The organism is Actinotignum sanguinis (assembly GCF_003957255.1).
GTDB lineage: Bacteria > Actinomycetota > Actinomycetes > Actinomycetales > Actinomycetaceae > Actinotignum > Actinotignum sanguinis.
Window position 1 is genome coordinate 1 of sequence record NZ_QDIE01000012.1, and the last position, 56,796, is coordinate 56,796.

Below are 56,796 nucleotides of genomic sequence, written 5' to 3' on the forward strand. Positions count from 1 at the left end.
AAGACTATTAGTGGGAAGGACGTTATTGCTTGACCGGTATCTGATATCCAGTCCTTATTAGTATCGAAACCAGAGAATGACAATCATGATTCGAGAACACAGATACACCACTACCCAGGACTTGACCGGTGGAAAGCGAAGATCAAGATTTCGCCACGCTACACCACGGAGGAGCAGAAGCTTGCTTTTCGTGCGAAATGGTTGAAGCGGCATGCGGACTACTGGGGAATTGAAGACCCGCCCAATGTTCCTTTGGTTGAATGGAGGACACCATCAGGGGAATCGGATATTAAAAGAGCCGAGTGCCTGACAAGCAAGGGGTTTGCGTCTCATGCTAATCCCAAAGGGGGCATCGGTTCTGATGGTGCCATACCGGAATCGCAAGAAAAGGCGTATAACTTGGCCATATATGAGTGCATATCGATGTATTTTACCGATCCGGAGTTTATAACTGACTTATCGGAAGATCAATTGCGGGTGGTTTGGGACTACTGGGATGAATACTATATTCCCTGCCTCGCTGCGCATGGTTATAAGGTTGATATCTCCGAACGCCCCGCTCGGGAAACCTATGTCGCTAAGTTCCACACTGACCCGGAACACCGCTGGTGGCCCAATAATGGGGGATCGCTTGAATTCCAGATCCCCGTGGAAGTGTGGAAAGTTTGCCCCAGTGACCCTCCTGCCACAGAGCTCTATGGCATAAACTAAACCCATGATGTTTACCATTCACGTGTAACCGCGTGGCTACCACGAAAGGCGTGCCGCCATGAATAAGAAAATTACTCAGATCCTCGCAGGCGTGATAGCGCTCCTCCTCGTGGCGGCACTGGCATTCTGGGCGGGCCGCACCACCCTGAAACCCCCGGAGCGGATCACTCAAACCGGGGCGGAAACAATGACCGTCACTGTAACCGAGCAAAATATTGGCCGCACCCTCACACTCTCCACCACGGTAGAACGCGCGGCACAGCCGGTTGCCGTCAACCAGCTCAACGGCACCGTCACCTCCGTTGCCGCAGACGGAGAATTTCACGCCGGAGATACCCTCTACACCGTCGGAAATACCGAGGTTATCGCGGTAGAAGGTTCAACCCCCTTCTGGCGACCCCTCGCCGAAGGAACCGAAGGTGAGGATGTCACCCAATACCAGCGGCTCCTCACCGCACTCGGCTACTCACGCACCGTGGCAGATGGGAAATTTGGCCCGGCCACCACCGCGGCAACGAAAGCGTGGCAAAAAGCGCGCGGGCAGGAACAGAGCGGCGTCGTCGGTTTGGGAGAACTTGTGGCAGTGCCGCAACTACCAGCTGCGCTCACCCTGGACCGCAGTATTGCTTGGCCCGGTGCGGCCCTGACCGGAAGTGAAAATATTATTAACTCGGTGTCCGGAACCCCCAGTTTTTATATGGAAATCACGAGCGAACAACAGGCCATGATTCAGCCGGGAACCGGTATCCGCGTCAAGCTGGGCGAACAGCCCCTCATCGGAATTACCGGTGAGGCGGAGCAAACAGAATCGGGCCACATCAAGATCCCTGTTACCGCGGAGGATGGCGGTCTGCTGTGCGGCACTCGATGCGGGGAATTGCCGGCCAGCCAAAAAGCCTATCTTCTTACCGATATTGAGGTCGTGCCCGCGGTGACCGGGCCTACGGTGCCGGTCTCTGCGCTGTCCACGATGCCGGATGGGACCGTGAGCGTGAGGGTCGTAGGGGAGGCGGCGCCCCGCACCGTTACGGTTCAGACCGTGGCCGGCGGACTGGCGGTAGTTGAGGGCGTGCGGGCCGGGGAAAGCGTGTATGCCTTAGCCGATGCGAAGAAGGCTGGCACGCCTGGGGCACCCGATGCGCCGGGTGCACCTGCCGGATCCGGCGCTGATACCGGTTCTCGCGAAGATTCAGATACCGGCGCCACCCCGAACCCGGAAAGCACGAAGTGATGGACGCGCCCGGTATCGCCACCCGTGAGCTGCGCTTTCGCTACCGGAAAGGCGCCGAAGAACTCTTCGACGGCCTCACCCACGTGTTCGCTCCCGCCGCGATCACCGCGGTGACCGGGGCATCGGGGCGCGGCAAATCCACCCTGCTCTACCTCCTCGGGCTCACCCTCACGCCAAGCTCCGGGCAGGTCCTCATTGACGGCGCCGCGGCCAGCGAACTCACCGACCGGGAACGCTCGCGCCTGCGGGCCCGCCGCATCGGTTTCGTTTTCCAAGATTCCGAACTTGACCCCACCCGCCCCGTCTTGGACTCCGTGATGGAGCCCGGGCTCTACGCGGGTCATTCCCTGGCTGCCACCCGCACCCGCGCCCGTGAACTCCTAGCCGACCTGGGCCTGGAACACCGCGCCGACCACCGGCCCGGGCAAATCTCCGGCGGGCAGGCCCAGCGCGTGGCGGTCTGCCGCGCCCTCGTCAATTCCCCCACCTTTATCCTGGCCGACGAACCCACCGGGAACCTCGACCCGGATAATGCCAACCTTGTGCTCGGCGCCTTGCGCCAGGCGGCGCAATCCGGATGCAGTGTCATTATTGCCACCCACGATCCCACGGTGGTCAACGCAGCAGATGAGGTGGTGCGGTTATGAAATTCTCTGTTCTGCTACGCGAAGGCGCGAAAAATGCGCGCGGGGCCCTGGTCACTACCATCCTGGTGGCACTGGTGCTCGGGGTGATGTGCGCGGCATCGCTGGTGACGGTGGGCCGCCAGGCCGCCACCGAAGCCGAGCTGCACCGCCAGCTCACCGGCCCGCAAGCCCGCCAGCTTACCCTTGTCGATCAGAATAATGCCGGGCTGCTTCCCGAAGCATTCTTGGAAACCCTGCACGGCACCTCCGGGGTGGCCGGGGTGGTGGGATACCGAAGCACGGTAGACGTGGTCAACGGGTCGCTCGGCCCGGCCTCCCAACTGTTTGCCCTGGTGGAAACCGGCGGGGACATCTCCAAAATAATTACATTAACTGCTGGGCGTTATCCCGGTCCGGGGGAAGCCATCGTGCCCGAGGCCGTGCTGCCGCAGCTGCGCCTGGCCTTCCCCAGCGGCTACGTGGAATCGCGCGGCGGGCGGCAATGGGCCGTGGTCGGCTCCTTCACACCCAGCGGCGGATTCGAGGACCTCGATAATTACCTCCTGGCCGGGGGCGGCTCGGGCGCCTACGTGCGGGTGACCGCGCTGGCCAACGACGTCGAAAATATTGCCGCGGTTACCGATGTTGCACTCGCGGCCATCGGTGATTTCGACCCCACCAAACTCATTATTCGCAGCTCCGTCAGCCAGGCGAAACAGGGCGTGGCCGTGACCGGGCAGGTCGCGGGCATGGGCCGCGCCCTCCTCATCCTCATTCTCGGGGTGGGGGCGCTCTTCATTGCCGCGGTGGTGCTGGCCGATGTGCTGATCCGCCGCCGCGACCTGGGCCGGCGCCGCACCCTCGGCATCACCCGCGGCGGGCTGGTGGCCCTGGTGATCGCGCGTATCGCCTACCCGGCCGTGGGCGGCACCGCGCTGGGAATCGCCGCGGCCTGGGCTTATTGCCGGCTGAGTGGCAATCCGGTCGCCCTCGATTTTTCGGTGGCGGTGGGCGTGCTCGCGGTGCTCGTGGCGCTGCTCGCCTGCATTCCCCCAGCGATTTTCGCGGCCTACCGTGACCCGGTGGAGGTCATGCGCACGCCGTAGCCGCGCGCATTACACTGGCTGTCATGTACGTGGCGAGTCGTTTTGCGTTGGAACCGGAACGTGCGGTGGAACTAGCTGCCCAAATCGGGGTGGGAGAATTAATAACGGCCGGCCCGCGCGGCCTGGATGCCACACTCCTTCCTTTTAATATTTTTTACGACGACGCCGGCACCCTTCACCTCCACAGCCATATGGCACGTATTAATCCCCAGGCAGCCGATACTGGACCTTGCCTCATGGTGGTCACCGGCCCGAATACCTATATATCGCCCTCCGATATGCCACCCGGCCCGGACGATGCGCCGCTGGCTCGGGTTCCCACCTGGAATTACCTCACCGTGCACCTACGCGGCGAACTCACTATCCACGAGGATCCCGCCTGGCTCATCCCCACCCTGCGCGAACTGGTTGACGCCCACGAAATTGCCCACCACGGAGGTACCTGGCGCCCGGATACCCACGCGCGGCCGGAACAGCTGCGGCGCATGCTGCGCGCCATCGTGGGCGTGGATGTTAAAGTTACGGAGATTATTGGCAAGGCCAAGCTCTCCCAGAACTTATCCGCGGAGGAAATTGCTGCCACCGCGGCCAACTTGCGGCGGCGTCGTGACAAGAGCGCATCCACGCAGATAGCGGAACTCATGGAAAACCTAGCCATCCCCACTGCCGCGGCGCGTGCAGAAGCCGTGGAGCGGGCGAAACACGGCCGTTGGGCCGCACGGGCCCGCACGGAAACCGAATAACCCGCTCGCGGCGGCAAACGTGCCCTATCTCACGTACACTGTGAGCATGGCATTTCTTGAGGACAGCGTGGACCCCCTGGATCTTTCTGCCGTGCAGCTGGCGCGGCTCATGCGTACCGGCCGCCTAGACCCCGTTGCTCATACCGAACGGGTACTGGAGCGCGCCCGCAGCCGCGGCGCCGCGGTAGGGGCATTCACGCATATCGCGGAAGAATTTTCGCTGCGCCAGGCCTGCGCCGCCGCCGCGCAACTCAAGGAGGGCAAAGGCTGGCCGCTCACCGGGGTACCCTTCCCCATCAAAGACCTCGACGACGTAGCCGGCCTGCCCACCGAATACGGCTCGCGGGCCATGCGCGGAAATATCGCCACCACCACCAGCGGGGTAGCCCAGTCGATCCTGGACGCCGGCACCGTGACTATCGGGAAAACCACCACCCCGGAATTCGGCTTCGTCGGCTACACCGAACCGGCTGGCATCGCCCCCGCCCGCACCCCGTGGGACCTTACGCGCAGCGCCGGTGGATCCTCCGGGGGAGCGGCCGCGGCGGTTGCGGCCGGCGTGGTCCCCATTGCGCACGGGAACGACGGCGGCGGCTCGGTCCGCATTCCCGCCGCCCACTGCGGGGTACTCGGCATCAAACCCAGCCGCGGGTTGGTCTCACCCGGTCCCGGATCCTCTTTCTTCTCCGATAGCGGGCTGGCTACCGCCGGAGTACTGGCACGCACCGCCCGGGATCTCGCGGCCGGATTGGATGTTATCGCCCGGCGCCGGCCCGGGGATTGGAGTCCCTACCCGGGCTCGGGAGACTACCTGGCCACTCTGGACGCGGAATTTGGTTGCGGGCCGCAATCACGCAGCCGCGCCCTCGCGCTGGCCGATCTGCGGGTCGGGGTGCTCACCGAACCGCTCAATGTTGATACTGAGATTCACCCCGCCTGCCTGGAGGCCGTGGCGCGGGCGGCAGAAGATTTCCGTGCCATGGGCGCGCGCGTGGAAGGCATCGCGCGGCCCTTCGGCCCCGAAGCCTGGCAGTCCTTTATGCCGATCTGGCAGGCGGGTGCTGCCGCTATTCCACTCCCGCCCGAAAGTGAGTCCCTCCTCACCCCGATGAGCCAGTGGCTGCGCGCTCGCGGGCGGGAAGCATCCGCGCCGCAGCTCATGGCCGGCTTGCAGGGGATGTACGCGATTGCGCGGCGCATGGGGGAGGCGTTCGCGGGTTTCGACGTGATCCTCAGCCCGGCGCTCGGCACCCCTCCGGCCGATCCTACCTGGGTGTGCTGCCCGGATGATCCGGCCGAGGATTTCCGCCGCCAGTGCATCGTGAGCCCGTGGACCAGCTCCTGGAATATGTTTGGGCCCGCCGCGGTATCCATCCCGATCCACCGCGCGGAAGTGGGCGGCACTCTGCTGCCTTTCGGGGTGCACGTGGGTGCAACCCGCTTCGGGGAAGAACAACTCCTGCTCGCCATCGTGGCCGCCCTGGAAACTCTGGATCCCTGGCCGCTTATCCGGCCACCGCACCCAGAATCGTAGGCGCATAAATATCAACCGGTTCGGGGGAGTGTTCACGTTGTAGACACTCTGGACAGATGCGCACCATTCTGTGCGATGATAGCCCGCATCCGGTATTCCCACGCGTCACGCACTGCCGGTCTATCGCTCAAGGGTGAGAGGCTGAGCGGGAGGGGTGCATAACTTCTCCACTGGTTGGTAGATATGCGCGGCGGGGTGGGGAGGCTGCGCCGTGTGCGCCGTCGTCCCAACTCTGCCCGAACCCTGGCCGCCGTGCAGGAATGACATCACCGGATTCCCCGACGGGATCCCTCCCGTCACGAAGTTAGGAGAAGGTGTGACAGGTTTTAACTGGCGCCGCCTGGGCGGATTATCCGTCACGGCTGCGCTCGCCTTAAGCGTACTCACTACTCCGGCGCTCGCTGCGGATCAGCCTGCGCCGTCGAATCCCGCCGGCGCTTTCGCCGGTCTCTTCTCTCCCGATAACCCCGAGCTGGCTGCTTTCCAGGATCTGCAGGGCTCCACCGAGCGGGTGCGGGTTATCGTGCTCCTCAAGGACCAGTCGCGCCTGGGCAGCGATGCTGGTGAGGCGCAGAGCTTGGCCACCCAGGAAGACCTGGTGGCCCAGTGGTCGGAGAAGTACGGTCTGCAGCTTGAGCGCCAGTTCGGCTACCTCGTCAACGGTTTCGCCGCGACGATGCCGGCGGACAAGATGGCGGCGCTGGAAGCGGAAGCCGCGGTGGCCTCGGTCAAGCGTGAACGTGTCTATCAGACGACCAACGTTGCCGCTACCGAGCGTGCGGCGGATATTTCTCGCGCCGTCGCTCAGAGTGCGGGTGCCACGAAGGCCCTCGTCCAGGGTGCCCTCGCAGCCCAGCCGCAGGAGAATGTGCCCCTCGAAGATGCCTCGCGTGATATGCAGGGCGCGCCCGCGGCCTTGGCGGATGCCGGCGCGGATGGCACCGGCATGGTTATTGCGATTGTGGATACGGGTATCGACCCGAGCCACCGCGATATGCGGATCGACAATTGCGATACCGCGAAGATTAAGAATATTAACACCGCTGCGAACCCCGCCTTCACGTGTAAGGTTCCCAACGGCTACAACTACGCCGACGATAATTTCGAGATCATCGATACCACCTCGTCCATGCACGGCATGCACGTGGCCGGTATTGCCGCGGCGAACGGCCTGGATGAGGGGCAAACTTTTGCCACCACCGGACGGGTGGAAGGCATGGCCCCCAATGCCCAGCTGCTGGCCATGAAGGTCTTTTCCAATGACCCGGCGCGTTCGCGCGGCGCGGCCGACGGCGATATTATTGCCGCCATTGAAGATTCCGTGAAGCTCGGCGCTGACGTTATTAATCTGTCGCTGGGCTCCGATAACGGCTTCGGATACTCCAACGGCGCGGGCCTGGCTATTGAAGAAGCTCGCGCCAAGGGTGTGCTTCCGGTTATTTCCGCCGGTAACTCCGGGCTCAACTTCTCACCGGGCGGCACCGAAGACGATATGTTCGGTAAATGGGACGACGGCGTTATTGGCTCGCCTTCGGCTCACGATGCCACTCTCTCGGTTGCCTCGATTGATAATAATCTGGAAACCCGCTCGGTCGCCCGCGTGACCGTGAACGGCGTAGCCGAAGACCTCTTCTACGAACTCGCCACCGGCAAGCCGGATAATGTGGCCCGCGAAGCGGTGGCCGCCGGAACCGGTAAGCCGGAAGAATTCCCCGCAGATACCACCGGCAAGTACGCACTTATTGAGCGCGGCGGCATCACCTTCGGGGAGAAGTTCGGTAATGCGCAGAAGGCCGGTGCGGCCGGCGTTATTATCTACAACCACGAAGCCGGCGGGGATTCCATGATCTCCATGGGCGGTATTGACGAATACACCTTCCCGGGTGGCGTTATGTTCCGCTCCGATGCGCTGCGCCTGGTGGAAGCCATCAAGGCCGGCACCCCGGTCACCATCGCCCTCACGGATGAAGCCCGGACCACGCCCTCGGCCACGGCCGGTGCGCCCTCCAGCTTCACTTCCTGGGGCCCGACCTCCAACCTGGACTTCAAGCCGAATATTTCTGGCGTGGGCGGTAACGTATACTCCACGCTGAATTCCAATACCTACGGTTCGATGTCCGGTACCTCCATGGCCGCCCCGAACGTGGCCGGTTCCATGGCCAGCGTGCTTCAGGTGCTCGGGCAGCGCTTCCCGGATATGTCCCGGGTGGATCGCCTCAGCCTGGCAGAAACACTGCTCATGAATACCGCGGAAATTCCGCGGCACGACGGCGTTCCGTACGCCCCGCGCCAGATCGGTGCCGGTTTGGTGCGCGTGGATCACGCCCTGGCATCCCAGGTGCACGCCCGTGTAGATGGCGCCAATTCGGTGGCCCTGGGCCAGGTGAACGGGCCGGTGTCCTTCACCGTGACCCTGACCAACCACGGCGATAAAGAAGCGGCCTACGCGATTCCGCGCCAGGAAGTCGTCAACGAAACGAATAACGCTAACGACATCACCTCCACCTTCATTTCCAAGGAAACGCTGACGGCGGATCGTAAGGTCCTCACCGTGGCGCCCGGGGAAACCACCCAGGTCACCTTCACGCTCACCCCGAGCAAGGGTAACCACTTCGTGGAAGGCTGGGCGGTGCTCGCCGGCGTGCAGGAAACCCCGGATATTAAGGTGCCCTACCTGGGCTTCGCCGGGGACTGGAACGCCGAACCCATTTTCGTGGCTCCGGGCCAGACCTGGGGTGAGGGCAATACCTCCACCTCCCAGCTGACCACCACGATCTTCGGGATGACCCTCCCCGTGAAGAACAATATCTTCGGGGAATTCTGGCTCTCGCCCAATAAGGACAATAACGTTGATGCGATTGTCCCGAATCTGACGCAGCTGCGTAACGCGGAAGAAGCCCAGTTCGAAATCTACGATGCCAACGGCAAGCTCGTCACGCGCGTGGGTGAGGAACAGGAACTCTCCCGCCAGATCGCCGGCACTGCCCTCGGCACGAAGAATATTGCGCAGCCCTACCGCAGCCACGCTTTCGATGGCACCGTGTGGGATGCGGCCAGCGCGAGCTTCAAGGCGATTCCGGACGGGCGCTACACCTATCGCGTCAAGGCGCGCCTGGGTGACCGCTTCGACTGGCAGACCCTCGATATGCCCTTCGGTGTGGATACCGTTGCCCCCGAAGTTTCCGTGGGTGAACCCTTCGAGCGTGATGGCCAGAAGATCCTGCCCTTCACCGTGACCGAAACCGGCTCGGGGATTTTCTCCTCACCGATGGTGGAAACGGATAAGGGCACCGATATCAAGCCGGTCACCAAGAATTCCGATTCTTCCTTCGAAGTGGTGCTCCCCGAGGGCGTTTCCTACGTCATCGTCACCGTGGCCGACAAGGGCATGAATAACACCATGGTCACCAAGGTGCTCGGCGCGAACGCCATTGAGATCCCGAGCCTGAACACCTACAACACCCAGGTGTTCACCCCGAATCACCGCCTCGTCAAGGACGGCAAGCTGACCGTGTTCGGCCTGGCCTCCGATGCGGTGGCACGCGTGAGCGTGGCCGATGCGGATGCGGAGCTCGGTGGCGGATTCTTCGCCGCCCAGGTCCCGCTGACCGAAGGCACCCAGAACATCCCCGTGATTGCCTACGGTGATAACGGCCGCGAAATCACCCGCACGGTACTGACCGTCACCTACGATACGGTGGCCCCGAGCGTGGCGATTACCTCCCTCAATGCCGGCGGTAAGCAGCCGGTGGCCGAGGATGGTTCGGTTACGATCACCGGTAATGTGCGTGATGAGCGCGCCGGCGCTACCCTCACCGTCAAGGTGAACGGTAAGGCCGCTGAGGTGGATGCCGCCGGCGGATTCACCAGCACTTTCACCCCGGAAGCTGATGCGCTCAGCGCCACCGTGGTGGCCTCCGATGGTGGAAATACCACCACCGAAACGGTTACCTACGAAGGCCGGGAGGTCGTGGCGGAAGATACGTCGTCGTACCAGGCCCCCACGTTCACGAATGTGCAGTGCTTCGGCACCACCTGCCTGCCGGATATGTCCACCGCGGAAAAGACGGCGGACGGCAAGCTAGTGCTGCGCGGTACGGCGCAGGGCGTTTCCACCTTCGTGCTCCAGCCGCGCGTGACCGTGAACGAGGCCGGCGACTACGTGGTTCCGGAAGCGATCAACGTGACGGTCCAGGCCGATGGCACCTTCGAAGCCGCCGTGCCGGTGACCGCCGGCATTAACGCCTTCCATATGAAGGTGACCGATACCGCGGGCAAGGTCCGCATGGATACCATCCTGCGGGTGTTCTGGGATACCGGGTACCCCAAGGTTTCCTTCACGGAACCGACCCTGTACAACGGCGTGCTCTACGCGAATTCGGATGAGGTCACCTTCGCGGGTACCGCCTCCGATGATGCCTGGGGCTACGACCTGAAGATCAACGGCTCGGTGGTGCGCAGCATTATCGACCACACCGTGGGCGGCACCAAGACCAATACCCGCAGCTTCAACCAGGCATTCCCGGTTGCGGACGGCGATACGGTCCTTGTGCAATTCGGTGACAGCATGGGCAATACCCTTCTCAACACCATCCCCGTGGTGGTGGATAAGGAAGGCCCGGCGGTGAGCATCAACGGCACGGACGGCGCGGTTATTCGCGACGGCGCTGCCATTGCCACCAGCGTGACCGACCCCAACCTCAAGGCCGCGCGCGTGCTCCTCAACGGTGACGTGCTCAGCGAACAGAGCACCGATGCGGCCCTGCTCGGCCAGTCGGTGGAGGACAGCCTCGTAGACGTCAAGACCTACTTCGGTGGCGGAAATGACGAGGGTGCGAACGGTGCCGATGCGGCGAAGGCCGTGCAGGTTGATGCCAACGGTGTGGCGGATAAGAACGACGCCGCCCGGGTGGTTGCGGGCGTGAAGGACGCGGCCGGACTCATGGCTGAGGCCGATGCTCCGGTTGCCGACGACGCAGCAGCTGGCGATACCGCTGGCGATGCCGCGACCGCTCTCAACTACACCGTGGAAACCGCGGAGCTGCCGGCCGGCACCTACACCCTCACGGTGGAAGGCACCGACCTGGCCGGAAACTCCACCGCGCAGTCCATTTCCTTCACGAAGGACAGCCTGCCGGTTATCGAGGGCCCGGACACCGTGGAACTCACGGCGCCCGCCGGCGCTCTGGACCGGCAAGCCCTGGCCGCAGAGGTACTCGCCAAGTACACGGTGAAGGACGACGGCGCAGCTGGGGCCGCGGGCGATACCGCTCTTACCCTGGCACCGGGCACGGTGCTCAACCCGGGTGAGAATACGGTGACCCTCATTGCTACCGATGCTGCCGGGGCTGCCGTGACCAAGACGGTGAGCGTGACGGTGACCCAGGAGACCGCTCCGGCGCCGGAGCCCACTCCGGGTGAGCCGGGTACCCCGGGCACTCCGGATCCGACGCCTGCGCCGAACCCGACGCCGGTTCCGAACCCGACGCCTGCGCCGAACCCGACGCCTGCACCTGAACCGGGCACGCCCGGTAAGCCGGGTGATACCGGAAACGTGTTCTACCTGTCGAATGACTGGGTTTCCACGGTTGCTCAGCAGGTCTTCTCCTACGGGCGAGCCGCTGACCAGGTCCTTATCGGTGACTGGGATGGCGATGGCAAGGAAACCTTGGCCGTGCGCCGCGGGAACCAGATCTTCATCCAGAACAGCCTTAACGGCGGAGTTGCTGATGAGGTGATTTCCTTCGGTAAGGCCGGGGACACGATCGTGGTTGGTGACTGGGATGGTGACGGTAAGGATACCTTCGCGGTGCGCCGCGGCAACCAGGTGTTCGTCCTCAACTCGATTCGTTCCGGGGATGCCGACCAGGTATTCAGCTTCGGCCGCGACGGCGACGTGCTGCTGGCCGGTGATTTCGATGGCGACGGTAAGGATACCTTCGCGGTCCAGCGTGGAAATGTGTTCTTCGTGAACAACACCCTCGCGGGCGGCAAGGCTGAAACGTCCTTCTCCTATGGCCGGACCGGTGACCAGATCTTCGTTGGTGACTGGGATGGTGACGGTAAGGATACCTTTGCGGTGCGGCGTGGTAACCAGGTGTTTGTGGCGAACTCGCTCAAGAGCGGGAACGCTGATATCACCCTCCACTACGGCCGGGCCGGTGACCAGATGCTTGTTGGTGACTGGGATGGGGATGGCGTTGATACGCCTATCGTCCGCCGCTAATAACTAGCGCCCGCGGGATGCTGGCCCACCGGCCAGTATCCGGCCCAGGGTAAAGGGAAGGGGAGGCCCCGGAATTTCCGGGCGCCTCCCCTTTTCGCTTTCCTGCGTTCGCTGCGGGTTAATAGGCAGAAGGGGGTCTAATTACGGTGTGTTGTTGTCTTGGATCGGGTGCGGAACCGAACGCACCCCCGGTCCGTAACAGGGTGCAAATCTACGCACCATTTTGGCCTGATTTCTGCTCTGAGTTTGCACTACGCGACCCTGACCGTCCGGAATTTGCACTATGTTTGCCCCGGACTCGGTGACGAGCCTTCGTCGCGAACAAAGTGTGCGTGCGAGCACCGTTTTCACCTGATTTCATGTTCCTCACGCACACTTTGTGGACTGCGAGGTTCGGGACGCACACTTTTTCTACCCACGGTTCGGTTATGGTGCGTGGCGGACCGGACGGAATGCGTTTTCCGTCAAGGCATGTCATGCCACGGAGGTTAAGGAAACAAGGGGCGCGGACTATCTATTTACGCTTAGCTACCTTGAGCGGGCCCGCCGCACCTGCCACTGGCAAAACTCGCGAATCTCCGCGAACCCGGCCTCCCGCACCGGTGCGCGGGACAGCAAGACGTCATGAACGGCATTATCCAATTTCAGGATATGCACATCGCTCGCTATGTCCGCGGCCCGCGCCCACATTTGTTCGACGTCCAACACGGTATCGGCCCCGCGTAGCTCCTCGCTCCACGCGGTGGCCACGATGCTGCGCGCCGCGGTGAGCATGAGAACCGGCAGCCGCAGTCGCACATTTCGAGCTACATATCGCTGCGCTCGGATGACCGCGTGCAGCCACCCACCGCGAATCGGTGCCGGATCCGGGCGCATATCCCAGGCCGGCGTCCACCCGGTGGTCCAAAACGGATCGGTGGTATCTTCCGGAGCCCCGGGCACCCGCGTCATTCCCTCCGGGCGCCACGCGTCGAGCACCATCCCGTAAAAGCCCGGGTCGTGCACGGGCAGCGGTTTTTTCGGTGCGGTGCGCGCCGCCAGTTCAGCCACAGGTACGACGACGGCGCTCCCCGCCGCGCCCACCTGCAACTCCAACCACGGTGAATTAAGCACCAGGCCAGCCAGGTTCTTCCCGCGGCGTGACCCGGCGTAGAGGGTCGCGGTGAGGCCACCGGTGGAATGTCCGTACAAGATGGTGGGGAGCTGTGCAGCGCCGGGGCCGAACCGGGCCGGGAGGTCTGTTCGCATGGCGGCCAGCGCGGCATCAATATCTGCAAAATACACCCGCATGCTATCTGTATACCCGTAGCTCTGCCGCTGCGGATCCCAAGACCGCCCATATTTGCGCAGGTCAATTGCGTAGAAAGCCCCGCCGGCAGCCGTTACCGCGTCAGCGAGGGCCCACTGGTAAAACATGTCATTCCAGCCGTGAATGGCGAGGAAAGCGAAGCTCGGGGTAGGCGCGTTGGCGGGCGGCAATGCGCGGATGAGGGTAGCGATGACGGCGCCTTCGTCGTCGTCGGGAAGAGGAAGGGTGAGGCGTTCATAACCGGCGCCGAGGAGGTCGGGCTCCCACGCGAGCGCGGGGTGGTGGGGCGAGGCGGCTCGAGTCACAATCATCCTTTCGGCTTTTCCTCGATTTTACCGCCCGCGTAGGGTGTGCAGGGTGCACATAAACTCGGATGATTTATGCGCACCCCGGGCTGGGATGATCCGAGAATTAGTTAAGCTAAGCGGCCGCCGTTCCAGGCACGGCAACCGGCTGAAGGACGAGGGTGCGGTCGGTGCGGGCGGCGATGCTCGGGTCGTGGGTGACGAGCAGCAGGGCACAATCGCGTTCGCGCACGGTATCGAGGATGAGGCTGAGGACTTCGTCGCGCAGCTCGGTATCCAGCGCTCCGGTCGGTTCATCAGCCACCAGCAGGCGCGGGTGATTAATGAGCGCCCGGGCCAGCGCTACTCGCTGACGTTCCCCGCCGGAGAGGTTCTCGGCCATCGTTTGGGGAAGGACACCTAGGGTGCCAAGGAGCTCGCTGGCCTCGGTGGCGACGTCGCCATCATGACGGTTCCACAGCAGGCGCGGAAGCATCACGTTATCGAGGGCGGTGTATCCGGCCATTAATTCGCCGTGCTGGAACACAGTACCGATGGTGGTGGAACGCAGGCGCGCGAGGTGGTTGAAGGGGAGGCGGTGAATATTGGTGTCGGTCACCTCGATGGTGCCGGAGATGGGCTTATGCATCCCCAGAATCGTGGTGAGAAGGGTTGTTTTCCCCACGCCGGAGCGGCCCATTACGGTGAGGGTGTCCCCGCCGTTGAGGGTGAAAGTGATGGGGCTGAACAGCGGGTGGGTGTAGCCGCAGACCAGGTTGTCACAATGCAGAATACTCATGGTGATCCTTTCCCGGGCGCCACGCGCGGGCCCGTGCGGTTAGCCGGCGATACACAAGAATGGATTGCGCGGCGATGAAACAGCCGTAAATCGCAGCGATGGTGAGGATGAACTCCCAGGGGATAAATCCGGTTCCGGGCAGTAAGAATTGCCGGGCCAGGAATATACCCACCGCGAGAGCCGCGATCCCGGTCACGATATTGGTGGCGAGGGTACGCCGGGCGAGGATGCGGGCAACCGTGCGGGTTTGCCCGGTGAGTGCCGTGATAGCGGCGGCGTCGCACGCCTGGGCTTCGGCTTCTCGGGAGAAATTCAGCCACACCACCAGCAGCCCGCAGACAAAAGCGAAGGTCGTGAAGAGGCTGAGCCAGGTGGAATGCTGGCGGTAGATCTGTGCCAGGGCGCGGGTATTTTCACCCAGCGGTGTGGATAGCGCGGGGATCGGGGTGCCCAGGTCCAGGCTGTGAATCTGGCTGAGTAGTTTCTCTCCAGAATCTGGGCTATCGGATTCGATGAGGGTGACGAGCCAGCCGCGGTCTAGGTTCTCAGGGAGACTTGGCTGCGTAGTGCCGTATAGCGGAGTCAGGTAATCAGAAAGCAGCAGGTCAAGATTTTCTGGAGCAACCTGTCCGGTTTCCAGCGGGACCACTCCGATTCCGTGGCCAGCGGCGATAATAGCAGCGTCGGGGCGGGCCGCGTGAATCTGAGCGGCGGCATTTTCGAGGCAGCCCGGTGTATTGGGGCGGCACACAAGAGAGGAATCAACTGCGCTGAGGTTCTCAGGAAGTGGCGGCATCTCCTTATCGGTATCTGCGACCGCGTTGAAGCAGGCGATTAGCAGGGTTCCTATAATGAGGAAACAGCCCGCGAGGGTGCCGGAGCGGGAAGCTACCTCGGGATGGCGCATAACCCAGCGAGTGGTGAGATCAGTGAGGTGATCCTTTCGGGATCTGGTGGCAATGCTCGCTACGGTGCGGGTAAGTAGCGTGAAGGTTGCCGGCAGGCCTAGTAGGACCAGAATAATTCCTATAGGAATGGCGGCAGAAGCAAGTTCCAAGGGAATCCACCAGAAATACCACTGGAATCCTGCTGCCAGAAGAATCCCAAGAGCGAAGAGAGCTAGGCCAAGCAGAGGATGCTTCCTTTTTTGCCGTCCTGGCCGCATTGAAAGCGTGAGGCGGGGCCAGGAGAAAAACAGTACGAGTGCTGCGAGTGCACAAATTAGGGCTAGAATGATCCAGCCTAGTTGGGGAAGAAATGCCTGCGGGTGGAAGTGGAATCCGGTGAAAGGCAGGCGAATGGCACCACTGATGAGAATGGCGACCGCGGCACTGCCCGATAGGCCACCAAGTAATACTGGGGGAATGACTCGGGGAGTGGCGTGCCGAATGAGGTGACTGCGCCGTGCCCCCACGCATTGAAGAATGAATTGCTCCTGCGCGATGTTGCTCTGAAAATTCTTACGGCAGGCCAAGACATAGAGGAAAATGGGTAGGACGATGACTACAAGCACCAGAGGCAGAAGATGCTCGGCCCAATGCTCATATGTCACACTACCTATAGCTACAGTATCCGTACTGTTCGCGTCCACTGCAAATCCCGAAGAGAAATATACGCGGGACTCCATCCGAGCTTGTTCGAGAAAATCACCGGCATTCGCCGGGCGTGCGTAAACCAGTAGATCATCATCAAGAGCTGCGTACTCATCAATAACAGCCGTAATGGGACCGAATTGTTGTTCAAGGGTTTCGCGGTAGCGGAGAGCGGGGCGGGTGACCGCCGCGCTCCCCGCTACTGGCCAGGCGCTGAGTCCCGGAGGCGGAGGGACATCCGGTCGCAAAGGTTCCATGTAGAGAACACTCACGAGACGAGAGTCGATAAAGGTATTATCAACCCGATAGGCGAAAGTGGCTTTATCTTCGCTCGTCGCGTAGATAGGACCGCTTGTCTGAGCTACCTTGTTCCGGTACGGGAGCTCAACACCGATGGAAGCCAGTGAAAAAACCGCGATGACGCTCAATAAGGCCGTGGTAAACAGGGCCGGGAATGACCGTCGCTTAGTAGTGAAATTCATAATGGGTTGGGAAATGCTGTTTCACTAATAGATCCAACCTCCACATGACATTGGTAGTGGTATGGGTTGCGAAACGCACGGTTTGATAGCGGTGATAGTGGAGCTAACTGTTTTCGTGACGGTGGTATTGTATCCTGATTTGTTGACAAGGCTATCTTGGCTGGTGCCGCCATTATACTTATACAAAGCTGATACAAATTCGTCATCGTCCGCGTTGTCGGTAACGCTAATCGTCGGCCCGTTAGTTACGGTGTATTGACCGTACATTGATCCGTTGTAGACGAGAGCAGTTGCCGTAGTAGTTGCTCCGGCAGCTAGTAGAATCCCTACTAAGCTCGCTGTTACTTTACGTTTCATGATGAAACCTCCTTAGGTTGTTACCATCCAATAAGGCGAGTTTGCCCAGATGGGTAGCGTGCGCTCCGTTGCGCGGTGGGGAGAGCTGGAATCTTTCCCCACTTAGGATTCTACGGGCGCGCGAATCTCAAGGGAACTACGTCCTTTTGTGCTGATAGAGAAATATATTCGCCATTGGGTTTTCGTTATATAAAATTATCGGTTATTTTCGAAGGGGACTTCTGTAGAATCCCCATAACGGCCCATCGATTCGGGAGGAGCAGCCCGTGCCCACAACACAACGCCAGCCCGGCTTGCGGGAAACGGCCACCCGGCTGCTACCCTCCCTCGGCTTCGGGCTCATGCTCGGTGCCCTCCCCCTGCTCTGGATGAACGACTGGCACGGCATCCTCTACATCAGCCTCATCACAATAGGCGCACTCATCGTGCTGGGCGGCATTATTTATTTGCGTTACCGCTACCTCCACACCGCCGCCGCACACGACCACCCACTTCGCCCGCTCACTGCCGTGCTCACGAGCATCGCATTATTCTTTGCCGGCGCTCTCCTACCCACCCTCTGTAACCCGCCCCAAGCCTTCCGCATCGTCACCACTCAGATCAAAGACTGGGGCGGTGGCCCGTTGCGCTCCTATTTCACGGGCGGGGCTGAAGACTTGGGTGTCGCCGTCGTCGATATTGAAAAAGAAGCCAGGACCACGCAAGCGTTCCGCGCCCTCGTGCGCGAACGCCGCTTCGAAATTGACGTTCCGGTGGACAACCACAACGACACCGCGGTCACCTACTCGTGGTCCCTGCCGCGCGATACCATACCCTACGGTTTCGCGGCCTCGCGGCCTTTCCGTTTCGAACGTATCCCCACTTTTGACTACACCCAGCTCGACGCCGCGCTCTTTACCCGCGCCACCACCCTCGTGCGCGAGCGCGCCGCGCGCATCGGCCTGACTCCCGCGCAGCTAGACAGCGCGGAAGTATTCGTGCGGGTGAAAGCCGCGGCTGCTGAGCTACCCGAATGCGAAGGTGCCTGCCCCGCCCCGGAGGGCCTCATCTATACCGGATGGTTGCGGGCCGGCGGCAAAGCCGGGCACGTGATGATCGATGCGCGCGGCACCGTGCTGAGCGAAGACTGGTCCCAATTCGGCGGCTAGGGGAGCAAAAGCTACGGGGCAGCGCGGCGGCTAGAGAGCCGCGTCCAGGGGAGCATCCACCGGCGCAACCTCGGCAAGGAAATCTGCAATAATCGCGGAAACCTCATCGTTTTCAATGAGGAAACCGTCGTGGCCGTGCGCGGAGTGCACGGTCTGGAGCGGGCGCGCCCCGGGCAAAGCCGCGGCCAACTGCGCCATATGCTGTGGATAAAAAAGCCGATCCGAATCAACAGCGACGACGAGCGCCGGCTGCTGCAGCCCCGCCACCACCTGCGCGGTGCCGCCCCGCCCGCGCCCAATATCGTGGGTGATAAACGCCTGGCTGATCGTCAGGTAGGAATTCGCATCGAAACGCGCCACCAATTTCGCGCCGTGGTAGTCCAGGTAGGACTGCACCGCGTAACGGCCCCCGCGTAGCGGGTCTTCGCCCTCCTGCGGGGTGCGGCCGAAACGCGCCGCCAGCTCCGGGGCACAGCGATAAGTTAAATGCGCTATTTCACGGGCGAGGCCGAGCCCGGCAGCCGGGCCGCTCACCCCGCTCTCATCGGGTTCAGCATCGTAATAATGCCCGCCGCGCCAGCGCGGATCCAGGCGAATCGCTAGGTTTTGCAGGTGAGCATAAGCGATATGTTCCGCGGTGCTGGCCGGGCCGGCTACGAGCACCGCGAAAGCCCCCACCCGCTGCGGGTACGACGCCGCCCATTCCATCGTGCGGCACCCGCCGAAGGAGGCACCCGCCACCAGCGCCCAGCGTTCCACCCCGAGCAGGTCAGCGAGCCGAGCCTCCGCCGCGGCCATATCTCGCATGGTAATTTCCGGGAAGCGCGGGCCCCAGGGCTGGCCATCGGGAGCGGGCGAAGCCGGGCCGGTACTTCCCTGACAGCCGCCCAGCACATTGGGGCACACCACGTAGTACCGCTCGGTATCGATGGCCAGACCCGGGCCCACAATATCTTTCCACCAGCCGCTCTGCCCATCGCGTGCGGCAGCGTGCGAATCCCCGGTGAGTGCGTGGCACAGCAGCACCGCATTGGAGCGGTCCGCATTGAGCTGCCCCCAGGTTTCGTAGGCGAGTCGCACCTGCGGCAAGCGGCCGCCCAGCTCCAGTTCCAGGGGGCCAAGATCCGCGAAGCGGCGCTCACCCGGTTCGTCCCCTTCCAGCCAGGCGCCGGTAGGGCGCTCGGTGAGGCGGGGTGCGGGAGTGTAGCCGGTATCAAAATCACCGATAGGCGCGGCATCGGTAACCGGATCCAGGGGAGCGTGTCCCACGAGGAACTGGGGGCTGGGCGTCATGATAATCCTTGATCTCTGGTCTCTAGGCGATGGACTCGAGGCCCTGGCGAATATCGGCAATCAGATCGCGCGGATCTTCGATACCGATGGACAGGCGCACGGTGGCCGGGCTAATACCGTTGGCCGCCAGCTCTTCCTCGGTCAGCTGCGAATGCGTGGTTGATGCCGGGTGAACCACCAGCGACTTCGCATCCCCGATATTCGCGAGATTGGAGAAGAGCTGGAGGGATTCCACGAAAGCTGCGGCCTTCTCAAAACCACCCGCAACTTCCACCGTGAACACCGAACCGGGGCCCTGCGGGGCGTACTTGGCGGCCAGCTCGTGATAGGGATTATCCGGTAGCCCGGCCCAGTTCACCGAGTCAATACCGGGGTGTTCGGCCAGGAACTCCGCCACCGCGCGGGTATTGGAAAGGTGGCGTTCGACGCGCAGGGAAAGGGTCTCCAGGCCCAGCCCGATGAGGAAGGCGTTGAACGGGGAAATCGCGGCGCCGGTATCACGCAGCAGGGTGGCGCGGATACGGGTAGTGAACGGCGCACCGGGCAGATCGCCCCAGACGATGCCGTGGTAGGACTCGTCTACCTCGTGGAAACCGGGGAACTTCCCGTTCTTCCAGTTGAAGCCCGCGCGCTCCACCACCGAACCGGCAATCGAGGTGCCGTGCCCGCCCAGGAACTTGGTGGCCGAATCCACCACAACATCCGCCCCGAAATCGAAGGGATTGACATTGGCCGGAGTGCCGATCGTGTTATCGACGATCAGCGGAATATCGTGGGAATGGGCGAGCTTGGCCAGCGTCTCAATATCGAGAATATCCTGCTTGGGGTTCGGGATGGTCTCTCCGTAGAGGGCCTTGGTGTTCTCATCAATCAGAGCTTCCCAATTGGCCGGATCCGAAGGATTCTCCACGAAACGGGCCTCGATACCGAAGTTCTTGAGTACGTGCTTGAACTGGTTGTAGGTGCCGCCGTAGAGCGAATCGGAGGAAACAATATTATCGCCGGCCTGCGCCACATTCGTGACCGCGTAGAAAATAGCAGCCGAACCGGAGGCGAGCAGCAGCCCGCCCGTGCCGCCGTAAAGCGCGGAAATACGTTCTTCAATAGCGCCCTGGGTGGGGTTGGTGATGCGGGTGTAGATCATGCCCGGATCGGTGAGCGCGAAACGCCCGCGGGCCTGCTCATTATCCTTGAATACGTAGGACGTGGTCTGGAAAATCGGCAGTGCCCGGGCGCCGTGATCGGAATCGAGGACCTGGCCGGCATGCACCTGGAGGGTGTCGAAGTGCAAAGTGTTCTGGGAGTTCTGGCTTTCTGACATGGTGCTCTCCTTCAAAAATGTGATGGGGAGCGGGCGGCAGATAGCGCCCCGGCATAAACCTAGGAAAATATTTTTCTCAGGTGCAGCAATATCCATGATCCATTCTGGATAAAACCAGAGCTGTAAAAGATGAGGAATGGAATGCTGCGATGCGGCGAATGCGCTCTGACCAGCCCGCTTATTTTTCTACTTGGTGTTCTTTTCCAAAATCAGCAGGGCTGATAGCGCACGTTAGGGCGGCCGGGCCGCGGAACGTGCGCTAGTTGGGCATTCGCATGACGAACATGATGCAAGCATAGGCAGCTGAGGGCGGTATTCGTCAAGTTCACGACGTGAATCACATTCTCGGTTGGGCGCGCCGGTGGCGGAGCTGCGCCGTCGTGCTTCCGGTCTTTCGGGATGTTGACGCGTCCGTAGATACGCGCGCAACCCCGCTTTTCTCACACCCTCTCAACCTTGTGACAATTGTGGCTCCTGATAAATAAAAGCAAGCGGTGTGACGGAAAAGAACAGAATTACACCTGTGAAATTATGGGGTAGATGTTTCGTTTTGGACTGGTGTGAGGTATGTTCTTAGTGTTTATATCGAATTGTGGGCTGAGTCTGCGCGCAGCTGTGGTGGGCGCGGGAAAGCCTGCCCTCTGGAGGTCGTGTGGAGAATCGTTCTCGGCGCCTAACGGCTGTACTAGCCGCCTGCGCCCTCGCTCTCTCAGTGCTACCCGGTGCCCGTGCGGATAACGTTGATCGCGATATTGATCGCTCGCGGGCCGCGGAAAAGCAAACAGCTCAAAGTATCGGGCAGATCGAAGCCTCGCTGGCCGGACTCGCCTCCCAGGCCGAAGCCGCGCGGACCGATGTGGTCATCAAGGCCGCCGAAGCCCAGCGTGCCCAGCGCAACCTGGAAGATTCGGTCAATACCGCGATGGATGCCCAGGTGGTGGCCAATAGCGCTCGCGCGGAAGCCGATGCCGCCCGCGGGGAGCTCGGCTCGATTTCTTCAGCGATGTACCGGGATTCCTCCACCACGCTCACGGCAGCGAACGCGCTGCTCGGGGCGCAATCCCTGCGCGATGCCGATGACCGCCAGCGGGCCTTCCGCACCGCCGGCCACGCCACGGACCAAAAGTTGCAGCGCTACCAGGCCGCCCGCGATATTGCCGATACCCTCCAGGGCGAAGCGGATCGCAAAGCCAATGAGCAAGCCACAATTGCCGCGCGCGCGGAAGGCGCCGCGCAGGACGCCAGCTCGGCCGCCTCCCAATTGGATAGCCAACTGGCTTCCATCGAAGCGCAACGCGACCAACTTTTCGAAACCCTTGCCCGGCAAAAGGGTACGACGGCGGCGCTTGAACGCGCCCAGCAAGAACAGAAAGAAGCCGCGGCGCGTGCCCAGGCCGAAGCCGAACGCCAGCGTATCGCGGCCGAAGCGGCAGCCCAGGAACAGGCCGCCCGCGAGGCAGCAGCTCGGGAAGCCGCAGCTCGCCAGGCAGCCGCAGAAGAAGCGGCACGGCGCCAGGCGGAATCGCAGCCTGCGCCCGCGCCGGCACCCGCCCCTGCTCCCGCGCCAGAACCTGATCCGGAACCTGCTCCCGCACCGGCGCCCGCCCCGGATCCTGAACCGGAGCCCGAACCCGAACCGGCCCCGGCACCTTCGGGTGACGGTTGGGCGATTGTGAGCTTCGCGCGGCAATTCGTAGGGGTGCCCTATGTGTGGGGTGGCAATACCCCCTCGGGCTGGGATTGCTCCGGTTTCACCCGCTATGTGTACGGGCACTTCGGCTACTCCCTGCCGCGTACCTCCGGGGCGCAGCGCTCGGCCGGCTACGAGATTTCCCCCTCGCAAGCCCAACCCGGTGACCTGCTGTGGTGGCCCGGGCACGTGGGCATCTACACCGGTAACGGCATGCATATCGCCGCGACCAACCCCGAAGGCGGTACCCGCGAAGGTCCGATTTGGGGGAGCCCCACCTACGTGCGGATTATCGACTAGATACGCTCGGGTGGCGTGGCGTGCTGCTGGGCGCGCCGCGCGCGAGCGTAAAGAAAAGCGGGAGCTGTGCCTCGGTGCATAGCTCCCGCTTTATATGCTTTTACGTAGGTAGCGGCCGTTGAAGCGGCCTCCCCCCCGCCTAGTGCTGGCTGGGCGGCTGCGCCTCGTGCGCGGTGTAGTAACCTTCGTCAATGGCCCGCTGGAAAGAGGCCCGAATTTCCTCTTCCGCGGCTTCCCGGCCTACCCAGTGGGCGCCTTCCACCGACTTGCCCGGCTCCAGATCCTTATACACCTCGAAGAAGTGCTGGATTTCCAGGCGGTGGAATTCAGAAACATCCTCAATTTCGGTACGCCAGGAGGCCCGCTGATCCGAGGCCGGCACGCACAGTACCTTATCGTCGCCGCCCTTTTCATCACGCATGCGGAACATTCCCAAGGCGCGGCACCGAATCACACAGCCCGGGAACGTGGGCTCTTCGAGCAGTACCAGGGCGTCCAGCGGATCGCCGTCCTCACCGAGGGTGTCATCAATAAAACCGTAATCATCGGGGTACCGGGTGGATGTGAAAAGCATGCGATCCAGGCGAATCCGCCCGGTTTCATGATCTACTTCGTACTTATTTCGATTTCCCTTGGGGATTTCGATGGTGACATCGAATTCCATCATGTGAAGCTCTCCTCGCTGACGGCTGGCACATAAGAACACCTAAGAATACGAGCTGCGTTCCGTGCAAGAATAGGCCCGTGAAAGGAAAAGCTCAGATCGCTTTGTCCCTGGTGCTCCTTCTTGCGGGCGGGTACGCATTCGCTGATGCCTTTGATCTTACCCCCGGATTGCTCACCCTGGGACCTAGGGCCGATGCCGCCGCGCCGTATCCGCAGCCCACTCCCGTGCCGGCCGTGACCATCCCGGCCGCGCCCGCGCGCGCGGAAGTGGATGATGCCAGCGCTGCCAAGGTGGCTGCCCTCGGGCAGGAATTCGCCACCCGACTCGCCCCCACGGGCCAGGTATCCTATGAAATTCGCGAGGCTGCCTCCGGGCGGGTGCTCGCCACGAAGGACGCGAAAGTCCCGCGGGTGCCGGCCTCTAATATGAAACTGGTGACGGCCCGGGTGGCTTTAGAAACCCTCGGTCCGGATCGCCGCTTCGCTACCAGCGTGGCCGCCTCCGGCTCCACCATTCACCTCATCGGCGGGGGCGATGTGTTCCTGGCTCCCGATACCGCAGCCACCCGGGTTCCGGGCACCATTGCTCGCGCAGATCTCTCGGAATTAGCCGCGGCCGCCGCCACCTACGCGCGCGAGCATCCGGGTGGCCCGGTGAGCGTCGTCGTTGATACCTCTCTTTTCGCGGGGCCGGAGTACGCGCCCACCCTTGACCCGGTCAATCACGATTACGTGGCGCCCATGACGCCGATTGCACTGAACGGCGGGGCGGTGGGCTACCACTACAGTGCCACCCCCGCCCTTGACGCCGGGAATGCCCTGGCTGAACAGCTGCGCGGGCAGGGCGTGGAGGTGGCGGAGGTGCGCGCGGGGCAGGCACCGAAAGAAGTGGCTGCTCACCCGCTGGTCACGGTGCACTCAGCGAGCGTGCGCGAGCTGGTGGACCGCATGCTCACCGAATCGGATAACACCCTGGCGGAAACCCTCGGGCACCTGGTGGCGCGCGAGCGCGGGGAAAGCGCGGATTTTGCGGGGGCGGCGCGCGCCACCCGCGCGGTTCTGGAGGAGCTGGGCTACCCGCTGGACGGCGTGGTGATCTCGGATAATTCCGGCTTGAGCGAGACGAATCGGCTCACCTGCGCACTCCAGCTCGCGATCCTGGAGGACGCCGTGAATCTGAGCGACGGCACGGTGGGGGCGCTGGGGGCCGGCTTGCCGGTAGCCGCGCTCAACGGCACGCTCGCGGACCGCCTCACCGAGGGCGCCGCGCCCGGGATGATTCGCGGGAAAACCGGGACGCTCGCGGATGTGGTCTCGCTCAGCGGGGTGCTGCGCACGCGTTCGGGGGCGCTGCTGACCTTCTCTATCCTCACCGATTCCCACCACGACGTTTCCCTCCTGGACGTGCGGGCCGCCGAGGATGCTTTCCTCACCGCGATGGCGGAGCTCTAATGGCCGGACCCCACCCTGCTTACGCGGCCGGGCGGCGCCGTTTGCGCGCGCTGCTGGCGAGCTGCGGATACCGACCGGGCACCCGCTTAACGGTGGCGGTGTCCGGCGGCTCCGATTCCCTCGCGCTGGCCCGTATCGCGCTTTTCGTGGCGCGCCGGGACGGCTACGTGCTGCGCGCGGTCACCGTCAATCACGGGATTCGCCCGGAGGCGGGGCGCGAAGCCGCGCAGGTTGCGGCGCGCCTCCGTTCCTGGGGGTACGACGACGCCGCGGCGGTCAGCGTGGACCTGGGCGGTGGATCGAGCCCGGAAGGGCAGGCACGGGCGGCCCGGTACGCGGTGCTGGCCGAGGCGGCCGGTGCGGGAAGCCCGGTGCTGCTGGGCCACACCGCGGATGACCAAGCCGAAACCGTGCTCCTGGGCCTGGGCCGCGGATCGGGAGCGCGCTCCCTGGCGGGCATGCCGGAGGCGGGGCCGCTGCCGGGCCATCCGGAGCTCACTGCGTTGCGCCCGCTGCTGGGGCTGCGGCGCGCGGCGCTGCGCGCCGCGCTGCAAGATGAGGGGCTGGCCTGGGTGGAGGATCCTTCCAATGAGCCCGATGGCCCGTGGCGGGCGGCGGGCGGCGGGCCGCTCACCCGCGCCGCGCTGCGCGCACGCGCCCTGCCGGCCCTGAGCGAGGCCCTCGGGCCGGGCACGGTAGAGGCCCTCGCGCGCACCGCTCGCCTGCTGCGCCGCGATAATGAGGCTTTGGACACCTGGGCGGCCCGGGAACTGGCCACTTGGGAAGAACGCGGTGCGGTGCAAGAAACGGGGGAGCCAGGTGGCGTCGTCGTCGTACCTCATGCACTTCTGCGTGAGCTTCCCGCGGCCGTGCGTACCCGGATTCTGCGCGCCCTGGCCCTGCGGGCCGGAGCACGTGCCGGGGAGCTGACGGCCGGGCATATTGAGGCTCTCGATGCCTTGGTGACCGGGCCTGGCGGCGTGCGGCACTGCGACCTGCCCGGGGCGCGTGCCCTTCGGCGCGATAATATTGTCGTCTTCGCGCGTTAGGCTTAGAAGCACAGCGGAACTGCTCAAGGAGATGGTGATGGACCACACCGATATGGGTGACAAGTTGGAAAAAATCCTCGTCACAAATGAGGAAATCCAAGCGAAGCTTGAGGATATGGCGCGTCAGATCGACGCCGATTACGATGGTGACCTGCTCGTGGTGGGTGTGCTGAAGGGCGCCGTCATGGTAATGGCGGATCTGGTGCGGAAAATCCACTCTCCGCTGAATATGGATTGGATGGCGGTCTCCTCCTACGGGATGGGTACCAAATCCTCCGGCGTAGTGCGGATTTTGAAGGACCTGGATGCTGATGTGACCGGCCGGCATGTTCTCATCGTGGAAGATATTATCGATTCCGGCCTTACCCTCGCGTGGTTGAAGAAGAATCTGCTTGATCGCGGGGCGCAATCGGTGCGGATCGCGGCCATTCTGCGAAAACCCGAGGCGGCTAAAGTTGACGTTCAGGTTGACTATCTAGGCTTTGATATTCCCGATGAGTTCGTGGTGGGCTACGGACTCGACTATGCCGAACAATTCCGGCATCTGCCTTTTGTGGGCACCCTGGCCCCGCACGTTTACGGAGGATAAGTGGACGAACAGCAAGAACCTCGCGGTACGGAACCTCGCGGCTCCGCGCCCGGTGCTCCGCAACCAAACGGCGCTGCGCCGAACGCTTCGCAACCGAGCGGTGCTGAGCCCGGCCGCACCGAACCCAGCGCGTATGAGCGCAAGCGGCGGGCGCGCCGCGCCCACCCACCCCAGCCGGAAGGCCAGGGCGGTCCTACCGGCGCGGGCAGTAGCGGTGAGGGCGGGAAGAATAAGAAATCTCGCGGCTCCGGCTCCGGCCATAAGCTCAGCGAAGAAGAACGCACCAGTCGTCGGCGCTGGCGCGTTATCTCCGGCATAGTCATCGCGGTGCTTCTTGCTTTTATCGGGACCAATCAGTACATGGCCATGCAGTGGTCGAATATCTCCACCTCGGAAGGTATAGCGCTGCTGGAAGGCACCACCGTGCAGCGGGTGCAAATTACAGACGGCACCAACCGAGTGCGTCTGTGGCTCACCGAGCCGACGGCAACCATGGACGCGGAGGGCGATAAGCACGACGCCGGGAAGAAGGTCACCTTCCAATACGCTGACCCGCAGGGCCAGCACATCACCACCTTGGTGGAACGGGCCAATCCAGAGCGCGGGCATAATTCCATCGTTCCTTCCCAGAACGTGTTTGTGTCCATGCTCTTCACCTTCCTGCCCATGATCCTCATCTTCGCGGTGTTCATCTGGTTCATGCGCAGCCAGATGGGGCGCGGCTTCGGGGCGAAGGATGCCAATGCTGATGGCGAAGTATCCGAGGTGCGTTTCTCCGATGTGGCCGGGGAAGATGAAGCCGTAGAAGAAGTGAAGGAAGTGGTGGACTTCCTTAAGAACCCGGATCGCTACCAGGCGCTCGGGGCGCGTATCCCGCGCGGAGTACTTCTATACGGACCTCCCGGAACGGGTAAAACTCTGCTGGCTAAGGCCATTGCCGGGGAAGCGCAGGTACCTTTCTTCTCCATCGCCGCGTCGGAATTCGTGGAGCTTTACGTGGGTATGGGTGCCTCGCGCGTGCGCGAACTCTTCAAAACCGCGAAGAAGAAAGCTCCGGCCATTATTTTCGTGGATGAAATTGATGCGGTGGGTCGCGGGCGCAGTAGCGGGGCCCTCAGCCACGGCGAACAGGAACAAACCCTCAACCAGCTCCTAGTGGAAATGGACGGCTTCTCCACCGATGAGGCCGTTGTGCTTATTGCCGCCACCAACCGCCCGGATGTTTTAGACCCGGCATTGTTGCGCCCCGGGCGGTTCGACCGCCAGGTCGCGGTGGATGCCCCTGATATTCGCGGGCGCGAAGCTATTTTGCGGGTGCACGCGCGCGGTAAGCCGCTGGCGGATGACGTGGACCTGGCCGGGGTAGCCAAGCGCACCCCCGGGTTCACGGGTGCGGACCTCGCCAATATCCTCAACGAAGCCGCGCTTTTGGCGGCGCGCCGCCACGCCCACGTTATTACTAACGCGGATGTGGATGAGGCATCGGATCGCGTGATGGCCGGCCCGCAGCGTTCCAGCCGGGTGATGAGCCCGGAGGATCGCCGGATGACGGCCTACCACGAAGGCGGGCACGCGCTCGCGGCGGCGGCCCTGCGTTACACCGATCCGGTTACCAAGGTGACCATTTTGCCGCGCGGGCGGGCCTTGGGCTACACGATGGTCATGCCCACCGAGGATCGCTATTCGGTCACCCGCAATCAGCTTCTTGACCAGCTCACCTACGCGCTGGGCGGGCGCGCCGCGGAAGAAATCATTTTCCGGGATCCCTCCACCGGTGCTTCTAATGACATCCAGAAAGCCACCGAAACCGCGCGGAAGATCGTCACCGAATACGGGATGACCACCGCGGTGGGGGCGGTGCGGGTAGCGCCCACCGCGCAGGAAGAAGCGAGCTTCGGGGCGGCTTCGCGCACCTCTGATGCGCTATCGGCCACCGTGGATGAAAATGTGCGGGCCCTCCTCGACCAGGCCCTCACTGAAGCGTGGACGATTATCACCGAAAACCGGGATATTCTCGACCACCTTGCCGAGGTGCTCCTCGATAAGGAAACCGTGCTGGAAAACGAACTCGCGGAAATCTTCAAGGACGTTATCAAAGCGCCCGAGCGGGAAGTGTGGCTTTCCGCCCCGGACCGCCCGATCTCCCAGCGCCCGCCCATCCCGCTCCCGGAAGGGAAAACCGAAGCGGAAGCGGCAGCGGATTCGCGCCTTCCCGCCCCGGAGCTTCCCGATGCTGCCACCGGGCCGCTCGGCCCGCGTGGCCGGCACGGCGCGGAACATGAGGGCGCCTAAACCCCGGCGGGACTGAGCGCGGAAAATACGGGTGCATGAGCGCGGAGAGTGAGGACGCATGAGCGCAGTGGAACCGGCGGAAAACGGCCAGGTAGATAGCCAGGGCGTGGATACTCAGCGGATTGACGCGGAGCGGGTTGATACCGGGCGGGTAGAGCGGGCCGTGCGGGAACTCCTCAGCGCTATTGGTGAGGATCCGGACCGCCCCGGGCTGGTGGATACCCCCGCGCGGGTAGCCCGTGCCTGCACGGAGATCTTCGCCGGGGTGGGCAAGGATCCCGATGCGGTGCTCGATGCCCAATTCGCGGAAGATTTCCACGAAATGGTGGTTGTCCGGGACATTACCTTCTACTCCATGTGCGAACACCATCTGCTGCCTTTCTTCGGGGTGGCTCATATTGTCTATATCCCCGGGGAAGAAGGGAAGGTCACCGGCCTGTCCAAGCTCGCCCGGCTGGTAGAAGGCTACGCGCGCCGCCCCCAGGTCCAAGAACGCCTCACCACCCAGATCGCCAATGCGCTGCGCGACCGCCTGGGCGCGGCCGGGGTACTCGTGGTGGTGGAAGCTGAACATATGTGCATGACCATGCGCGGGGTACGTAACTCCGGTTCGCGTACCGTCACCTCGGCGGTGCGCGGGATGCTGCGCAAACCCAGCACCCGCGCCGAAGCCATGAGTCTCATTGAACGGGGAGCCTAAAATGTCACTACCAAGGGCGGAAGTAACCGCATCCGCAAGCGCATGCGCACGTGCATCAGCAAGCGCAGCTACGGGCACGGCCGCGAACACCCCCGCGCCCGCGCCGCTGCGCGATCCGGAACTCCTGGGCGGGCCGCGCACCCGCGTTATGGGTATCCTCAACGTCACCCCCGATTCTTTTTCCGACGGCGGGCGCTGGGACAAAATCGACACCGCTATCGCCCACGGTCATGAACTCATCGCTGCCGGGGCGGATGTCATCGATATCGGCGGGGAATCCACCCGCCCGGGTGCCACCCTGCTGAGCGCCGCGGAAGAATGGGAACGCATCGGGCCGGTGGTGCGTGAACTAGCCGCGCATATCCCCATCTCGGTCGACACCTACCACGCGGACACCGCGGCGCGGGCCTGCGCGGTCGGTGCACGCATCATCAACGACGTGACCGGCGGGCGCGGGGACAGTGCCATGTGGACAACCGTGGCGGAATCCGGGGCCTACTATGTGCTCCAGCACGGGCGCGGGGACGCGCAAACTATGAATTCCCTGGCCGGCTATCGCGCTATCGGGCGCGAGGTGAGCACGGAAGTGCTTGAGCGCGTGGCGGGAGCGGTGGCCGCCGGAATTGCCCCCACCCGGATCATCATCGACCCGGGCTTCGGCTTCGCAAAAATGGGCGACGACGATTGGCGCCTCGCGGCCCATATTGACGAATTCCTGTGGGCCGGTATGCCGGTCCTCATCGGAGTTTCCCGCAAACGTTTCCTCGCTGAAGTGACCCCGGAAGGCTTGCCGGCCAGCGGGCGGGACGGAGCCACCGCCGCACTGAGTACCTATTTCGCTGAAAAAGGCGTGTGGGCGGTGCGGGTCCACGATGTGGCCTCTTCGCGGATCGCGGTGGATACCGTGGCGAAATTGCGCGCATGCGGACTGGTATCCACCTCCCAGCCCGGAGTGGCCCGCCCCGAGGTAGCGGGAAGCGAAGCAGCGGGAATCGCGGAGGCCGTGCGTTCATGATGGGAGTACCCCCGCGCGTGCGCGATGCCCTCGCAATGCTCGGATGCTGCCTGGATACCGTGAGCATCACCGGTGTGGAAGTAGCCGCCCGGCACGGTGTGTACCAGTACGAACGCGAAGCGGACCACCCTTTTATTTTCGACGTCGCAGCTCTTGTGGATACCAGCGCGGCCGGACGAACAGATGACCTCGCGGGCACTATCTCCTACGCGGACTTGGCTGAGGACGCCCGCGCGGTAGGGGATAGCGCTCCCGTCAGTTTGCTCGAAACGCTGGGCGAGCGGGTAGCGCAGCGGGTCCTCGCGCGCGGTGCGCTGGCGGCAGAGGTCACCGTGCACAAACCCGAAGCCCCGGTACCGGGGCGCTTCACGGATGCCCGGGTCACCGTGCGACGCCTGGCTGATATCGCGCGCGGGGGAACCATAAGAGAAATGGTGATCGGGATGGGCGCGAACCTCGGCGAGCGCGAGGAAACCCTGCGCGGCGCTATCACCCAGATTGCCGCGCTGCCCGTCCATATTAATGCGGTCTCCTCATTCCGTACCACCGCGCCCGTGCTCGCTCCCGGGCAGGCCCCGCAACCGGACTACCTTAATGCGGTCATGCGCCTGACCACCGAGCTGGCGCCCCTCGAGGTGCTGGCCGCACTCCGTGCTATTGAGGTGCGGGCCGGGCGCCAGCGCCGCATCCACTGGGGGGCACGCACCCTCGACCTTGATATCGAATGGGTGGAAGGAGTACGCAGCACCCACCCGCTTCTCACCCTGCCACACCCGCGCGCCCATACCCGAGACTTTGTTATGGAACCCTGGCAGGAAATCGATCCGGACGCTACCGCGAAACTGGCGCGCGCCCGCGAAAGTGAGCACACGAGCGCCGGCGGCGGCGTCGGCCTAGATACGGGCGGGAACCGTGCGTAATCTGCGGGCCTTCCTGGGATGGGGCGCGGCCGGCGCGCTGGCGGGTGAAGCACTGCGGCGGCTCCTTGCCGCGCATCCGGTAGCCGTGCCAGCCTTCGCCGGGGTGCCGCTGCTCGCTATCACGGCGGTGCTGCTCTGGTACGGCTGGAGGGTGCGCCGCCTGCGGCGCGGGCGTGCGGAATCGCTGTCGCGGCTGGCGGCCCTGCGAGTGGCGGCAGGAGCTGCGGCCGGGCTGCGCAGCGGGGCGCTCCTGGCCGGCGCGGGTGGCCTGCTCGCTATCTGCAGCGCCCTGGGCTCCACCTCCTTTGCTCGGGCGAGTGCGCACGCTTGGGCGCTTCTCACCGCCGCAGCGCTGGCACTCGCTGCGGTCGGATGGATTGTGGATACCTGGTGCCGCATTGATCAACGGTAGCCGGGTATTCCGCGCGAATCGTGGGTGCTTGTGGGAACCAATTTTTATGTCGTACCCCTTTGGTAGCGTTAAGCCATGGTGACTACCCCTCTTGATCCCGGGCGGGACTACCGCGCGGTGTCGCGCAAACTCTTCACGGTGCGGTGGATTATCGCCGCGTGCTTCTGGCTCGTGCTCCTCATCGCGCTCGCGGTGCTCGGAATTATTGTGCGCCCCGAACCGCTCGCCTATTACGCGCCGCTTCTCGGGCTGCCCATTCTCGGTTTCCTCATCCACCTTCGTATCGTGTCCCGGCAGGTGAATCACCTCGGTTATGCCATGGATGATATTGCGCTGCGCCTGTGCCGCGGGATCATGTTCCGCCGCATCGATGTGGTGCCTTACGGGCGTATTCAAACGGTGGATGTGCAATCCGGGCCGCTGTTGCGCCGCTTCGGGCTCGCGAAAGTCACCCTCCACACCGCCTCCATGGAAACGGATGCAGTTATCACCGGCCTGCCTACCGCGGAAGCGGATGAGGTGCGTGAGCGTCTCCTTCACCTCGGCGTAGCCGAAATGGAAGGGGTCTAAATGGCCGGCACCGAAATATCTCCGGAATCGGGAACTGCGCCGGGAACAATCGGTGCGCTGCCGGCTGCACCTGGTGAGCTGGCGGGTACGGCAGGCGTGGTGGGTACGCCGGGCGCGCTACCCGTAGCTCCTGGCGCGTTACCTATTGCTCCCGGAGTGAGTAGCACCGCGATCTCGGGCACCTGGCAGCCGGTCTCGAAATGGACGCCTTGGAGCTCGCTGCTCTCGTTGTGGTTCTTCGTGCTGGTCGCTGGTGGCTGGATTATTATTCAGCGCCTGGAGGATACCGATTCGCCCGGAATGGTCTGGCGTGATGTCGTTTATCTGCTGCGTTCCTTCTGGCTGATCGCGGTGGGTATCGCGGTGGTAGTCACCCTCATTACCGGGATCATCGCGGCCATCCAATGGCGGCATATGGCCTGGATGTTCGATGCGTCCGGGGTGCATATGCGCAGCGGTGTGCTATTCAAACAGCACCGGCACGTGCGCTGGGATCGTATCCAAAGCGTGGATGTCACCCAAAAACTCCTCGCGCGGTTGGTGCGTCAAGCCAGCCTCACTATTACCTCCGGTGGAGAAAAAGTAGAGATCGGGTGGCTGGCGCTGCCCCACGCTGAAAAACTGCGTCCCCTCGTGCTCTCGCTCGCGGATAAAATGCGTAGCGGGGATAGCTCGGAAGTTCCCGATCTTGCCACCGTCAGCACTCCGGAAGCGCGCCCGCACCTCTACGCCATGTCCGCGCGGCGGTTCCTTGCCTCCCTCGTGCTGTCCCCGCGAATCTTCCTCGCTATCATCACGGTGGCCGGATCGGTCACCACCTATGTGCTTACCGATGAAGGCGGCTCCTTCGCCCTCGTCTTCCTTATCATCGCGCTGATATGGCAGCCCGTGAGCTCCCTGCAAGCTAATTGGGGAGCCCGTATCTCACCCACGGTCGAAGGCGTGGAAAAACAAGAAGGGCTCCTATCCCGGCGCACCCTCGGGCTACCTTCCTATCGCGTCCACGCGCTGGCCTTCAAAAAACCGAATTTGTGGCCCGGATGGTGGAAAGTAGAAAGCTGCGTTATTTCCGGCTCGATTTCCGAAGCGATGGAAGCAGCCAAGACCGCAAATGATGCCCTGGTCCCGGTAGGAACGGTCGAGGATGTCCTCGCCGTTGCGCGTGAACTCGGCTTCGCGAAAGATGCCGAGGGTGGCGCTCTCCCTGAGGCCGATTCCCCAGCGCGCCCACCCCATACCGGAGTACCCAGCTTGGCCCAGCTGCGCAGCTATCTTCTTGATGATAGTGCCCTCCCCGGATTCATCCCCAATCCGCGCTCCTCACGCTGGTTGGATCCCATAGGGTGGAAACGCTCAGGTATTTTCGTGGGTGAGGATGTCATTATTATGCGGCACGGCTGGTTCTGGTACCGCAAAGTAACAATTTTGCTGCGCGAACACTACCAATCCGCCATTATCAGCCAAGGCCCACTCGAACGCCGCTTCCAGCTCGGCACCCTCCGCTGGGCAACCGTGGGGCTTTCGGTAGATGCCCACGCCAAACACATGGATGCTGCTACCGCCAGCCGTGTCCTCACCGCCACCGTCCGCGAACGCGGGAACGGCCCGCGCGGCTGGCACCCTGAATTACCTCCGGCCGGCCCCACCGCGCCATCAGCCGTGCGGCCCGCCGCGCCGCCAGCGGCACCCACTCAGCCGGGCGCGCTTACGGCACCGCCGCACCCCGGAGGGAATGACAATAGTCCCGGGTCGGGCCGCAGCCCGGTTCCCGAAAGTGATTTCTTCCCGGTACAAGAGTGAAACACGTCGCGTAGCCGCACTTTTATATTTTTCTACATCTAGGATTATTCCTATGCTTAATATCTACGGCCCGGGTGGTATTGGTGGGCTCATCGCGGGGGTTCTCGCGCACAACGGTCAAAAAGTCGCGGTTGTTGCTACCGAGCGCACCGCCGATGCTATTAACCGCAACGGAATTGTCATTAAATCCAAGCGGTTCGGTAATTTCACCGCGCAGGTGCCGGCGCTAACCAGCCCGGCCCGCGGTAGCGAAATCCTGCTCTGCACCAAGGCATACACCCTCCCCAGTATCGAAAAATCCATTCGTTCAGCCCGCCCCAAAGAAGTGGGGGCGCTCTTCAATGGTTTCGATCACGCCCGTGCCATCCACACCCTCACCGAAGGGGAATCCTGGTCCGGCTCCGTCTATACGATTAGCGAACGGACCGCGCCCGGAGTTATTGAACACACCTCCCAATTCCTCAAAGTAGAAATGCCCGACACCGCCATGGACGGCGAAATTGCACGGGTGCTCCTCAACGGCGGAATTGACGTATTCTTCCGCGGTACCGAAAACCAAGTGCTGTGGCGCAAACTCCGCAACCAATGCGCCATGGCCCTGCTGACCGGCGCCACCGGGCTGCCCATCGGCCGCGCCATGGAACGCGCCCCGGAACTTACCGAAGCGATGTGCACCGAACTGGCCCGCATCGCCACCATGGAGAAAGTACCCACCCGCCCCGCGGAAATTCACGCGTGGCTGCGTCGCCTCGCTCCCGATGCGCACTCCTCGCTTTCGCGTGACCTGCGGGACGGCAACCGCACCGAAATTCACTCCCTGGGCACCGCGGTCCTCGAAGAAGCCGCCCGCCTCGGAGTCCCAGCCCCGGCCATCACCGCCGCGCTCTCCGCTATCGATGATCGGTTGCGGGGCCGCAAGTGACACCCGGCCGGATGACCGTAGGGATCATCTCGGCCGGAAAAGTCGGAAGCGTCCTCGGCGCTGCCTTGCGGGCCGCCGGCCACACCGTCATCGGTGCGGTGGCCCGCAGCAGCACCAGCCGTGAACGCCTCGACGCCCTCCTTCCCGCAGTACCCGCGCGCGAAACTGAATACTTACTGGCCCGCGCGGATCTTATCCTCCTCGCGCTGCCCGACGCCGCCCTGCCCGGCGTCGTGGAACACGCCGCCGGGCAGGGATGGTGGCGCCCCGGCCAGCTCGTCATCCACACCAGCGCGCGTTTCGGCACGGGCGTACTCCGGGACGCGGCCGCTGCCGGCGCCCTCACCCTCGCCCTCCACCCGGCCCTGACCTTCACCGGGACCTCCCTCGATATGCGCCAACTCATCGGCGCCACCTGGGCAGTCACCACCTCCGCGCCCCTCCTGCCCATCGGCATGGCCCTCGTGAGTGAACTCGGGGGAGAACCCAGCGTGCTCGCCGAAGAAAACCGTGGACTCTACGCCGCGGCCCTCACCCACGCCTCCCGGCACACCGCACTCCTGGCCGGTCAAGTCCAGCGCATGCTCGAAGCCGCCGGCCTCGAACCCAGCTTCGCCCGCGGGCTCCAAGAACAGGCGCTCGCCATGGCCGACGCCGGTGTCGAACTCATCGCCCCGCCAGCTGGCGGCGTCGTCGCCACACATGGAGAAGACGACCCCGCCCCGGACGATATTGCCGCTGTGGAAGCCCTGGCAGCTACCGGAAACTATCCTGATATTCCGCCTGTCTATCGGGTGATACGGGCCGCGTCACGTGACCGGGCGGCGCGGCGTCGTCTACCATGACCATGTGAGTGAATTTCTTGATAGTGAAACCCCGGAACAGATGCGTATCCGGCTGGAGAAGCGCGCCCGCCTGCTCGCGGAAGGAACCGAAGCCTACCCGGCCGAACTTCCTATCACCGCCACCATCCCGGACATCCGGGAACAATACAGTGATATTGAAGCCGGCGAAGAACTAACCGAGACCTCGGTGGGCATCGCCGGGCGTGTCATGCTTTCCCGCACCGGCGGCAAAATTGCTTTTGCCACCCTGCAAGACGGGCGCGGGAACCGCCTCCAGGTGATTCTCTCCCTCGCGCACGTGGGTGAAGAACGCCTGGCCGCCTACAAACAAGATGTTGACCTGGGCGATTTCATTTTCGTATCCGGGCACGTGGGGGCCTCTAAGCGCGGCGAACTCTCCGTGTTCGCCCACGAATGGCAGATGGCCTCCAAGGCCCTGCGCCCCCTCCCCAAGATCTACCAGAACGAAGCCGGCGAAGACGTTGCCCTCAACGAAGAATCGCGGGTGCGGATGCGCCACCTCGACCTCATCACCCGCCCGGCCGCCCGTGATATGGTGCGGCTGCGCGCCGGGGTTATGAAGTCGCTGCGCGCCAATTTTGACCGCCGCAGCTACGTGGAAATCGAAACTCCGATCCTGCAGCCCATCCACGGCGGTGCCGCGGCCCGGCCCTTCCAGACGCATATTAATGCCTATGATGAGGACCTCTACCTGCGCATTGCTACCGAGCTTTACCTCAAGCGCGCGGTGGTAGGCGGCGTGGATCGCGTCTTCGAAATTGGGCGGAACTTCCGCAACGAAGGTGCGGACTCCACCCACTCCCCGGAATTTACCGCGCTCGAGGCCTACCAGGCCTACGCCACCTACGATACGATGGCCGAGCTCACCCGGAATCTCGTCCAGCAGGCGTGCCTGGACACCCTGGGCACCACCACCGTCACCCTGAATGACGGCACCGAATATGACCTGGGTGGCGAATGGCAGAAACTCGATCTTTACGAATCTGTCTCCGCGGCCGTGGGTGAAGAAATCACCGTGGACACCCCGCGCGAACGCCTCGAAGCTCTCGCGGAAGCCCGCGATATCGCGATCGCGCCCTTCTGGGTGAACGGCAAAATCGTGGAAGAACTCTTCGAAGAATTGTGCGGGGACCAGCTCTACGCACCCACCTTCGTGTACGACTTCCCCGAGGACACCTCCCCGCTCACCCGCCCGCACCGCACCAAGAAGGGCCTGACCGAAAAATGGGACCTGTATGTGCGGGGCATGGAACTGGGCACCGCCTATTCCGAGCTGGCCGACCCGGTTATCCAGCGCGAACGCCTCACCCAGCAATCCATCGAAGCTGCTAACGGCGACCCGGAAGCCATGCAGCTCGATGAGGACTTCCTCGCCGCCATGGAACAGGGCTTCCCGCCCACCGGCGGCATGGGGATGGGCATTGATCGCCTCCTCACCGCCATGACCGGCCTGGGGATCCGCGAAACGATTACCTTCCCCTTCATTAAACCCGGGAAGTAACCCGGCCCGCCGCGGAAAAGAACCCGGCCCGCCAGGTAAACAATCCGGCCCGAAAATAATTTTTCGGTACGACGACGCCCGCGCCGCGGAGGCCCAGCCCCGCGGCGCGGTAGTGTATCTGGCCAACAGTAGATTGCCCACTAAAAGAAACATGATGAATTTTCCTATTGATTTTCCGGCTTGTGCACGGTAATCTTCCAAGTAGTTCGGTGCCACGCCCGGCCTGCCGAACCCTGTTTCCCGTGTGCAAAGGTGCCCGCCCATGAAGAAAACTGACACCATTTTCCAGGTCATCAAACTCCTGCTCGGTCTTGTCATCGCGGCAGCCCTCGTGTGAAATTCGCATTTTTCCCCAACCAACGCAGCTCCGCGGAACTCGTGGCCCAGGGGGATTTCACCATCCCGACGGTGGTGGCCATGCCGGGGGATATCGATAATTCCCTCACGCTTGATGCCACCGTCATGCGGAATCCGGCCACCCCCGTGCGGGCCACCGCCACCGGCACCGTAGATGTGGTCGATGTCAAAGCGGGCGCCGTCGTCAATGAAGGCGACCGGTTGCTACGTATCCGCCACGAAGAAGAAAAAACCACCGCCGCCACCGTGGAAACTTTTGAGGACGGCACCGAAGTGGAAGTGCCCGGTGAGCCCTATATCGAAGTGAGTTACGTGAATGTGCTCGCCCCGGTGAGCGGTACCGTGGCGGTGGATGTGCTCGTGGGGCAGCCGGTAGCTATCGGGGAAAGCATCGGCTCCATCACCCCGGCCACGTACCACGCTCGGGTGAGCGTGAAACCTGAACAGCTTTACTCGCTGGCCTCGCTGCCGCCGGCCGGGCAGCTCGCGGTCACGAATGGCCCGGCGCCTTTCGACTGCACGAATCTGCGCACGGTTACGGAGAAAACGGGTGCGGGAGCGGGCCTGAGCGGTAAAGAAGCCGAGGCGCGCGGCCTGGATAGCGCCAGCGGTACCGTGCAGCCGGCCCTCATCTGCGATATTCCCGCCGAACAGCAGGTGTATGATGGTTCGGCCGCGAAACTCACCATTCCGGGGAGTAATACCACCGGGGTGCTCACCGTGCCGGTCAGCGCGGTGGAGGGGCGTTTCCGCGAGGGAGTGGTCTACCTGCCCGCGGCGGACGGCGGAAAACCCACGAAGCGCACCGTGCAGCTCGGGGTGACGGACGGGCGCCAGATCCAGATCACCGGCGGGCTCGAAGAAGGCGAAGAAATCCTCCAGTACGTGCCGGCCGCGCAGCCCACGCCCGACCCGATGATGGGGATGTGATGTTAGAGCTTGAGCAGGTGACCCGCACCGTCACTCTCCCGAACGGCCGCCCCCTGCCAATTTTGCGCGGGGTGGATCTGCGCGTTGAGCGCGGGGAATACGTGGCGATTATGGGCCAATCCGGAACGGGGAAATCCACCCTCCTCAATATCATCGGGATGCTCGACCTGCCCGATACCGGCTCCTATCGTTTCGAGGGCCGCGATGTGGCAGAGCTGAGTGAATCGGCGCGCGCTCACCTGCGCGGCTCCCTCTTCGGTTTCGTTTTCCAGCAGTTCAATCTTTTCCGCGGCCGCACCGCCGTGCAAAACGTGGAAGTGCCGCTGCTGTATTCGGATACCGCCACTATTTTTCGACGCCGCAGTCTCGCCGCCCAGATGCTAGACCGGGTGGGATTAGGGGATCGCCTGGATGCGATGCCCTCCCAGCTCTCGGGTGGGGAACAGCAACGGGTGGCCCTCGCCCGGGCGCTCGTGCGCCGCCCCCAGGTTCTTCTCGCGGATGAACCTACCGGCGCCCTCGACGTGGATACCGCGGGGCGGGTTATGGATCTCATGGAAAGTATGGCGCGGGAAAATAACGCCACTTTCATTATGATCACCCACGATCCGAAAGTGGCCGCCCGTGCGGATCGCCGTTTCACCATCCACGATGGGCTCGTCTGGCCGGAGGAAAAATGACACGCATTTTCGGGGCCGTTCTCGAAGCCTGGGAAGAAATTCGAGTGGATCGCGGGCGGGTTATTCTCTCCCTCGTTGGAGTGGCGGCCGCGGTGTGGGCAATGGCAACCGTTCTCGCCCTGGGCCAGCTTATTAGCGCCGCCGGGGAACACCAGCTCGCCCAGTGGGATGGCAAACCCGGCACCGTCAATATCGGGGTGTACCGCACCGGCGGGGAGGACCCCTCCGATCCGTACGCGAAACCTTATGCCGACCCCTATGCCAATCCGTACGCCAATCCCGCGGCGGCGCCCACCGGGGCGCAGCTGGGCACCCTGGCCGGCGCCCAGGCCAGCGAGGATGTTTTCGGCACCACCGTGGCCGAGTACATGGAGAGTGCCGGGGCGAATTATTGGACGCGCTCGCGTATCTCCTATGTGTCCCTCGCCTTCCCGCCGGTGGTGGCGGGGGCCGGTGGCGCCGATATGCAGGATCTGGACGGTTGGGAATCGGAGAGCATGGCCGGAGCGGAAGCCAGCGGCACCCCCGGGTACGGGATGATGGAGCAGAATTACGAAATGCTCGCGGTGGATCCTGCTTACGGCCCGCTTTTCGACGTGCAGCTCACCCGCGGGCGCTGGCTGACCGAAGCGGACGGTGAGCGCCTCATGAACCCCACCGTGGTCAACGAAATGCTCTACAAAGAAATGGGAGAGCCTTCGCTGGCCAGCTACCCGCAGCTTGCGCTTTCCGGACCCACCGGGGTACGCATGACGGTGGTCGGGGTGGTTGCGGACCGCTCGCGCTGGGATAGCCCGCGCCTGCACGTGCCGTATGAGAGCATGGCCGCCGCCGCGATGACCCAACTATCACCCATGGATTCCGCCACCGTTTCGGTGCTGGTGCCCCGCGGGGAAGAAGGGGAGGCCCAGAAGGTCCTTGTTTCCGTGCTCCAGGGTCGCCTCGGCAAAAACTACCAGGTAGAAGGCCAGTTCATCGAAAGCCAGATGCGCGGCCAGGAATCCACCGAACGTCAGGTCACCGCGATTATCGCGGCCATCGGCGGGATCGTGATTCTGGTGGGCGCCCTCGGCCTGCTTACCGTCTCCATCGTCACGATGAAGCAGCGGGTGCGGGAAATGGGGATCCGCCGCGCGATGGGCGCCTCCGCGCGCCGTATCTTCACCTCGGTGTTCTTGGAATCCGTGGTGGCGACGACGGCGGCCGGTTTCATCGGGGTGATTGCCTCGATTGTCACCATCCGAACCGCGCCCCTCGCCCGGTGGCTCGATCTGCCCTTCTCGGTGGATAGCGTGGGATACCCGGTGCTGGCCGCCTTTATTGGCCTGGCGATATCCGCCGGGGTGGGAGCGCTGTGCGGAATCATCCCGGCCACCATGGCGCTGCGCATCAAACCCATTGACGCTATTCGCTTCTAGCTAGGAGCGCGGCGGACTAGGCTACAGCTATGAAGGTACTTCTCCCCAATAGCTTTGACCTTTCCCTCCCGCCCGAAGAAGGCGTCACCTGGGTGACTTTTGACGTGAGCGCACCCATCCCGGAAGAACACCGCGATGCTGAGGCCCTCGTGGTCTGGTTGGACCCCCATGCGGCCGAGCACGTGGCCCAGCTCCCGCACCTCAAACTCATTCAGGGCATGATGGCCGGCGCGGAAAGCCTGCACGCCACCAACCCTCCCGCGGGAGTTATCCTCGCCACCGCGAACGGTTTGCATGATGCCACCGTATCCGAACACGCCATCGCGCTCGCGCTCTACCTGGTGCGGGACTTGCGCATCGCCACCGAAGAACAGGATAGGCACCGCTGGTCACGCGACCGGATCTTCTTCACCGAGCTGCGCCCCGGCGGGCGCCTGACCAGCCTGCTTGGCGCTCAGGTGACCATTTGGGGCTACGGGCATATCGGGCGCCACCTCGCCGGGATGCTCAAAGTTTTCGGGGCGCGGGTGCGCGGCCTGGCCACGTCCCGGCGCACCGAGGGTGATATTGAGGTGTACGACGGCGCTAACCTCGCCCAGCGCGATGAGGTGCTGGCCGATACCGATGTCCTCATTCTCATCCTTCCCGCCACCGAGGCCACCGCCAATGTTGTGGATGCGAGTGTTTTCGCGGCTCTGCCTGAGCGCGCCGTCGTCGTTAATGTGGGGCGCGGGAAAACGGTCAAGGAAGATGACTTGGCTGCCGCGCTGCGCGAAGGAAAAATTGCGGGCGCTGGCTTGGATGTTACGGCCACCGAGCCGCTGCCCGCGGATTCGCCGCTGTGGGACCTGGCCACGATTATTACCCCGCATACGGCCGGCGGGCGGCCCGTGGGTGCCGAGGAGCTGATCCTCGCCAATGTGCGGGCGCTGCGCGAGGGAGGGGAGTTTATTAACCGGGAGGCATAAAAACTTCCGCGAAGCTTCAGCGGGCCGCGCGGCTCGGCTGTGCGGCCCGCGATAGCGCCTGTGCCGCGGGGCCGCGCCGCGCAGCACAACCGACAAGAACCCGTCGGGCACTACCACCCGGCGGCAATAGTGCGCTACACTCCTTAAACTGACATACAGTTCAGCTCAAGGAGGAGTAGTGATGTCATCACATGAGGAAACGCGGCAGGGCAGGCCCGCCGCCGAATCTGAGGACACCAGCGCACAGTTCGCTGCCGCGCACCCGGACACTTTCGCGCAGTACCTCAAGCGGCGCGGCATGGTGTTCTTCGTGGCCTACCTCGGCTACGTATGCGCGTACCTGGTCCGCAATAATTTCAAACTCCGCTCCGAAGCCCTGCGCCTGGAGAACGACTGGAGCCTGCCGCAAATCGGCCTGGTTCTCACCATGTTCACCATCACCTACGGCTTCGGGAAATTCTTTATGGGGATGCTGTCCGACCGCGTCTCCCTGCGCCGCATTTTTGCCGGCTGCTTGGGGCTTTCCGCGATCCTGTGCATCGCCATTGGCTTCACCACGAACTTCTACCTGCTCGCGGTGCTCATGTTCCTGCTCGGCTGCGCGCAGGGGGCGCTGGCACCCTCATCCATGGCGATGATCGCGAACTGGTACCCGAATAAAACCCGCGGTTCCGGTATCGCGATCTGGAATACCTCGCAAAACCTGGGCGGGGCGCTGCTGCCCCTCATGATTACCTGGCTGCTGGCCCTGGGTGGGCCCAGCGGCGGGGCGATTGCCTTCTGGGGCCCGGGCCTGGTGGTCTTCGGTTTGTCCATCTTCTTCTGGAAGTACGGCGGGGACCGCCCCGAAGCCGAAGGAATGCCCACCCTGCGCCAGATCTACGGCAAGGCCGGCGAACCGAATACCGACGAAACTCCCGACGAAAGCTACTGGCATATCCTCGTGCGTTTCGTTTTCACCTCCCCGCTGGTCCTCACCGTGGCTTTTATCAACGCCGCGCTCTACTTCCTGCGGTTCGGGGTGCTCAACTGGATGCCGGCCTTCCTCGGCACCGAAATGGGATTCACGGAAGCCCAGTACTCCACTGCCTTCTCGGTGCTGGAATGGATCGCCATTCCCGGATCCTTCCTCTTCGCTTGGATTTCCGTCAAGCTCCCCAACCGCCAGTCCGTGGTGGGCTTCCTCGGGCTGCTGTGCCTGGCTGGCCTTATCTGGGTCTACATGGGCAATGACAATTACGTGGTGCTCCTCATTGTTTCCGGGCTTATGGGGGCACTCATTTACGGCCCGCAGCTGATTGTCAATATCCTCACCCTCAACTTCGTGCCGCTCAAGGCGGCCGGGGTGGCGGTCGGTTTCGTGGGGCTCTTCGGTTACATCGTTGGTGAGATGGGCGCCAACCTTATTATGCCGATCCTCGCTGAGCGCTTCTCCTGGGCGGCGTCCTTCACGTTGCTCGCCGGGATCGCGGTGGCGGCCGGGGTTATGTACCTCTCGCTCTCGCGGCGCGAACAGGCTGTGGTGCAGGCATAATAGTTGCGGCAGCGTCATTTATTACGACGACGCCGGCGCGGGGCCCGAGGATTCGGGCCCCGCGCGGGTGTGCTGGAAGCCAGCTAGCTGCGCCGTCGTTCTTAAAAACGCAGGCTGCGCATTTCCGGACCCCGCAAACTCGCGTAGCCGGCCGCGCAGATGAGGGCGGTAAGAGCGAGGCTCGTGTAGGCGACCGTCCAGCCGTAGCTGGTCACCAGGTGGGGGATAAGGAAATTCGCGAGGGTTTCGCCGGCCAGGTAGCCGGCCGCCCCCACCACCCCGGTGGCCGCGCCCGCCACATTATCGGGAACGAGCGACAGGGTAAGCATATTAATACTCACCTGCGGTCCGTAAATGAGGGCGCCCAGCAGTAGCGCTCCGGCCACCGAAGAACTGCTAAAAGCCAGGTGGGGCCAAGCGACGAGTACCACGGCGAGGGCAAGCATCGCTTTCATGGCGGCGGAGGAGGCCCGGTTGGGGTGGCGGGCCGCGTAGGCACCGAAGGCGAAAGAAGCCGGGATGGCAGCCAATTCGGCGCCCGCCAAGGCGATTTCTCCGTCGTGGTCGGTGGCGTGCTCGGCGGCGAAAATAACCACCCAGTTAATAACGCCGAAGCGGATGCAATACAGCAGGGTATTAATGCCGACCAGGGTGAGGATCCAGCGGTTGGTGAGGACGGCCCGCACCACCGTAGGCCAGTAGCCATCCGCGCGGGTGCTCAACTGCGGGGTACCGGCCGAACCGAACAGCATGGTGAGAGTGGGGAGGCCCTGGCGCCAGGGGCGGTCGGCACCGGTGCGGTACGCCCATATTCCCACCGCAATGGTGAACAGCCCGGGAATGAGGAAAATATGGAAACGGGCCAGGTGCCAGCCGGTGAGTGCCCCGGCTAGCAGCGGGAGCAAGGCGGCCCCGAGGTTCTGGGAGGTATTCCAGATCGCCACCCGTGCACCGCGGGAAGAATTGGGATACCAGGCACCCAAGAGCACCAGGGCGGCCGGGGCAAGAGCCGATTGCACCAGCCCGTTCGCGAAGGTGAGGGCCGCGAGAGTGCGGGCGGAGCTGGGAATCCCGGTGAGGACGCATAGAATTCCCGATATGATGAGCGCCCCGCCGAAAAGGCGGCGCAGCGAGACACGGTCCGCCACCATCCCGAAAATGATTTTCCCGGTCCCGTACGCGAGGGTGAAAGCGCTGAGCACAAAGCCGACCTGGTAGAGCGACCATCCCTCCTCCGTGACGAAACGGGCGGAGACCACTTTGAGGTTATTGCGGGTGGTGTAGGCAAACACATAGCCGATATACACGACGAGGAAAACGTGGGCGCGCCAGCGGTAGTAATCCGGGGCCGGGGTGGGGCCCGGCGGGAACCGCGTGGCGGCCATAATCCCTCCTTTTGGTGTATGCGGCGCGTGGGCGCGTGGAAACTGAGCATTCGCGCGGGCAACCTTGCCCACCCGCCGCCAGCCGGCGCACGCGATGGCGTAAAATCACATTGGAAACTGACAGTCAGTTTACCTAGGATAAGGCGAGAGCGGGTACTCGCCCCGCTTGTTATCCCGCGCGATGGAAAGGAGCGCTTATGGCTCGCCGGCTTGCCGATGATCTGGCTGACCACCTGCGCGAACGCATCCTTTCCGGAAATATAGCGCCGGGGGAGCGCCTGGCCGAAGCCGCGATTGCGGAGGAGTATTCGGTGGCGCGTTCCACCGCCCGCATCGCGGTGGAATCGCTTATCGCGGATGGATTAGTGGAGCGCGAAGCGCGGAAACACCCGCGGGTCGTGACCGTGCGCAGCTCCGAAATTCCGGAGATTGTGGCGCTCTTGGATATCAGTGAATCCCTGGCCCTGGCGCGGATTATGGCCGGCCACCCGGATCTGCGCCCGCTGCGCGCGGCCCGCGGGGAGCAACCCAGTCGGGTGCTGCACACCCTGGTAGAAGTGTCCGGTTCCAAACGCCTGGAAATACTCCACCGCCCGCTCACGTTCCACACTATTTTGTATGCGGCTAGCTGCGCTGATGCCGCTTCTACGAATACCGGGGTGCGCGGCACCGCTACCGGGCGCGCTCATACCAGCCATCCCGCGGTTGAAGATCCCGCAGTGGCTCAGTCTCAACATCAGCTGATTGACGCGGTTTTGCTCGGGCAGGAGAGCGCCTGGGAGGCGCTACGCGCTTTGCAACGGGCGCGCCAGGCCCGGCTCGGCGTGGAGGCGGGCGCGGCGCTTTCGGGTACCGGCGGCGTTAGCCAGCAAAAGGCAAGGTAGGCTGGCCGGCTACCGGTCCGTCCATCCACCACAGTGCTCCCGCGCCCCGCGAATCATCATTTTCGCGCGAGACGGTCACGAAAACATCCTTGCCGTCCTTCCCGCCCAGGGTTACCGCGGTGGTCCCGGTGACCGGGAGTTGGTATTCCTGCACGGTCTGTCCGCTCGGATCAAGTACCCGGATGATTCCAGCCCGGTTGAGGGCTACCCACACATTTCCTTCGCTATCCACGGTCAGCCCGTCCGGGCTCGCGCCTTCCACGCGGTGGAAGTCGCTGCGGTGGTGGAGGTTGCCTGCGTCGTCGACCTCAAAAACAGAAATGGCGCGCGTGGAGGTGTCGATGTAGTAGGCGCGGGTGCGGTCTGGCGAAAAGCCGATGCCGTTCGAGGTGGTGACCGAATCCAGCACCACGCTGACCTCGAGGGCAGGGGAGATGCGGTAGAGACGCGCGGTACCGCGGGTGGTGGCATCGCGCGTATACGGCATGGAGCCGGCGTAGAGGTAGCCCCACGGGTCCGCGGTGCCTTCGTTCATGCGGTAAGCCGGGCTGTTCCACAGGGTGGTGGCTTCGCGCGGGGCGGCCGTGGCGGTATCGGCTAAGGCCAGGCCGCGTTCGGTGGCGACGACGTAACCTCCGCCGGTGCGCGGGCGCACAAATGCTGCGATTTTCGAGCCGGTGGCCAGGCGATCCACCCCGCCATCGCTACGCAGGGTAAGCAGATCGCCGGCGAGCATATCCACGAAACGCAGCCCGCCCCAGGAACTCGACCACACCGGGCCTTCGGCGTGGAAAGCGACCACGTCGGTAATTTGTTCAAAAGCCATGGTCTCCAGCGTAGGCGAGCGCGCCGAGGCTGGCTAGCCGCACACGGGTAGTGCGCCGGGTCTAGTTAGCCGCACACAGTAGCGCGCCCGCTACGCGGTAATGAAGCCGAGCACCCCGCTCGCCGCCAGCACAACGACGAGTGTGAGGAGGGCGAGTAACCCGAGGGAATACGCAGCGCCGCGGCGCAGAAGCTCGGGTTCGCTACCCGGGGCGCGCACCGCGGTAGCCGCAATCGCGAGGTTTTGCGGGCTCACGATTTTCCCGAGCCCGCCCCCGAGTTGGTTTGCGGCCAGGAGGAGATGCGGGTCGATGCCGGCCCCGGCCGCGGCGGTGGCTTGCAGGTTCCCGAAGAGCGCGGCCGAGGAGGTGGCCGAGCCGGTCACCGCGGTGCCGATCCAGCCCAGGAACGCGGAGAGCGCCGCGAAAGCGGTGCCGGCCAGGGCCATGAAAGCGCCGATGGCCTGGGTCTGACCGGAGAAATTCATGACGTAGGCGAGGGCCATAATGGTGGCAATCGTTCCCACGGTGACGGCCAGGTTCGCCACGGTGGCGCCCAGGGTAGCCAAGCCGGTGCGGAAAGAATAGGGGTAACGCCCGCCGGAGGAGCAGCGTGCGTACACGGCAGTGACCACCACTCCGGTGAGGAAAAGCATCGTCCCCGGGGAGGAGAGCCAGTTGAACGTAAAGGTGGTGGTGCTCAGAGCGTTACCGGCCTGGTCCACCAGGTGCCCGTGCAGGCCGGGCCAACCGAAGCTGATATCGGTTTGGGCCAGGAATTCGATGCGGCGCGGGCCGGTCGGGCCGGGCACGGTGACCCGCCACAACTTCGTGACCGCGAGGACCACCACAACCAGCAGGTAGGGAAGCAATCCCAAAAATACCCGGCTCGCGGAAATCTTCTCGCGGGCGGGGGCACTGGCGAATTCGGCCGGGGTGTGGGCCGGGTGCCAGCGCGTGAGCAGCACTGCCGTGAGCGCGAAGGAGAGGAGGGAGGCGATTACCGCGATAAGTTCGTGAGAAATGAAATTCGAGGCGATCACGTGCCCGGCCACCATGCCGATTCCGGCGGTGAGGGCCACCGGCCAGGTGTCTTTTACCCCGCGTTTGCCATCCACGATAAAGACGAGGAGGAGGGGAACGCCCACGGCTACCACGGGGATAATGCGCCCGGCCACCGCGGCTACGTCCATGGGATCGGCCACCCCGCCCATGCGGGCCACGGTGGTGAGGGGGATACCCATCGCGCCCAGGGCCACGTTAATGCCGTTGCCTACCATGGTGGCCAGCGCGGCCTTGACCGGGGGCAAGCCGATGGCAAGTAGCATGGCGCAGCTGATGGCTACCGGCGCGCCAAAACCGGCCAGCCCTTCAATGAGGCCGCAGAAAATGAAGCCGATGAGGATAGTTTGCACTCGCATATCACCGCGGCCCAGCGCTGCGAAAACGGCCTGGACGTCTTTGCTGCGCCCTGAACTTTCGGTGAGGTTATACAGCCACACCGCCATGATGACGATGTAGCAAATGGGGAAGAGTCCGAATGCCGCTCCTTGGAGTGCGGAGAGCCCCGCTAGCTCAGCTGGCATCCCGAAACCGGTCACGGCGATGACCAGGGCCAGACCGAGGGAAATAAGGGAGCACCAGTGGGTGGCGACGGAAAATACTCCCAGGAGCACGAAGAACACCAGGAGCGGAAGCGCCGCCAGAAGGGCGGAAAGCCACAGTTGGCCGCCGACCGCATCGGGCGCGGGCGTGAAGGTAGCGCCGGTGAGGAGCGTGGAAGTGGGGAAGAGGGCGGAAAGCGGGCTCGGCACGGCGAGCAGCGCGGGGCTACAAGGCATTCCTTTATCGTACCGGGGCGGGAGCTGCCTTTATGATGACCTTATGGCTAGCCCGGACGTGAGATTATCCGCCGCGATGCGCGCGGCCCTGGCGCAAGATGCGCGGCTGGCTCTGCCGCATTGCGGGCACGGAGAACCCGCCGCGATGCAGGCACGCTACGAAGCCGAGCACCGCTGGTGGAATGAAGGCGGCCCGGAAGTGGCCTGGCACGCGGAGCAGCTTTCTACCCGGCACGGCGCGATCCCGGTGCGCTTTTATCGGCCCGGATGCCGGTCACTTTCACCCGCGGGATCAGGTACGACGACGCAGCTCCCGGCGGGTGCCACCCGGCCTATCATCGTGTATCTGCACGGCGGGAGTTACTGTGTGGGCAGTCCGGCCACCCATGACCGCCTCACCCGCGAACTTGCTGCGGCTACCGGATGCGTGGTGGTCAGCGTGGACTACACGCTGGCGCCCCGCGCGCGCTATCCGCGCATATCTGAGGAATGTGAGGATGCGGTTGTGGAGCTGGCCCGGCGATACCCCGGGTATCCCATCGTGCTGGCGGGGGATTCGTGCGGGGCAACCTTGAGCCTGGGAACCTGGTGGCGGCTAGCGCGGCGGGCTGGCGAGGATGGGGCCGGTGCGGATGTGTGCCAGCGCGCAGCCCGGAGGCTGGCTGCTAAGCGGATAGTCGCGCTCGTTTTGTACTACGGTGAATACGGTTTGCCCGCCACTGCCGTGGCGCCCGATAGCGCGAGTGACGCCGATGGCACAGGCGGCGCCGATGGTATGAGTCCCGCTGACCGCGCCTACTATGATTCCCTCTACTTTTCTTCTCCCACCGAGCGGGCCGCGGCCCCGGATATCGCGCTGCTACGCACCGAGCTGCGCGGTTGCCCTCCCGTTTTCCTCGCGGTCGGGGAGTGTGATCCGCTCGTGGCCGATACCCGGGCTCTCGCCGCGCATCTCGAGGCACGCGCCGTGCGCACGCACGTGGAGGTTGTGCCCGGGGTGATGCATGCTTTTCTCCAGCGGGTGCGGTTACTGCCCGAAGCTGAGCGCATCATCGCTCATACCGCAGCGTTTCTAGCTGACGTTCTGGACTGCTCCGGCGCTCGCACCCGCAGCAATCGGTAGGTGGTAGCGGCCAGCAACTTCCTGGGCGAGGCCGTCCTCGATGAGCGAGGCAAGGGCGGGAACGAATCGCTTTTCACTCAGGTGGCTAGCCCGAAGCAAGTCCGGGCGAGTATATCCACCACGGTGTTCACGCAAAACCGCCATGATTTTTCCGCGTGCTTCCCGCTGGGTTCCGGTGAATTTCTGGGTGGTGCGCGGGGCGGCATTCTGTGGTTTCCCAGCCGCTAGCCAGCGGCATTCCGCGCGCAGCGGGCATATTGCGCAAGCTGGTTCGCGTGCCGTGCACACCAGGGCACCCAGCTCCATCAGAGCCGCGTTCCAGCGTGCCGCGCCCGGACCATCCGAGGGAACAAGCGCATCGGCCCGGGTGCGTTCCCGGACTGTTTGATGGGCGGGCGGCAGAGCGACGCCGTCGTACACCCGCGCGAGCACCCGGCGGATATTCGTATCGAGCACAACTGAGCGTCGCTGAAAGGCGAAGGCGAGGAGGGCGTCGGCCGTATAGGGACCGATGCCGGGGAGGGCAAGGAGGTCCTCGCGGGTGCGCGGGACCTGGCCGCCGTGCCGTTCCACCAGGGCGATGGCGCATTCGCGCAGGCGCAGGGCGCGGCGTGGGTAACCGAGGCGCCCCCACATAATGAGCACATCGGCGGGCGCGGCCGCGGCGAGGTCGGCCGGGGTGGGCCAGCGTTCCAGCCAGGCCCGCCAGGCGGGTGCCACCCGGGCGACGGGGGTTTGTTGGCTCATCACTTCGCATACGAGAATCGCCCACGGCGAGGTGCCGGGCGCGCGCCACGGTAGTGGCCGCGCTGCGCCGTCGTACCACGATAAAAGATTCTTGAGCATTATCTGTAGTGTGCCGGAAACGCGGGGAATATGCACGTTTTGGTACCGTGGATCCGTGAAAGAAACGGGCGGAGAGCGCCGCGCGCACAAGCGGCCTACGGGTGCTGCGCCGCGGCGTGGCCGCGAGCAGCGGGAGGATCAGGCTGGGCGAGCCGCGCGCATGAAGCGCGGGGAGAATCAGCGCGAGCGCCCGGTTCGCGGAAAAGAGCGCGGCTCGGAGCGTCGCGCAGCCCCTTCGGCAGCATCGGAGCGCGGGCAGCGCAGCAATCGGGCGGGCATGCCGGCAGCTCGGCAGCGCGCTGGCGAAGCACGCACCGGGCAGTCGCGCGGTGATCAGAAGCGCGAAGGGCAACAAAGGCCAGCTCAGCAGGGTGCAAGCCGGCAGCGGCGAAACCCCCGGGATCACGTAAACCGGGAGCGCGTCAACCGGGAGCGGGCGGGCCAAGCACGAGCGGGTCAAGAGCGGGAAATTCGGGAGCGTCGTGCGCGGGAACGTACTTCCCGGGAACGCGCGCCCCGGGAACGCGCTGGGCAGGCGCGTGCCGGGCAGCGCACTAGCCGGCAACGCCCGGCCCCTACCCGGCGGCGCCGTGCGTTGCCGGCCGGCCCGCGGCAGCAGAGGCAGGTCCGGGAAAAGGCTACGATTCTCGCCCGTTTGGAGCCGAAGCATTGGTTGTGGATTTTCGCTGCGCTCGCGGTGGTTATTGGTGCGGTTGTGACGTTTAGGTTCGCGGCTTCGCGCTCTCAGGAACATGCGGAAGCCCAGGCTGCGGTTCCGACGGCTTTTTATGAGCCGGTGGCCTGCACTCCGGATATGCTGCGGATGCGGGTGACGAATAATGAACGCGGCGCGGGAGCGCCGGTGTCTTTCTCCGTGGAGCTGACGAATAAGTCGACCACGAATCCGTGTTATGTGGATGCCGGGTGGGGCAACCTTAATGTGTCGATTACTTCCGGCGGGCATCAGGTGGCGAATACCGCGGCCTGCCGGGCCGGGGAGGAACACCGGCGTTTGCTGCTGGATCGTGGGATGGATGCCGTGACCACGGTGACGTGGCCGGGTGGGAACGAGGGCGCCGGGTGCGGTAGCTCGGGTTCGCTATCTACGCCGGGCACGTACAAGGCGGAAGCTATTTTTGCCGACGGCGCAGCTTCTCCCGCGACCGCGGTTTTTGAGCTGATGACCGGGGGCGGGGCGCAACCCGCTCGTCCGAATGATGAGGCCGGTTCTGAAGCGAGCACGGACGCCAGCCCGGCTCCCAGCGCGGAGGCGAATACCGCTGTGAACGGTGCGGAAGGCGCGGAAGGTGCTCCTCAAGGAACGGCACCCGCTCCGGAAACTGGTAACGGAGAAGGCGCCGAGGCACCTGCCCCGGAGGGTGATTCTGAAGCTGCAAACTAGCTAGCTAGCCAGATCCTGCCGGTTGCTCTACTGCCTATGTGCGGTGGCTACCTCCTATTCGGTGGGGAGCACCGATTCCAGGGCCTGGCGTATATCCGCGCAGCGCTGCACCCGAATCCCCTCGGGTAGTTTCGAGCTATCGGTGCGTTCGGGAACAATCGCGAGGGTGAAACCGAGCCGGGCAGCTTCGTTGAGGCGTTGGGGGAGCCCGGTAACCGGGCGGAGCTCCCCGGTTAGAGCAACTTCCCCGATGGCGATCACTCCGGGGGCGAGTGGCAGATCCACGTAGGCCGAGGCCAGCGCCAAGGCAATAGCGGCATCCGCGGCCGGTTCACTGGCCTGCGCCCCACCCACCGTGGACACAAAAATATCTTTCTGATCCAAACTCAAGCCCAGGCGTGACTGGAGTACCGCGACCATCATAGCCACCCGTGCGGAGAGCACCCCGGAATTGGTGCGCTGCGGCCGCCCGGAAGCAGGTACCACCAGCCCCTGTACTTCCACCGGCATGGGCCGCCGCCCTTCGAGAGTCATGGATACGCAGGTGCCGGGCACCGTGTGATCACGGGCGGAGAGGAACAATCCGGACGGATCGGGAAGCCCCACAATTCCGTTTTCGGTGAGTTCAAAACACCCCACTTCATCGGTAGCGCCGTAGCGGTTCTTCACCGCGCGCACCAGGCGCAGCCGCGAGTGTTTATCCCCTTCAAACTGGCACACCACATCAACCAGATGTTCCAGAACGCGAGGCCCGGCAATGGAGCCATCTTTCGTGACGTGCCCGACCAACACCACCGGTAGACCGTGCGTTTTGGCTACGCTCACGAGCGCCGCGGTGACGGCCCGCACCTGCGCCGGGCCACCGGCCGTTCCAGCTACCTCCGCATCGGCCAAGGTTTGCACCGAGTCCACGATAAGCAGGGAAGGCCGGGCATTCTCAATATGCCCCAGAGCTCGCCCGATATCACTTTCCGAGGCAAGAAGCAGATGTTCATCCATCGCCCCGATGCGTTCCCCGCGCAGGCGTACTTGGGATGCGGATTCCTCCCCGGAGATGTAGAGAACCGGTGCCCGCCCCGCGCCCGCCGCAGCGCGCGCGGCCTTCGCCGCCACATCCAAAAGCAAGGTAGATTTCCCCACTCCCGGTTCCCCGGCGAGCAATACCACTGCCCCGGGAACTAAACCACCCCCGAGTACCCGATCCAATTCAGATACCCCGGTAGGGATTTTTTGCGCGGCGGTAGCCGGCACGGAGGTAATAGGTTGCGCCGGTGAGGTAGGGGCTAACGCGGCCGGAGCTGCTGAGGGCGCGGCCGGACTCTGCTGCTCAAGCGTGCCCCACGAGCCGCACCGCGCGCAGCGGCCCATCCATTTGCCGGTGGACCACCCACACTCGCTGCATTCGTACACGGTTGCCGGTTGTTTTGCCATGCCTCCATCCTAGAGGGGGCCTCCGACATAAAAATCGCTACCGAACTGAACCCACCGCCGGAATCCAGCCCTGCCTGTTGGCGAACTCCTCCAGCAACTCGGTATCGCCGGACACAATAATCGTGTCATCGGCTCCGATGAGGGTGTCCTCGGTGGCGTACTCGAAGGGCTGGTTCGGGGCTTTCACCCCGATAATCCGCACCCCGAAACGCTCGCGAATACGCGATTTTGCGATGGTGAAGCCGCGAATTTCCCGCGGCGGCCGCATTTTCACGATGGAGAAGCCGTCCTCCATCTCGATATAGTCGAGCATTCGGCCTGAGACCATATGTGCCACGCGCGTTCCGGCGTCGTACTCCGGATAAATAACGTGGTGCGCGCCGATGCGTTGCAAAATCCGCCCGTGCGCACGCGAAACCGCTTTCGCCCAAATCTGCGGAATCCCCAGGTCAACCAGGTTCGCGGTCACCAGCACGGAGGCCTCCAGCGAAGTCCCCACGCCCACCACGGCCACGGTGAAATCCCCGGCGCCCACCTGGTCGAGCACCTCCATGCTGGTGGCGTCACCTTCCACCACCCGCAGGCGGTGGCTCCAGCGCTGCGCGGTATCGGGATTCTTTTCGACGACGAGCACGTCACGCCCCAAATCATCGAGCGTGGTGGCGATAGCGGTCGAAAAACGCCCTAGCCCCACCACGAGGATGGCTTGTTCATCGCGCGTATCCGGCATAGCCGCCCTTTCTCCGGTCACAATATCTCTGGCTCGTAGTCTAACGCTCCGCGTCAAAATTCTTGTCGTAAGCCCGTGCGACCATGGATTCATGCAGCAACCCTGCGCAAACATATTCAACCGATATCGAAGAAAGGTAGGTCATTATGGAACAGTATCTCGTGGTACGTGAAATATCTCGATGTAAAAGATGAAGGTTTGTCACGGGAACACTCGTGAGGGGCGGGGTGGACGGCTTAGGATAAAGGCAGTCGCCGGTTAGCGGCCCGGGTAGGTAGGGGATGGTATGAAGGATTGGCGCGCGCTTGCGGTAGGCGTTATCAAGGCGCTCGTGGTGGCTGCGATTGGCGGCGGGGTCGCTTTTCTTACAGTGACTCTCCTCAACCGTATTTTCCCGCCGGCAACCCCGAATGCTATTGCCCCGGCCGTCGTGGTTGCGGTGCTTTTGTTTCTCTCCTCTTTGCGCAGTATTTTTAGGAACGACGGCGGCTCAGCCGGCACCAAGCGTCGAAGCCCGCGTAGGTAACTCCCGGATGAGCCATCTGCCCGCTTAGCCGATAATCGGCCGCTCTTCGGGCAGCCGGATAGTGCGGCGTCGTGAACGCAGCGCCAATGCAGCAGCGAGCGTCATCGTGCCCGTGCGCCCAAAGAACATGAGGAGCACCAGCACGAACTTCGCGCTAGCTGGCAGTGCCCCGGTGATCCCGGTGCTTAAACCGCAGGTAGCGAAAGCTGAAATCACCTCAACCAGAATCTCGGAGAAGGTGAAATTCGTCAGCTGAAGCAGTGCCACCGAACCGGTCACCACCATGATCCCGCCGGCGAAGGTCGCTGCGATAGCCAGGCGCAACACCTCGGCAGGGATACGCTTACCGAAAGCTTCCGTATCGCGATCACCCCGCGCCTCGGCGCGAATGGCCAGCAAAAGCACCGCGAAAGTCGTTACCTTAATGCCGCCTGCCGCAGAAGCTGAACCGCCACCGATAAACATGAGGGAGTCCAGGAGAATCCACGACGTTTCACCCATTGCCCCCGCATCGATTGTGGTCAAGCCCGTGGAACGCGCATCCACCGACAGCGTGAGCGCGGCGTTGATTTTATCGGCTACCGCCAGATTACCCAGGGTATTCGGGTTATTCCATTCCAGGACCGCCAGGAAAACCGCGCCGAGCACCGCCAGGCTGATATACGTCACGAGCGTGATCTTCGTGGTTACCGACCATTTACGCGGGCGGGCGCGATGACGCCACATATCCAAGACCACCGGGAAACCAATGGCCCCGGCAACAGTCCCCAAAATAATCGGGATGGTCAGCGCCCACTGGCCCACATACGGGCTCACGCCCTCGGGCATGATCACGAAGCCGCCGTTATTAAAGATGGAGACTGCCATGAAATAGGAATGCGAGAGAGCGTGAAGGAGGGCCTCGCCATTACGCAAGAAGAAGGGGAGGAGGGCCAGGAATAAGATGGCCTGCGCCGTCGAGGCCACAATAATCACCGCGCGCAGCAGCGTACCCACTTCGCCCAGGCTCGATTGATTTTCCTCCGCGGTGAGCATGCGTTGGGTGAGTCCCACATGCCTCGAAACCGCCCGCCCCAGAATTGAGGCGAGTGTCATGACGCCCAAGCCACCCACAATGAGCCCGAAAGAAATGAAAAGCTGTCCCCAAACCGACCAATACGTGGCGGTATCAACCGTCACCAAACCGGTCACACATACGGAGGACGTCGCGGTAAAGAGTGCATCAATAAAAGGAGCGCTCTTTCCCGTGGTGGTAGCCAAGGGCAAAGACAGCGCGGCGGTGAGAAGCAAAATAATGAGCGCGAAGATCAATAGAGCCAAACGAGCTGGCCGATCCCGCGCCACTCGATCCACGCGCCCACCCGCAGCCGCCAGGCGATCACGCCAGCTCAGGCGTGCGGATGCCACCTCAGGGTGTGCTGCCATGGGCGTCCTCCGGGTCCTCGAGCTACCGGCTGCGGCCAAGAAAAGCGCCGCGTACCTGTTCCGTAGTATATTCCCCTGCCGTCAAGATCATGGTTAAAAAGCTGTGAACGCTGAGAATATGGGATATCCTTGCTGTAGCTGTTGCCGATGTGGCAAAAAATTACTCCAGGATGATGGGATGAACCAGATGCAGATGCCTTCGTCTCCGCAGTTTTACACCGTCGCGGAAGTGGCTGAATTGACGCGTGTCTCGAAGATGACCGTCTATCGCATGGTTCACGCCGGCGATCTGCCGGCCGTGCGGGTGGGAAGTTCCTACCGGGTACCCGCCAGCGCCGTCGAAGCGCTCCTGTCCGGAAACAGCGCCCCGCAACAGCGCGTGGTGGGGGAATAGTTCGGCGCGCAGCCGGTGCGGCGTCGTTATCCGAAACGGCGGCGGTCCGGAGCGGTTGTGAATTTAACCGTGTTCTGATTCACGCGCTACGCATAGGCGGGCGCGGGCCGGTAAGATACTGTGATGTTCCATCGGGGCGATTCCCCGCGATCTAGTTTTGGAGGTGCCTGTGGGTTCCGTTATTAAGAAGCGCCGCAAGCGTATGTCGAAGAAAAAGCATCGTAAGCTGCTGCGTAAAACTCGCCACCAGCGTCGGAACAAGAAGTAGTTCCCCGCGTGCGGAAGGGCCCGGATGTCCGGGCCTTTTTGTTTTGGTACGGCGATACCGTAGAAAATCGGTAAGTGAAAGTGCTCACATATTTATTAGGTATTGCCCGGGTAAACCTTGACAATTCGGGCAAAGATACATATCAATATGGGGTTAATAGACAAAAAGTGGGTCTAATGACGGCGTGTCGTTAGCCCCCGATCTGGCCTTTACGGATGTTTAGACCGTCTTCCCAGGGGTGTTCGGTATCGATATGGGTATCAATCTCGACGGGCTTATCACTAGGCGTACTAACCGGTTCCTTCCTTGGTTGGATCGTGTTTG

The 56,796-nt window shown here is 63.3% G+C and carries 47 protein-coding genes; 33 read left to right on the forward strand and 14 right to left on the reverse strand.

Features of this window, described 5'->3' with window-relative positions; all coding sequences use genetic code 11:
* The first annotated feature begins 201 nt into the window (after positions 1 to 201).
* The 7 genes from DDD64_RS04285 (at position 202) to DDD64_RS09100 (ending at position 12,177) form a co-directional block, all read left to right on the forward strand.
* Complete coding sequence (locus tag DDD64_RS04285; protein WP_206435380.1) at positions 202 to 711, forward strand: hypothetical protein; 510 nt, start codon at positions 202 to 204, stop codon at positions 709 to 711.
* A 58-nt stretch (positions 712 to 769) separates the two neighbouring features.
* Positions 770 to 1,942, forward strand: coding sequence for a peptidoglycan-binding domain-containing protein (locus DDD64_RS04290; protein ID WP_126135186.1), 1,173 nt, complete (start codon positions 770 to 772; stop codon positions 1,940 to 1,942).
* The gene (locus DDD64_RS04295) at positions 1,942 to 2,589 is read left to right on the forward strand and encodes an ABC transporter ATP-binding protein (protein ID WP_126135187.1); all 648 of its coding nucleotides are present in this window, start codon (positions 1,942 to 1,944) and stop codon (positions 2,587 to 2,589) included. Before DDD64_RS04290 ends, DDD64_RS04295 begins: the two co-directional genes overlap by 1 nt.
* Positions 2,586 to 3,674, forward strand: coding sequence for an FtsX-like permease family protein (locus DDD64_RS04300; RefSeq protein WP_126135188.1), 1,089 nt, complete (start codon positions 2,586 to 2,588; stop codon positions 3,672 to 3,674). The genes DDD64_RS04295 and DDD64_RS04300 overlap by 4 nt, the downstream gene beginning before the upstream one ends.
* A 23-nt stretch (positions 3,675 to 3,697) precedes the next feature.
* Entirely contained in the window at positions 3,698 to 4,417 is a 720-nt protein-coding gene (locus DDD64_RS04305) for an FMN-binding negative transcriptional regulator (protein WP_126135189.1), read from the forward strand.
* A 46-nt stretch (positions 4,418 to 4,463) separates the two neighbouring features.
* Positions 4,464 to 5,951 carry an amidase gene (locus tag DDD64_RS04310; RefSeq protein WP_126135190.1) on the forward strand — a complete coding sequence of 496 codons (1,488 nt, stop codon included), beginning with the start codon at positions 4,464 to 4,466 and terminating at the stop codon, positions 5,949 to 5,951.
* Positions 5,952 to 6,267: 316 nt separating this feature from the next.
* Positions 6,268 to 12,177 (forward strand): S8 family serine peptidase, encoded by a 5,910-nt coding sequence (locus DDD64_RS09100; RefSeq protein ID WP_126135191.1) that lies wholly within the window; start codon positions 6,268 to 6,270, stop codon positions 12,175 to 12,177.
* Positions 12,178 to 12,705: 528 nt separating this feature from the next.
* Here the strand turns inward: DDD64_RS09100 and DDD64_RS04320 are convergent.
* The 4 genes from DDD64_RS04320 to DDD64_RS04335 all read right to left on the reverse strand — a co-directional run bounded on the left by DDD64_RS04320 (position 12,706) and on the right by DDD64_RS04335 (position 17,000).
* Positions 12,706 to 13,797, reverse strand: coding sequence for an alpha/beta fold hydrolase (locus DDD64_RS04320; protein ID WP_241227369.1), 1,092 nt, complete (start codon positions 13,795 to 13,797; stop codon positions 12,706 to 12,708).
* Positions 13,798 to 13,906: 109 nt separating this feature from the next.
* Positions 13,907 to 14,569 (reverse strand): ABC transporter ATP-binding protein, encoded by a 663-nt coding sequence (locus tag DDD64_RS04325; RefSeq protein WP_126135192.1) that lies wholly within the window; start codon positions 14,567 to 14,569, stop codon positions 13,907 to 13,909.
* Positions 14,550 to 15,734 (reverse strand): hypothetical protein, encoded by a 1,185-nt coding sequence (locus DDD64_RS04330; RefSeq protein ID WP_126135193.1) that lies wholly within the window; start codon positions 15,732 to 15,734, stop codon positions 14,550 to 14,552. Before DDD64_RS04330 ends, DDD64_RS04325 begins: the two co-directional genes overlap by 20 nt.
* Positions 15,735 to 16,667: 933 nt before the next feature.
* Entirely contained in the window at positions 16,668 to 17,000 is a 333-nt protein-coding gene (locus tag DDD64_RS04335) for a hypothetical protein (RefSeq protein ID WP_126135194.1), read from the reverse strand.
* Between the two features lie 266 nt (positions 17,001 to 17,266).
* Here DDD64_RS04335 and DDD64_RS04340 point away from each other — a divergent pair, with 266 nt between their 5' ends.
* Entirely contained in the window at positions 17,267 to 18,148 is an 882-nt protein-coding gene (locus DDD64_RS04340; RefSeq protein WP_126135195.1) for a hypothetical protein, read from the forward strand.
* 30 nt (positions 18,149 to 18,178) lie between these two features.
* On the opposite strand, the gene metX is transcribed toward DDD64_RS04340, so the two are convergent.
* On the reverse strand, positions 18,179 to 19,441 hold the full coding sequence (metX, locus tag DDD64_RS04345; protein ID WP_126135196.1) for a homoserine O-acetyltransferase MetX: 1,263 nt from the start codon (positions 19,439 to 19,441) through the stop codon (positions 18,179 to 18,181).
* A gap of 22 nt (positions 19,442 to 19,463) precedes the next feature.
* Entirely contained in the window at positions 19,464 to 20,762 is a 1,299-nt protein-coding gene (locus DDD64_RS04350) for an O-acetylhomoserine aminocarboxypropyltransferase/cysteine synthase family protein (RefSeq protein WP_126135197.1), read from the reverse strand.
* A gap of 652 nt (positions 20,763 to 21,414) precedes the next feature.
* Between DDD64_RS04350 and DDD64_RS04355 the strand changes: the two genes are divergently transcribed.
* Positions 21,415 to 22,752, forward strand: coding sequence for a C40 family peptidase (locus DDD64_RS04355; protein WP_126135198.1), 1,338 nt, complete (start codon positions 21,415 to 21,417; stop codon positions 22,750 to 22,752).
* Between the two features lie 139 nt (positions 22,753 to 22,891).
* Here the strand turns inward: DDD64_RS04355 and DDD64_RS04360 are convergent, their stop codons facing one another.
* Positions 22,892 to 23,416: an inorganic diphosphatase gene (locus tag DDD64_RS04360; protein WP_026428653.1), complete on the reverse strand. Its 525-nt coding sequence runs from the start codon at positions 23,414 to 23,416 to the stop codon at positions 22,892 to 22,894.
* 80 nt (positions 23,417 to 23,496) lie between these two features.
* Here DDD64_RS04360 and dacB point away from each other — a divergent pair, with 80 nt between their 5' ends.
* From dacB to DDD64_RS04450, 18 genes are all read left to right on the forward strand, one after another.
* Complete coding sequence (gene dacB / locus DDD64_RS04365) at positions 23,497 to 24,870, forward strand: D-alanyl-D-alanine carboxypeptidase/D-alanyl-D-alanine endopeptidase (protein WP_126135199.1); 1,374 nt, start codon at positions 23,497 to 23,499, stop codon at positions 24,868 to 24,870.
* Positions 24,870 to 25,919 (forward strand): tRNA lysidine(34) synthetase TilS, encoded by a 1,050-nt coding sequence (tilS, locus tag DDD64_RS04370; protein ID WP_126135200.1) that lies wholly within the window; start codon positions 24,870 to 24,872, stop codon positions 25,917 to 25,919. Before dacB ends, tilS begins: the two co-directional genes overlap by 1 nt.
* 37 nt (positions 25,920 to 25,956) lie before the next feature.
* Complete coding sequence (gene hpt, locus DDD64_RS04375; protein ID WP_016441812.1) at positions 25,957 to 26,508, forward strand: hypoxanthine phosphoribosyltransferase; 552 nt, start codon at positions 25,957 to 25,959, stop codon at positions 26,506 to 26,508.
* A complete protein-coding gene (ftsH, locus tag DDD64_RS04380) occupies positions 26,509 to 28,800 on the forward strand; it encodes an ATP-dependent zinc metalloprotease FtsH (protein ID WP_126135201.1) in 2,292 nt (763 codons plus the stop codon). It begins immediately after the preceding gene.
* A gap of 58 nt (positions 28,801 to 28,858) precedes the next feature.
* The gene (folE, locus tag DDD64_RS04385; protein ID WP_241227370.1) at positions 28,859 to 29,500 is read left to right on the forward strand and encodes a GTP cyclohydrolase I FolE; all 642 of its coding nucleotides are present in this window, start codon (positions 28,859 to 28,861) and stop codon (positions 29,498 to 29,500) included.
* 1 nt (position 29,501) lies between these two features.
* Positions 29,502 to 30,515: a dihydropteroate synthase gene (folP, locus tag DDD64_RS04390; RefSeq protein ID WP_126135202.1), complete on the forward strand. Its 1,014-nt coding sequence runs from the start codon at positions 29,502 to 29,504 to the stop codon at positions 30,513 to 30,515.
* Positions 30,512 to 31,435 carry a 2-amino-4-hydroxy-6-hydroxymethyldihydropteridine diphosphokinase gene (folK, locus tag DDD64_RS04395; RefSeq protein ID WP_126135203.1) on the forward strand — a complete coding sequence of 308 codons (924 nt, stop codon included), beginning with the start codon at positions 30,512 to 30,514 and terminating at the stop codon, positions 31,433 to 31,435. Before folP ends, folK begins: the two co-directional genes overlap by 4 nt.
* Positions 31,428 to 31,847 carry a DUF3180 family protein gene (locus tag DDD64_RS04400; protein ID WP_164545911.1) on the forward strand — a complete coding sequence of 140 codons (420 nt, stop codon included), beginning with the start codon at positions 31,428 to 31,430 and terminating at the stop codon, positions 31,845 to 31,847. The genes folK and DDD64_RS04400 overlap by 8 nt, the downstream gene beginning before the upstream one ends.
* Positions 31,848 to 31,922: 75 nt before the next feature.
* Entirely contained in the window at positions 31,923 to 32,417 is a 495-nt protein-coding gene (locus DDD64_RS04405) for a PH domain-containing protein (RefSeq protein WP_126135205.1), read from the forward strand.
* Positions 32,418 to 34,217 (forward strand): PH domain-containing protein, encoded by a 1,800-nt coding sequence (locus tag DDD64_RS04410; protein WP_126135206.1) that lies wholly within the window; start codon positions 32,418 to 32,420, stop codon positions 34,215 to 34,217.
* A 52-nt stretch (positions 34,218 to 34,269) separates the two neighbouring features.
* Complete coding sequence (locus tag DDD64_RS04415) at positions 34,270 to 35,139, forward strand: ketopantoate reductase family protein (protein WP_016441804.1); 870 nt, start codon at positions 34,270 to 34,272, stop codon at positions 35,137 to 35,139.
* 11 nt (positions 35,140 to 35,150) lie between these two features.
* On the forward strand, positions 35,151 to 35,984 hold the full coding sequence (locus DDD64_RS04420) for a Rossmann-like and DUF2520 domain-containing protein (RefSeq protein WP_126135207.1): 834 nt from the start codon (positions 35,151 to 35,153) through the stop codon (positions 35,982 to 35,984).
* Between the two features lie 40 nt (positions 35,985 to 36,024).
* Positions 36,025 to 37,506: a lysine--tRNA ligase gene (lysS, locus tag DDD64_RS04425; protein ID WP_126135222.1), complete on the forward strand. Its 1,482-nt coding sequence runs from the start codon at positions 36,025 to 36,027 to the stop codon at positions 37,504 to 37,506.
* Between the two features lie 333 nt (positions 37,507 to 37,839).
* Complete coding sequence (locus DDD64_RS04430) at positions 37,840 to 38,793, forward strand: efflux RND transporter periplasmic adaptor subunit (protein ID WP_126135208.1); 954 nt, start codon at positions 37,840 to 37,842, stop codon at positions 38,791 to 38,793.
* Positions 38,793 to 39,473: an ABC transporter ATP-binding protein gene (locus DDD64_RS04435; RefSeq protein WP_126135223.1), complete on the forward strand. Its 681-nt coding sequence runs from the start codon at positions 38,793 to 38,795 to the stop codon at positions 39,471 to 39,473. The genes DDD64_RS04430 and DDD64_RS04435 overlap by 1 nt, the downstream gene beginning before the upstream one ends.
* Complete coding sequence (locus DDD64_RS04440; protein ID WP_126135209.1) at positions 39,470 to 40,891, forward strand: ABC transporter permease; 1,422 nt, start codon at positions 39,470 to 39,472, stop codon at positions 40,889 to 40,891. The genes DDD64_RS04435 and DDD64_RS04440 overlap by 4 nt, the downstream gene beginning before the upstream one ends.
* A gap of 29 nt (positions 40,892 to 40,920) precedes the next feature.
* Positions 40,921 to 41,859, forward strand: coding sequence for an NAD(P)-dependent oxidoreductase (locus DDD64_RS04445; RefSeq protein ID WP_126135210.1), 939 nt, complete (start codon positions 40,921 to 40,923; stop codon positions 41,857 to 41,859).
* Between the two features lie 181 nt (positions 41,860 to 42,040).
* Entirely contained in the window at positions 42,041 to 43,393 is a 1,353-nt protein-coding gene (locus DDD64_RS04450; RefSeq protein WP_016441796.1) for an MFS transporter, read from the forward strand.
* 101 nt (positions 43,394 to 43,494) lie between these two features.
* Here the strand turns inward: DDD64_RS04450 and DDD64_RS04455 are convergent, their stop codons facing one another.
* Positions 43,495 to 44,778, reverse strand: a complete 1,284-nt coding sequence (locus DDD64_RS04455) for an MFS transporter (RefSeq protein ID WP_126135211.1) — start codon at positions 44,776 to 44,778, stop codon at positions 43,495 to 43,497.
* 197 nt (positions 44,779 to 44,975) lie between these two features.
* Between DDD64_RS04455 and DDD64_RS04460 the strand changes: the two genes are divergently transcribed.
* Positions 44,976 to 45,662 carry a GntR family transcriptional regulator gene (locus DDD64_RS04460; protein ID WP_126135212.1) on the forward strand — a complete coding sequence of 229 codons (687 nt, stop codon included), beginning with the start codon at positions 44,976 to 44,978 and terminating at the stop codon, positions 45,660 to 45,662.
* On the opposite strand, the gene DDD64_RS04465 is transcribed toward DDD64_RS04460, so the two are convergent.
* Both DDD64_RS04465 and DDD64_RS04470 read right to left on the reverse strand, forming a co-directional pair.
* Positions 45,640 to 46,488, reverse strand: coding sequence for an SMP-30/gluconolactonase/LRE family protein (locus DDD64_RS04465; protein ID WP_126135213.1), 849 nt, complete (start codon positions 46,486 to 46,488; stop codon positions 45,640 to 45,642). The two genes, DDD64_RS04460 and DDD64_RS04465, sit on opposite strands and share 23 nt — an antisense overlap.
* 90 nt (positions 46,489 to 46,578) lie before the next feature.
* A complete protein-coding gene (locus DDD64_RS04470) occupies positions 46,579 to 48,327 on the reverse strand; it encodes an L-lactate permease (RefSeq protein ID WP_206435381.1) in 1,749 nt (582 codons plus the stop codon).
* A 43-nt stretch (positions 48,328 to 48,370) separates the two neighbouring features.
* Between DDD64_RS04470 and DDD64_RS04475 the strand changes: the two genes are divergently transcribed.
* The gene (locus DDD64_RS04475) at positions 48,371 to 49,450 is read left to right on the forward strand and encodes an alpha/beta hydrolase fold domain-containing protein (RefSeq protein ID WP_126135214.1); all 1,080 of its coding nucleotides are present in this window, start codon (positions 48,371 to 48,373) and stop codon (positions 49,448 to 49,450) included.
* On the opposite strand, the gene DDD64_RS04480 is transcribed toward DDD64_RS04475, so the two are convergent.
* Positions 49,400 to 50,296: an HhH-GPD family protein gene (locus DDD64_RS04480; protein WP_126135215.1), complete on the reverse strand. Its 897-nt coding sequence runs from the start codon at positions 50,294 to 50,296 to the stop codon at positions 49,400 to 49,402. The two genes, DDD64_RS04475 and DDD64_RS04480, sit on opposite strands and share 51 nt — an antisense overlap.
* A gap of 55 nt (positions 50,297 to 50,351) precedes the next feature.
* On the opposite strand from DDD64_RS04480, the gene DDD64_RS08745 reads away from it, so the two are divergent.
* A complete protein-coding gene (locus DDD64_RS08745; protein ID WP_164545912.1) occupies positions 50,352 to 51,698 on the forward strand; it encodes a hypothetical protein in 1,347 nt (448 codons plus the stop codon).
* 54 nt (positions 51,699 to 51,752) lie between these two features.
* Here the strand turns inward: DDD64_RS08745 and radA are convergent, their stop codons facing one another.
* Positions 51,753 to 53,129 carry a DNA repair protein RadA gene (gene radA, locus DDD64_RS04490; RefSeq protein WP_016441788.1) on the reverse strand — a complete coding sequence of 459 codons (1,377 nt, stop codon included), beginning with the start codon at positions 53,127 to 53,129 and terminating at the stop codon, positions 51,753 to 51,755.
* A gap of 37 nt (positions 53,130 to 53,166) precedes the next feature.
* Positions 53,167 to 53,859: a potassium channel family protein gene (locus tag DDD64_RS04495; protein ID WP_126135217.1), complete on the reverse strand. Its 693-nt coding sequence runs from the start codon at positions 53,857 to 53,859 to the stop codon at positions 53,167 to 53,169.
* 286 nt (positions 53,860 to 54,145) lie between these two features.
* Here DDD64_RS04495 and DDD64_RS04500 point away from each other — a divergent pair, with 286 nt between their 5' ends.
* Positions 54,146 to 54,385 (forward strand): hypothetical protein, encoded by a 240-nt coding sequence (locus DDD64_RS04500; RefSeq protein WP_126135218.1) that lies wholly within the window; start codon positions 54,146 to 54,148, stop codon positions 54,383 to 54,385.
* Positions 54,386 to 54,409: 24 nt separating this feature from the next.
* Here DDD64_RS04500 and DDD64_RS04505 read toward each other — a convergent pair whose 3' ends face one another.
* Positions 54,410 to 55,810: a TrkH family potassium uptake protein gene (locus DDD64_RS04505; RefSeq protein WP_126135219.1), complete on the reverse strand. Its 1,401-nt coding sequence runs from the start codon at positions 55,808 to 55,810 to the stop codon at positions 54,410 to 54,412.
* 187 nt (positions 55,811 to 55,997) lie between these two features.
* Between DDD64_RS04505 and DDD64_RS04510 the strand changes: the two genes are divergently transcribed.
* Positions 55,998 to 56,204 (forward strand): helix-turn-helix domain-containing protein, encoded by a 207-nt coding sequence (locus tag DDD64_RS04510; RefSeq protein ID WP_039898405.1) that lies wholly within the window; start codon positions 55,998 to 56,000, stop codon positions 56,202 to 56,204.
* A gap of 169 nt (positions 56,205 to 56,373) precedes the next feature.
* On the forward strand, positions 56,374 to 56,472 hold the full coding sequence (locus tag DDD64_RS04515) for a 30S ribosomal protein bS22 (RefSeq protein ID WP_005504750.1): 99 nt from the start codon (positions 56,374 to 56,376) through the stop codon (positions 56,470 to 56,472).
* Positions 56,473 to 56,796 lie beyond the last annotated feature (324 nt).

What these genes read in the sequence shown, in the direction of transcription:
- DDD64_RS04360 (WP_026428653.1), bottom strand. Translation starts at nt 23,416, where the DNA reads ATGGAATTCGATGTCACCATCGAAATCCCCAAGGGAAATCGAAATAAG.
- DDD64_RS04310 (WP_126135190.1), top strand. Translation starts at nt 4,464, where the DNA reads ATGGCATTTCTTGAGGACAGCGTGGACCCCCTGGATCTTTCTGCCGTG.
- DDD64_RS04440 (WP_126135209.1), top strand. Translation starts at nt 39,470, where the DNA reads ATGACACGCATTTTCGGGGCCGTTCTCGAAGCCTGGGAAGAAATTCGA.
- DDD64_RS04435 (WP_126135223.1), top strand. Translation starts at nt 38,793, where the DNA reads ATGTTAGAGCTTGAGCAGGTGACCCGCACCGTCACTCTCCCGAACGGC.
- folK (WP_126135203.1), top strand. Translation starts at nt 30,512, where the DNA reads ATGATGGGAGTACCCCCGCGCGTGCGCGATGCCCTCGCAATGCTCGGA.
- metX (WP_126135196.1), bottom strand. Translation starts at nt 19,441, where the DNA reads ATGACGCCCAGCCCCCAGTTCCTCGTGGGACACGCTCCCCTGGATCCG.
- DDD64_RS04290 (WP_126135186.1), top strand. Translation starts at nt 770, where the DNA reads ATGAATAAGAAAATTACTCAGATCCTCGCAGGCGTGATAGCGCTCCTC.
- hpt (WP_016441812.1), top strand. Translation starts at nt 25,957, where the DNA reads ATGGACCACACCGATATGGGTGACAAGTTGGAAAAAATCCTCGTCACA.
- DDD64_RS04460 (WP_126135212.1), top strand. Translation starts at nt 44,976, where the DNA reads ATGGCTCGCCGGCTTGCCGATGATCTGGCTGACCACCTGCGCGAACGC.
- DDD64_RS04295 (WP_126135187.1), top strand. Translation starts at nt 1,942, where the DNA reads ATGGACGCGCCCGGTATCGCCACCCGTGAGCTGCGCTTTCGCTACCGG.
- DDD64_RS04495 (WP_126135217.1), bottom strand. Translation starts at nt 53,859, where the DNA reads ATGCCGGATACGCGCGATGAACAAGCCATCCTCGTGGTGGGGCTAGGG.
- DDD64_RS04445 (WP_126135210.1), top strand. Translation starts at nt 40,921, where the DNA reads ATGAAGGTACTTCTCCCCAATAGCTTTGACCTTTCCCTCCCGCCCGAA.
- DDD64_RS04480 (WP_126135215.1), bottom strand. Translation starts at nt 50,296, where the DNA reads ATGCTCAAGAATCTTTTATCGTGGTACGACGGCGCAGCGCGGCCACTA.
- DDD64_RS04410 (WP_126135206.1), top strand. Translation starts at nt 32,418, where the DNA reads ATGGCCGGCACCGAAATATCTCCGGAATCGGGAACTGCGCCGGGAACA.
- lysS (WP_126135222.1), top strand. Translation starts at nt 36,025, where the DNA reads ATGCGTATCCGGCTGGAGAAGCGCGCCCGCCTGCTCGCGGAAGGAACC.
- DDD64_RS04350 (WP_126135197.1), bottom strand. Translation starts at nt 20,762, where the DNA reads ATGTCAGAAAGCCAGAACTCCCAGAACACTTTGCACTTCGACACCCTC.
- DDD64_RS04470 (WP_206435381.1), bottom strand. Translation starts at nt 48,327, where the DNA reads ATGCCTTGTAGCCCCGCGCTGCTCGCCGTGCCGAGCCCGCTTTCCGCC.
- tilS (WP_126135200.1), top strand. Translation starts at nt 24,870, where the DNA reads ATGGCCGGACCCCACCCTGCTTACGCGGCCGGGCGGCGCCGTTTGCGC.
- DDD64_RS04510 (WP_039898405.1), top strand. Translation starts at nt 55,998, where the DNA reads ATGCAGATGCCTTCGTCTCCGCAGTTTTACACCGTCGCGGAAGTGGCT.
- DDD64_RS04325 (WP_126135192.1), bottom strand. Translation starts at nt 14,569, where the DNA reads ATGAGTATTCTGCATTGTGACAACCTGGTCTGCGGCTACACCCACCCG.
- DDD64_RS04335 (WP_126135194.1), bottom strand. Translation starts at nt 17,000, where the DNA reads ATGAAACGTAAAGTAACAGCGAGCTTAGTAGGGATTCTACTAGCTGCC.
- DDD64_RS04500 (WP_126135218.1), top strand. Translation starts at nt 54,146, where the DNA reads ATGAAGGATTGGCGCGCGCTTGCGGTAGGCGTTATCAAGGCGCTCGTG.
- folE (WP_241227370.1), top strand. Translation starts at nt 28,859, where the DNA reads ATGAGCGCAGTGGAACCGGCGGAAAACGGCCAGGTAGATAGCCAGGGC.
- DDD64_RS04450 (WP_016441796.1), top strand. Translation starts at nt 42,041, where the DNA reads ATGTCATCACATGAGGAAACGCGGCAGGGCAGGCCCGCCGCCGAATCT.
- DDD64_RS04405 (WP_126135205.1), top strand. Translation starts at nt 31,923, where the DNA reads ATGGTGACTACCCCTCTTGATCCCGGGCGGGACTACCGCGCGGTGTCG.
- DDD64_RS04415 (WP_016441804.1), top strand. Translation starts at nt 34,270, where the DNA reads ATGCTTAATATCTACGGCCCGGGTGGTATTGGTGGGCTCATCGCGGGG.
- DDD64_RS04320 (WP_241227369.1), bottom strand. Translation starts at nt 13,797, where the DNA reads ATGATTGTGACTCGAGCCGCCTCGCCCCACCACCCCGCGCTCGCGTGG.
- DDD64_RS04420 (WP_126135207.1), top strand. Translation starts at nt 35,151, where the DNA reads ATGACCGTAGGGATCATCTCGGCCGGAAAAGTCGGAAGCGTCCTCGGC.
- folP (WP_126135202.1), top strand. Translation starts at nt 29,502, where the DNA reads ATGTCACTACCAAGGGCGGAAGTAACCGCATCCGCAAGCGCATGCGCA.
- DDD64_RS04475 (WP_126135214.1), top strand. Translation starts at nt 48,371, where the DNA reads ATGGCTAGCCCGGACGTGAGATTATCCGCCGCGATGCGCGCGGCCCTG.
- DDD64_RS04305 (WP_126135189.1), top strand. Translation starts at nt 3,698, where the DNA reads ATGTACGTGGCGAGTCGTTTTGCGTTGGAACCGGAACGTGCGGTGGAA.
- DDD64_RS04465 (WP_126135213.1), bottom strand. Translation starts at nt 46,488, where the DNA reads ATGGCTTTTGAACAAATTACCGACGTGGTCGCTTTCCACGCCGAAGGC.
- DDD64_RS04300 (WP_126135188.1), top strand. Translation starts at nt 2,586, where the DNA reads ATGAAATTCTCTGTTCTGCTACGCGAAGGCGCGAAAAATGCGCGCGGG.
- DDD64_RS04330 (WP_126135193.1), bottom strand. Translation starts at nt 15,734, where the DNA reads ATGCGGCCAGGACGGCAAAAAAGGAAGCATCCTCTGCTTGGCCTAGCT.
- DDD64_RS04455 (WP_126135211.1), bottom strand. Translation starts at nt 44,778, where the DNA reads ATGGCCGCCACGCGGTTCCCGCCGGGCCCCACCCCGGCCCCGGATTAC.
- DDD64_RS04505 (WP_126135219.1), bottom strand. Translation starts at nt 55,810, where the DNA reads ATGGCAGCACACCCTGAGGTGGCATCCGCACGCCTGAGCTGGCGTGAT.
- radA (WP_016441788.1), bottom strand. Translation starts at nt 53,129, where the DNA reads ATGGCAAAACAACCGGCAACCGTGTACGAATGCAGCGAGTGTGGGTGG.